The sequence below is a fragment of the Streptomyces sp. NPDC002125 genome (genome assembly GCF_053593715.1).
On the sequence record NZ_JBSFDD010000022.1, the window covers coordinates 1 to 57514 of the forward strand.

A 57514-nucleotide genomic window follows, 5' to 3' on the forward strand; every position below is an offset into this window, starting at 1 on the left:
GGCGGCGGTGACGAAGGCCGGGTTGTTGCCCCGGAAGGTGCCGTTGTGCTCGCCGCCCCGGACCGTGGCACGGTCCGGGGCCCCTCTCTCATGCGTACCTCAGAGCTCGTAGGTGCGGGCCTCCGCGGCCTGTGCGGCCCTGCGGTCCTCCGCTTCCCGGGCGCTCTGTTCGGCCTTGCGGGCCTTCTCGGCCTGCTCGGCCTTCTCCTCCGCCTCCATCTCGGCGAACACGTCGATGGGCGGCGGCGCCTTGGCGAGGAAGACCCAGGTCAGATACACCGCGAGCAGGAACGGCGGGATCTTGAGCGCGACCAGCACCCAGCCGAGCTGGGTGGTGTCGGCCCACCAGTAAAGCGGGAACAGGATCGCGCACTTGGCGAGCAGGATCAGACCCCAGGCGTAGCTGGCCTTGGCGTACGCCTTCTTGCGGCCGGGGTTCCTGGTGCGCCAGGAGAGGTTCTCCTTGAAGACCGGGCCGAGGATCAGGCCGATCAGCGGCACCCCCGCGAGGGTGGTGACGAGATAGGCCAGGGCCAGTCCGAGCGTGTAGAGCATGCCCGGCAGGTAGAAGTCCTTGGCGTTGCCCGTCATCATCGCGAAGACCACACCGAAGCCCACGCCGAAGACACCGCTGAAGGCGTGCTTGACGGTGTCCTTGCGGACCAGCCGTACGGCGACGAGGGCCAGGGAGACCACCAGGGCGGCGATGGCCGAGGCCTTGAGGTCCTTGTTGATCGTGAAGATCGTGACGAAGAGCAGCCCGGGCAGGACTGTCTCCACCATGCCGCGCACGCCACCGAACGCCTCGAAGAGCGCGGCTTCCGTGACCGCCTTCGCGTCGGCGTCCTGCTGGTCGGTGCGGTGGGGCTGGTCCGTGTCGGACGTCGGCTTGTCGAGAGACGTCACCGGCTACTCCTTGCCGAGCGGTCGGAGTTCGTATTTGGGGTTGAACAGCACCCGGCGCCCATGGCTGATGGCGATGCGGCCCGACGCTATGAGCTTGCGGCCCGGCTCGATGCCGACGATGGACCGCCGGCCGAGCCAGACCACGTCGAGCGGCGCGGTGCCGTCGAAGAGCTCCGCCTCGAGGGCGGGCACTCCGGCCCGCGGACGCAGGGTGACGGTCCGCAAGGTACCAGTCACCTTGACGATCTGCCGGTCCGAGCACTCGGAGATGCGCGTGCAGCCCGAAGCGTGCGCGTCCTCCTGCAGCTCCTCGGACTCCAGGTCCTCCTGGGAGCTGGAGAGCCGGTCGAGCATGCGTCGGAAGCGGCCGGACGGCTTCTCCGTCCTGCCGGGCTTCTCGAATCGGGGAACAGCGCTCATACCCGAAGGGTACCGGTCTCCTGTGGTAGCGGCGGGGTCACGGGGGTGTCACTCGAAGGGGTGAAGGCGCTCACTCGGAAACCGCCTGGCCGCGCTCGAAGCGGTACCCCATCCCCGGCTCGGTCACGAAGTGTCTGGGGTGCGAGGGATCCGCCTCGAGCTTCCGGCGCAGCTGGGCCATGTAGACCCGCAGATAATTGGTCTCCGTGCCGTAGGAAGGTCCCCAGACCTCCTGGAGCAGCTGCTTCTGGCTGACGAGCCGGCCCGCGTTGCGGACCAGCACCTCCAGCAGGTGCCACTCGGTGGGTGTCAGGCGTACGTCGCGGCCCTCGCGCTGGACCTTCTTCGCGGCCAGGTCCACGGTGAAGCCCTCGGTCTCGACGATCACCTGGTCGTCGGCGCCGTCGGAGCCGACCGGTTCGGCCCTGCGCACGGCGGCGCGCAGCCGTGCCAGCAGCTCGTCCATGCCGAACGGCTTGGTGACGTAGTCGTCGGCCCCCGCGTCCAGTGCCTCGACCTTCTCGTCGGAGGTGTGCCGGGCGGAGAGCACGAGGATCGGCACCCGGGTCCAGCCGCGCAGTCCTCTGATCACCTCGACGCCGTCCATGTCGGGCAGCCCGAGGTCGAGGACGACCACGTCGGGGTGGCGGGCCGCGGCGAGCTGGAGGGCGGTCGCCCCGTCGGGCGCCGCGTCCACCTCGTACCTGCGTGCCTTGAGGTTGATCACGAGGGCGCGCACGATCTGCGGCTCGTCGTCGACCACGAGCACCCTGGTCATCGCGGACCTGCCTTTCCGGAATACGTGTACGGGGTGGAGGTGCGCCCCTGGGGAGCGCTTCTCGGCGTCATGACGTCACCCGCGACGGGGACAGCGAACCGGCCTGCACCTGCCCCGGAGCCGCGGTGAGCGTGAGGACCATGGTGAGCCCGCCGCCGGGGGTGTCCTCGGCGCCCAGCGTGCCGCCCATGGACTCCACGAAGCCCCGGGCGACGGCGAGCCCCAGACCGACCCCGGCACCGCGCGGAGCGTCACCGTACCGCTGGAAGGGCTCGAATATGCGTTCCTTGGCCTCGTCCGGGACCCCGCGGCCCCGGTCGGCCACCCGCAGCTCCACGCGCGCCCCCAGGGCGCTGGCGGCGACGGTGACGCGTTCCCGGTGCGGGCTGTACTTGACGGCGTTCTCGACGATGTTGGCGACGGCCCGCTCCAGCAGCCCCGGGTCGACGGCGACCATGGGCAGCGTCTCGGGGATGTCCAGGTCGACGCTGCCCTCCGGTACGCCGCCGAGGGCCATCGGGACGACCTCGTCGAGGTCGATCTCGCGGATCAGCGGGGTGACCGTGCCGGTCTGCAGGCGCGACATGTCGAGGAGGTTGCCGACGAGGTGGTCCAGGCGGTCGGCGCCGTCCTCGATGGCCGCGAGGAGCTCCGCCTCGTCGGCGTCGGACCAGCAGACGTCGTCGGAGCGCAGGGAGCTGACGGCGGCCTTGATGGCGGCCAGCGGGGTGCGCAGATCGTGGCTGACGGCGGCGAGCAGCGCGGTCCTGATCCGGTTGCCCTCGGCCAGCCGCCTGGCCGCCTCCGCTTCGCCCACCAGGCGCTGACGGTCGAGCACGACGGCGGCCTGGGCGGCGAAGGCGCCCAGGACGCGGCGGTCCTCGGCGGGCAGCACACGGCCGGAGAGCGCCAGCGCCATGTGGTCGCCGACGGGCATGTCCACGTCCGCGTCGTCGGGGCGGGCCACCGGGGCGGGCCCGACGGACCCGGCGCAGGTCCACGGCTCGACGTCGTTCTTCCGCTCCAGGAGGGCGACGGACTCCATGCCGAAGGTCTCGCGCACCCGGTCCAGCAGGGCGTCCAGGGCCGTCTCGCCCCGCAGGACGCTCCCGGCCAGGGCGGAGAGGATCTCCGACTCGGCGCGCAGCCGGGCCGCCTGGTGGGTGCGTCTGGCCGCCAGGTCGACGACGGAGGCGACCGCCACCGCCACCGCGAAGAAGATCACGATGGCGACGAAGTTCTCCGGGTCCTGCACGGTCAGGGTGTGGGTGGGCGGGGTGAACCAGTAGTTCAGGAGCAGGGAGCCGACGGCGGCGGAGGCGAGGGCCGGGGTCAGCCCGCCGAGCAGCGCGGCGGCAACCGTCAGGAAGAGGAAGAGCAGGACGTCGTTGGCGAGCCCCGGGCCGTCCTCCATGCCCTGGAGGAGGAGCGTGAGGAGGGCGGGTCCCCCGACGCCCGCCACCCAGCCGGACAGGATCCTGGTGCGGCTGAGCCGGGCGCCGCGTGCGATGGGCAGCCCGCGGCCCTTGGCGACCTCTTCGTGCGTGACGATGTGGACGTCCAGGTCGGGACCGGACTCGCGGGCGACGGTGGCGCCCACCCCCGGGCCGTAGATGTACTGCCAGGTCTTGCGGCGGCTGGACCCCAGGACGATCTGGGTGGCGTTGACGCCCCGGGCGAAGGCGAGGAGCGCGGTGGGGATGTCGTCGCCGATGACGTGGTGGAAGGTGCCGCCGAGGTCCTCGACGAGCGTGCGCTGGACGGCGAGCTCCTTGGGCGAAGCGGAGGTCAGCCCGTCGCTGCGGGCGATGTACACCGCGAGGATCTCGCTGCCGGAGCCCTTGGCGGCCATCCGGGAGGCGCGGCGGATCAGGGTGCGGCCCTCGGGGCCGCCGGTGAGGCCGACGACGATGCGCTCACGGGCCTGCCAGGGGGCGCTGATGTCGTGCTCGCCCCGGTACTGCTGGAGGTACTCGTCGACCCGGTCGGCGACCCAGAGGAGGGCCAGCTCGCGCAGGGCGGTGAGGTTGCCGGGGCGGAAGTAGTTGGAGAGGGCCGCGTCGACCTTGTCGGACTGGTAGATGTTGCCGTGGGCCATGCGGCGGCGCAGCGCCTGGGGCGACATGTCGACCAGCTCGATCTGGTCGGCCCGTCGGGCGACCTCGTCGGGAATGGTTTCCTGCTGGCGCACGCCGGTTATGGACTCGACGACGTCGCCGAGGGACTCCAGGTGCTGGATGTTGACGGTGGACACCACGTCGATGCCGGCCTTGAGGAGCTCTTCGACGTCCTGCCAGCGCTTGGCGTTGCGGGAGCCGGGCACATTGGTGTGGGCGAGCTCGTCCACGAGGGCGACGGCGGGCGCCCGCTCCAGCACGGCGTCGACGTCCATCTCCGCGAAGACGGCCGAGCGGTGTTCGATCTCCCGGCGCCGGATCTGCTCCAGGCCGTGGAGCAGCACCTCGGTGCGGGGCCGGTCGTGGTGCTCCACGAAGGCGACGACGCAGTCCGTGCCGCGTTCCACACGCCGATGGGCCTCGGAGAGCATCGCGTACGTCTTGCCGACGCCGGGTGCCGCACCCAGGTAGATCCGAAGCTTGCCGCGCGCCATGGCCCCATTGTCTTCTCTGAAACCGGCTGCCGCCGATACGGGAGCCGGTCTCGAAGCTACCCCGAGAATTTCCGGCATATGGGGTCAGGGCCGGACGCGGGCTCCGTCTTGACAGGATTCTGATGCGGCGGAGGTGTCCCCCGCGCCGTGCGGTCCCGGCGGCGGGTGGCGACGTGCGGTGTCCCCGCGCCCCGCGTTCCCGGCGGGGCGGGCTACGCGTGCTCGACGATGTGCCCGTCGCTGAGCTCCAGGACCCGGTCGGCGAAACCGAGCAGCTGGGGGTCGTGGGTGGCGACGAGGAGGGTGACGCCCTCGCTGCGCACGACGGCCCGCAGGAGCTGCATCACCGCGAGTCCGGTCTCCGCGTCGAGCTGCCCGGTGGGCTCGTCGGCGATCAGGAGCGCGGGCCGGTTGGCGAGCGCGCGGGCGATGGCGACGCGCTGCTGCTGGCCGCCCGAGAGCTCGCCGGGGCGCTGCAGGGCGTGGTCGCCGAGGCCCACCAGCGAGAGCAGCAGCGCCACCCGCTCCTCGCGCTCGCGCGGGTCGGCCTTGAGGAGCCGCATCGGTACGCCGACGTTCTCCGCGGCCGTGAGGATCGGGATCAGGCCGAAGGACTGGAAGATGAAGCCGATGCGGTCCCTGCGCAGCTCCAGCAGCCCGTCCTCGCCGAGCCCGGAGAGGTCGGTGCCGCCGACAGTGATCCGGCCGCCGTCCGGTGTGTCCAGGCCGCCGACGAGGTTGAGCAGCGTCGTCTTGCCGGATCCCGAGCGGCCCTTGAGCGCGACCAGCTCGCCGCGCGGGATCTCGAAGGAGACGCCCCGCAGCGCGTGCACGGCGGCGGCGCCGCTGCCGTACGAGCGGTGCAGGTCCTCGACCCGCACCATGGGGCCGTCGGCCGGGCTCCCGGCCAGGACGGTTCCGCTCCGCGCGCCGGTGCTCCGTGTCATCGTTCCCGCTCTCCCCCGTGCGTACCACTCACTCGGCAGCGGCCAGTATGGGCACGAGGTACCCGGTGAGGCAATGGAAAGGCCGGTGGGCCGCGTCCCTTCCCGGGACGCGGCCCACCGGCCTCGGGCGTTCCGCGGTGCGGTCAGCGCACCTCGGTGATCTCGGGTCCGCGCTGGAGCTGGCCCATGCCGCCGGAGAACTTCGAGCTCTCCTGGTCCTCCTGCTGCACACCCTCCGGCACCATCTGGGCGTCGTTGGGGAGCTTGAGGACGATCGGGTCGCGGGGGGCCATCGGGCCGTCGCCGCGGACGACGACGGTGTCCCGGAAGATCGTCTCCAGCAGCCCCGCGGCCTCCGGCTGCACGGCGCCCTGGCCGGAGATCACTCCGCGCAGGAACCAGCGCGGCCCGTCGACACCGACGAAGCGCACCAGCTGTACGCCGTTCTTCCCGTCCGGGAGCTGTACGGGGACCCGGGCGCGCAGCTCCCAGCCCAGCGGGCCCTCGACCTCGTCGATGATCCCGCCCTGCTGGGTGATGCCGGAGGCGATCTCCTCGCGCACCTCGCCCCAGATGCCCTCCCGCTTGGGAGCGGCGAAGGCCTGCAGCTGGACCGCGCTGTCGCGCAGCACGACGGTGGCCGCGACGATCGCGTCGCCCGCGACCTCCACGCGGAGCTCCATGCCCTCGACCCCGGGGACGAAGATGCCGCCGAGGTCCACCCTGCCCTCGCCGGGCTGGGACACCTCGGAGATGTCCCACGGCCCGTCCGGGCGGGGTGCCGGCGGCAGGTTCGTGCGGCGCGAGCCGTTGCCGGCCGCGGCGTCGTCGAGCTCGTCGGCGACCTGCTCGGCCTCGCGCGCTTCGTCCGCCGTGTCCTCGGCGGAACCACTGTTCTTGCGACGTCCGAACACGTCAACGTCCTTCCCGGTCGGATACGACCGAAGCGTAGCTGTTCCCACCCTGGGTGTTACCGCCCGTGACGCCGTCCACCGCGGCATGACCGCCCGTGGATCCGAAGCCCCCTTCGGCCCGCGCCGAGCCGGGAAGCTCCGTCACCTCGTGGAAGCGCACCTTCTCGACCTGCTGGACGACCAGTTGGGCAATCCGGTCGAACCGTTCGAACCTCACGGTCTCGCGCGGATCGAGATTGACCACGATGACCTTGATCTCCCCACGGTACCCGGCATCAACCGTCCCTGGGGCGTTCACGAGAGCCACTCCGCAGCGGGCTGCGAGGCCCGAGCGGGGGTGCACGAAGGCGGCGTAGCCGTCGGGCAGCGCGATCGACACCCCGGTGGGGAGCACCGCCCGTTCGCCGGGGGCGAGCTCGGCGGCCTCGGTGGTCACCAGATCGGCACCGGCGTCGCCGGGATGCCCGTACGCGGGAATCGGCACGTCGGGGTCGATCCGGCGGATGAGTACGTCGACGGGAGCGCGCATCAGGGGTTCACCTCGAAGGCACGGGCACGCCTGACCTGGTCCGGGTCGGACATGGCCGCCTGGATCTCCTCGGGCCGCCCGTTGTCGATGAAGTGGTCCACCTTGACCTCGATGAAGAGGGCTTCCGCACGGACCGCGACGGGGCCCTCGGGGCCGCCCGTCCGTCCCGTGGCGCGGCAGTAGATCTTCCGGCCGTGGACGGCGGTGACCTCGGCGTCCAGGAAGAGGACGGTGTCCACCGGCACCGGCAGGACGTAGTCGGTCTCCAGCCGTCCGGTCACCGCGATGACCCTCAGCAGCCAGCTCAGGGCGCCGAGCGTCTCGTCCATGGCCGTGGCCAGGACCCCTCCGTGCGCCAGTCCCGGGGCACCCTGGTGGGCGGGCTTCACGGTGAACTCGGCGGTGACGCTCACTCCCTCGCCGGCCTTCGCGCTCAGGTGCAGTCCGTGCGGCTGTCCGTCACCACAGCCGAAACAGTGTTCGTAGTGGGAGCCGAGGATCTCGCCGGGCGCCGGGGCGTCGGGGTGCCGGACGGGCTTCACCGCGTCGGCCGGGGGTGTCAGACGTGCAGATGTTCCACTCACAGCCGCAGACCTTACCCGCGCGGCCGGTCCAGGGGTGCGCCGTGCCAAGCTTGCTGTCATGCAGCCTTCCGCACCTCCCTTCGACGAACGTCTCACCGCGCCTCGCACGTGGTGGCTCATCGGCTTCGGGATCGGCGTCGCGTGCGCGCTGATGCTCCTGCCGCTCGGCGTCCTGCCCATGCTCGGCGGGCTGGTCGCCGGTACGGCCGCGGCATGCGCGGGGGTCAGCTCGTACGGCTCCGCGCGCATCCGGGTCGTGGCGGGCGCCCTCGTCGCGGGCGACGCCCGGATCCCGCTGGAGGCACTCGGCGACGCCGAGGTGCTGGACCGGGAGGAGGCGCGCGCCTGGCGCTCGTACAAGGCCGATCCGCGCGCCCACATGCTGCTGCGCAGCTACATCCCGACCGCGGTGCGGGTGAAGGTCACGGACCCGGCCGACCCGACGCCGTACGTCTACCTGTCGACGAGGCAGCCCGAGGCGCTGGCCGCGGCACTCGCGCCGGTCGCCGCCTGAGGGGTCAGCCGCCCGAGGGGCCTTCCAGGCCCTTGGGCAGCTCCTCGGCGGGCCGCGCCGGCTGTTCCAGCGGGGGGAGCCCGGCGAGGCGGTCCCAGGAGACCTGATCGCGCCGCAGGTCGTTCCTGACCCGGTCCGCGAGCTTCTTGGTGTCGCGGCGGTTCATCATCGCGCCGACGGCGGCACCGATCATGAACGGGATCAGGTTCGGCAGGTCGCGCACGGTGCGCTTCATGATCTGCTGGCGCAGTTCGCGCTTCATCTGCCCGCCGAGGGCCGCGTTCAGTGTGGTGGGGCGGGAGACGTCGATCCCGCGCTCCTCCGTCCAGGACGTCAGATACGCGGTGCCGCGCTGCCCGATGTTGCCCGGGGGGCGTCGGCCGTAGACCTCGTGGAGCTCGGCGACGAGCTTCATCTCGACAGCCGCGACGCCGGTGATCTCCGCTGCCAGCTCCGCGAGCATGGCGGGCGGTACGGGCATCATCGCCGCGGCCCCGATGCCCGCGCCGACGGTCGCGGTGGCCTTGCAGGCACCCGCGACGAGCTTGTCGGCGAGCTCTTCGGGGCCGAGCCCCGGAAACTGCCTGCGCAGGGTGGCGAGGTCCCTCACGGGGACACGGGGAGCCATGTCGATGATCCGGTCGGCCACCATGCCGATCGCGGCCGATGCGCTCTCCCGGCTCCTGATCACGCCCCGTTTCAGTGTGTGCAGGCGGCCGGACCCCTTCGGGGACCCGTCCTGCCCGGGCTCGCGGGGCGTGCCCGCCGCCGCCCGTACTGCTTCGAGCGAGGCCGGAAGGCCCCGCTCGTCGTCAGATGTGCCGGGAGAGGGCGGCAGGGCGGTCGTGCGCTCGGCAGCGGGGCTTTCGCCCTTCGCCGGGCCTGTGCCGCCCTGATGCGCCTCCGACGACTTCGTGCGCCGCAAGCGCCGCTTCCGGAACGGTGTGTCGCCTGCCACGGCCGGCCGGCCTCAGTCGCAGTCGCGGCAGATGGGCTGGCCGTTCTTCTCGCGTGCCAGCTGGCTCCTGTGGTGCACGAGGAAGCAGCTCATGCAGGTGAACTCATCTGCCTGCTTGGGCAGAACCCGCACGGCCAGCTCTTCGTTGGACAGGTCTGCGCCGGGCAGCTCCAGTCCCTCTGCCGCGTCGAACTCGTCCACGTCGACGGCGGATGCCGTCTTGTCGCTCCGACGAGCCTTGAGCTCTTCGAGGCTGTCCTGGTCCACGTCGTCGTCGGTCTTGCGTGGGGTGTCGTAATCCGTTGCCATGTCGCTCTCCCCCTCATGGGTGTCTGCGGTGTCTCAGCGCACGTAACGCGTGAGAGGCCGGACTTGTGCCCGACCTGAGGCGGAGATTTTGCCTCACATCAAGGTCTGTTACTCAATCGACACCCAACCGGATCCCTCGGGAGCGATCAGCTTGGGTGGCGATGGGGACCGTACACGGTCCGATTGCTGCACTTCACGGGCGCCACCCCGTGTACTTCCCGTGGTACCGACCCCCGGAAACCCGGACGATTCCAGGCTTTCAGGCTCAGATGTGATCACGGAGAGTAGAGGGACGAGAAATCGCGCCTGTGATCGATCACACAGGGACAGAATAGGAACAGGGTTCGGAAATTCCGCCGAAAGCGAACAGAGCGATCCAATGCGGCCTCACACCGTGAAGCCTCTCAGACCGGCAGGGTGACGCGCATCACGAGACCGCCGCCCTCGCGGGGCTCCGCGATGATACGGCCTCCGTGCGCCCGCGCGACGGACCGCGCGATCGACAGGCCGAGGCCGACGCCCTTGTCGCTCCCCGTGCGCTCCGTACGCAGCCGTCTGAAGGGCTCGAAGAGGTTGTCGATCTCATAGGCGGGGACCACCGGCCCGGTGTTCGAGACCACCAGGAGCGCCTGTCCGTGCTGGGCCTCGGTGGTGACCTCCACCCAGCCGCCCTCCGCCACGTTGTAGCGAACGGCGTTCTGCACGAGGTTCAGCGCGATGCGCTCCAGGAGGACCCCGTTGCCCTGGACGACCACGGGACGGCGCTCGCCCCGGACCTCCACGCCCTTGTCCGCCGCCTCCGCCCGCGTCTGGTCGATGGCGCGGTCGGCGACCTCGGCCAGGTCGACGGGCTTGCGCTCGACGATCTGGTTGTCGCTGCGGGCGAGCAGCAGCAGCCCTTCCACGAGTTGCTCGCTGCGCTCGTTGGTGGCCAGGAGCGTCTTGCCCAGCTGCTGGAGCTCACCGGGGGCCTCCGGGTCGGAGAGATGCACCTCCAGCAGCGTGCGGTTGATGGCGAGCGGCGTACGCAGTTCGTGCGAGGCGTTCCCCACGAACCGCTGCTGGGCCGTGAAGGCCCGCTCCAGGCGGTCCAGCATCTCGTCGAAGGTGTCGGCGAGCTCCTTGAGCTCGTCGTCGGGGCCGTCCAGCTCGATCCGGCGGGTCAGGTCCGTGCCGGCCACCCTGCGGGCGGTGCGGGTGATCCTGCCCAGCGGGGACAGGACGCGGCCCGCCATCGCGTAGCCGAACGCGAAAGCGATGATGCTGAGGCCCACGAGGGCCAGCAGCGCCCTGTTCAGCAGGCTGTCGAGTGCGTGCTGCCGCTGGGCGGCGGTGCAGTCCTTGATCATCTCGTTGAGCTGGGTGTTGTTCAGCGCCGACGCCAGCTGGGGGCACATGTCGCTGGAGATCTGCACGTTCGTGCCCTTGACCTGGAACTCCAGCCCGCCGGCGTCGTGCAGTGCCTGTGCCGCCAGCATGTAGATGATCGACAGCAGCAGGATGCCCGCGATCAGGAACATGCCGCCGTACAGCAGCGTGAGCCGTATCCGGATGGTCGGACGCAGCCAGGGGTAGGGGGATTCCTGCGCCTTGGGTTCCCAGGTCGGCTTCGGGGGTGCCTTCACGGGCCTCGGGGAGGCTGCCATCACGCCCTCAGATCCGGTAGCCGGAGCCGGGGACGGTGACGATGACGGGGGGCTCGCCGAGCTTGCGGCGCAGGGTCATCACGGTCACCCGTACGACGTTGGTGAACGGGTCGGTGTTCTCGTCCCACGCCTTCTCCAGCAGCTGCTCGGCCGAGACGACCGCGCCCTCGCTGCGCATGAGGACCTCCAGGACCGCGAACTCCTTCGGGGCGAGCTGGATCTCCTGCTCGTCCCGGAAGACCTCGCGGCGGTTGGGGTCCAGCTTGATGCCGGCCCGCTCCAGCACCGGCGGCAGCGCGACGGTGGTGCGGCGCCCCAGGGCGCGCACCCGCGCCGTCAGCTCGCTGAAGGCGAAGGGCTTGGGCAGGTAGTCGTCCGCGCCGAGCTCCAGGCCCTCGACGCGGTCGCTGACGTCACCGGACGCGGTGAGCATGAGCACCCTGGTGGGCATCCCGAGCTCGACGATCTTGCGGCAGACGTCGTCGCCGTGCACCAGCGGGAGGTCCCGGTCCAGCACGACGACGTCGTAGTCGTTGACCCCGACGCGTTCGAGAGCCGCGGCTCCGTCGTAGACGACGTCGACGGCCATGGCCTCCCGGCGCAGTCCGGTGGCCACCGCATCGGCGAGCAGCTGCTCGTCCTCGACGACGAGTACGCGCACGGCGCAGTCCTTCCCTAGATCCAGAAATACGGCGAGCGGCCCTCGTTCCGGCCGCTCGCTGCACGTCAGCGGCACCGACTGTGCGCGTCCATCCTGCCCGTAACGCGCATAAACCGGCGGTAAGACGACGCCGCCGGAGCCGGGGGCCCAGGGAATAGGTCGGATTCCCGGGCCAGTTGAGGTTTCTCGCGGGCGGACCACGGGGAGGACGACTGCACACCCGCGATCACGCCATGCATGTGGCGTACCACAGCCCGTCCTGCTTCCAGAGGGACTGCGTGATCACCCGCACTCCGGTCCCCGCGCCGGAGGACCACCGGGCACACCCCCGTGCCACCGACCCACGATGAGGGGGCGCTTCATGGACGCTTTCACCGCAGGTCTGCTGCAACGAATCAAGACCACCGAGTCCGACCTCACGAGGGCTCGCGAGACGGGCGACGACTTCCTCGCGGATGTCGAGCAGGGAGAGCTTGACGACCTGCACCGCCTCGCCGCCGAGCACGGCGTAGAAATCAGCGCCACAAGCGTCTGAGCCGCCACGAGAAGGCCCCGGGAGGCGTACGCGCCTCTCCGGGGCCTTCTCGTGTCCTGGCGCCCCTCACGGTGCCGTCAGAGGCCGTGAGGGCGCATGCCGGTCGTGCCGGGAGCGTTCGGGGGCGGTGCCTCAGTCGTGCCAGGCGCCCAGCTCGTCGAGGATCGCCTGCAGCGGCTCGAAGACCCCGGGGGTCGCGGCGACGGTCAGATCCCCGTCCGCGGGGAGGCCTGGCCGGCCTCCGGTGAGCGCGCCGGCCTCCCGCGCGATGAGGTCGCCCGCCGCCACGTCCCACGGGTGCAGCCCGCGCTCGTAGTAGCCGTCGAGCCGGCCTGCCGCGACGTCGCAGAGCTCGATGGCGGCGGACCCGCCGCGCCGGATGTCGCGCAGCCGCGGGATCAGTTGGCGGGCCACGGCCGCCTGATGGGTGCGGACCTCGGTGACGTAGTTGAAGCCGGTCGCCACCAGGGCCTGGTCGAGGGGCGCCGTGGGGCGGCAGCGCAGCGCCTCGCCGTTGCCGTAGGCGCCGCGCCCCAGCACCGCGTGGAACGTCTCGCGGCGCATCGGGGCCTCGACCACCCCCACGACTCGCTCGCCGTCGCGCTCGGCGGCGATGGAGACGGACCAGGTGGGCAGCCCGTAGAGGTAGTTCACGGTGCCGTCGAGCGGGTCGATGACCCATCGGATGCCGCTGCTGCCCTCGGCGCTGGCGCCCTCCTCGCCGAGGAAGCCGTCGGCGGGGCGGTGCTCGGAGAGATAGCCGGTGATCAGCTTCTCCGCCCGGATGTCCATCTCGGTGACGACGTCGATGGGGCTGGACTTCGTCGCGGCCACCCCCAGGTCGGCGGGGCGGCCGTCCCGCAGCAGGGCACCGGCCCGGCGGCCGGCTTCCAGGGCGAGGTCGAGCAGTTCGGACAGGAGGGGGTCGGTCACAACGCTCCAGAGGTGGTGTCGCGGGAGCCGGACGGGCTGTCGGCTCCCGCGGGCGGCGAGGGTGCGGGGGCGAGAGGCCCTGGGGCCTCTCGTTTGGATCAGGCCGGGTCAGGGAGCGGGGTCTGGTGCCGTGCATCGCAAGGCGGAGGAGGGAGCCAACGCGGAGCGTTGGCGACTGACGACAACGCCGCGAGGTGCGGCACCAGGGCACGCGACCCGGCCTGATCCAAACGAGAGGCCCTATGCCTGGAAGGGGCTGTCGGCTCCCGCGGCGGCGGGCTTCGGCGCCCGGGCCGGGCAGCAGCCGACCGGACAGAGGTCGTGGGACGGACCGAGCGCGCCCAGGGCGCACGGCGTGACCGGGCGCTCCTGCTCGGCGGCTGCACGCTCCAGGAGGAGCTCGCGCACGGCCGCGGCGAACCGGGGGTCCGCGCCGACCGTCGCCGACCGGCGCACCGGCAGCCCCAGCTCGGCGGCCTTCGCCGTGGCCTCCGTGTCGAGGTCGTACAGCACCTCCATGTGGTCCGAGACGAAGCCGATGGGGGCCATGACGACCGCCGGGACGCCGTCACCGTGGAGCGTCTCCAGGTGGTCGCAGATGTCGGGCTCCAGCCACGGGATGTGCGGGGCGCCGCTGCGCGACTGGTAGACGAGCTGCCACGGGTACGCGACGCCGGTCTCCTCGCGCACGGCCTCGACGATCACCCGGGCCACGTCCAGGTGCTCGGCCACGTACGAGCCGCCGTCACCGTGCGACTCCACCGGTCCCGAGGCGTCGGCGGCCGAGGTCGGGATGGAGTGGGTGGTGAACGCGAGGTGCGCGCCCGCCCTGACGTCCTCGGGGAGATCGGCGAGCGAGGCGAGCACACCGTCGACCATGGGCCGCACGAAGCCGGGGTGGTTGAAGTAGTGCCGCAGTTTGTCCACCCGGGGCACCGGGAGCCCTTCCGCCTCCAGCACGGAGAGTGACTCCGCGAGGTTCTCGCGGTACTGGCGGCAGCCGGAGTACGAGGCGTAGGCGCTGGTGGCGAGCACGGCGATGCGCCGGCGGCCGTCCGCGGCCATCTCGCGGAGGGTGTCGGTGAGGTACGGAGCCCAGTTGCGGTTGCCCCAGTAGACGGGGATCTCCAGGCCGTTCTCCGCGAAGTCCTCGCGCAGCGCGTCGAGCAGCGCCCTGTTCTGCGCGTTGATCGGGCTCACGCCGCCGAAGAGGAAGTAGTGCTTGCCGACCTCTTTGAGCCGTTCCTCGGGGATGCCGCGGCCACGCGTCACGTTCTGCAGGAACGGGACCACGTCGTCGGGACCTTCAGGACCTCCGAAGGAGAGCAGCAGCAGAGCGTCGTAGGGAGCGGGATCACGCACATCGGACATGCACCCGATCCTGCCACCCGCCTCCGACAGTGCGGCAACCGCCGTCGGCGCGTCATGGGCGTGCCGGGGGCGCCCGTAAGCTGTATCAGCCCATCGCACTCCTGACAGGCTTGACCGGAGCACTACCTTGCCCAGCCCCTACCGCGCCATCTTCGCCGCCCCCGGAGCCCGGGAGTTCTCGGCGGCCGGATTCTTCGGCCGGATGCCGCTGTCCATGATGGGGATCGGCGTCGTCACGATGGTCTCCCAGCTCACCGGCCGCTACGGGCTCGCGGGTGCGCTCTCCGCCACGCTCGCCATGGCGGCGGCCGTCATGGGCCCGCAGGTGTCCCGGCTGGTCGACCGGCACGGGCAGCGCCGTGTGCTGCGCCCCGTCACCCTGTTCGCGGCCGCGTCCGTCGCGGGGCTGCTGGTCTGCGCGCAGCAGCGGCTGCCGGACTGGACCCTGTTCGTCTTCGCGGCGGGGGCCGGCTGCGTCCCGAGCGTGGGGTCGATGGTCCGGGCGCGCTGGGCCGAGATCTACCGGGGTTCGGGGCGTCAGCTGCACACCGCGTACTCCTGGGAGTCGATCGTCGACGAGGTGTGCTTCATCTTCGGGCCCATCATCTCGATCGGCCTGTCCACCGCGTGGTTCCCGGAGGCGGGCCCTCTGATCGCCGGGGTGTTCCTGGTGACCGGGGTCTTCTGGCTGACCGCCCAGCGCGCCACCGAGCCGAAGCCGCACCCCAAGGAGCAGCACACGGGCGGTTCGGCACTGCGCTCGGCCGGCCTCCGGGTGCTGGTGGTCACCTTCGTCGCCACCGGGGCGATCTTCGGAGCGGTCGACGTGGTGACGGTGGCCTTCGCCGAGGAGCGCGGCCACAAGGCGGCGGCGAGCCTCGTGCTGGCGGTCTACGCCCTGGGGTCGTGCCTCGCGGGAGCCGTCTTCGGTCTGCTGCACCTGCGGGGGAAGCCGTCCACCCGGTGGCTGGTGGGGGTGTGCGCGATGGCCGTGAGTATGATCCCCCTCCAACTGGCCGGGAGCCTGCCGTTCCTGGCCGTGGCGCTCTTTGTCGCGGGCCTCGCCATCGCACCGACGATGGTCACCACGATGGCCCTCGTCGAACAGCACGTACCGCGCAACCAGCTGACCGAGGGCATGACCTGGACCAGCACCGGACTCGCGGTCGGGGTGGCGCTCGGCTCCTCCGCCGCCGGCTGGGTGGTCGACGCCTCCGGGGCCGAGGCGGGGTACGCGGTGCCCGCCGTGGCGGGAGCGCTCGCGGCCGCGGTGGCGTTCCTGGGGTATCGCCGGCTCGCGGAGCCGGCTCCTAGGGGAGGGCGCGGGGAAGATGACCGACACCTACGCACGGACGGCGAGCACGTGGCGTAACTGGGCGGGCAACGTCACCGCCCGTCCGGCACGCGTGGCGTCCCCCGCGTCCGTCGACGAACTCGCCGAGGTGCTGCGCAGGGCGTCCGAGGACGGCCTCACCGTGAAGCCCGTCGGCACCGGCCACTCGTTCACGGCGACCGCGGCCACCGACGGCGTCCTCGTGCGGCCCGATCTGCTCACCGGCATCCGGGACATCGACCGTGCGGCGATGACCGTCACGGTCGAGGCCGGCACCCCGCTGAAGCGCCTCAACGCCGCGCTCGCCCGGGAGGGGCTCTCCCTCACCAACATGGGCGACATCATGGAGCAGACGGTCGCCGGGGCCACCTCCACGGGCACCCACGGCACGGGCCGGGACTCGGCCTCGATATCCGCGCAGATCCGCGCGCTGGAGCTGGTGACGGCCGACGGCTCGGTGCTGCGCTGCTCGGAGAGCGAGCACCCGGACGTGTTCGCCGCGGCCAGGATCGGACTCGGTGCCCTCGGGGTGGTCACCGCGATCACCTTCGCGGTGGAGCCGGTCTTCCTGCTCACCGCCCGCGAGGAACCGATGACCTTCGACCGGGTCACCTCCGATTTTGATCAGCTCGTCGCCGAGAACGAACACTTCGAGTTCTACTGGTTCCCGCACACCGGCAACTGCAACACCAAGCGCAACAACCGCAGCGCGGGCCCGCCCGCCCCTCCCGGCCGGATCAGCGGCTGGATCGACGACGAGCTGCTCTCCAACGGGATCTTCCAGGTTGCCTGTTCGGTCGGCCGGGCGGTCCCCGGAACCATCCCCTCCATAGCCCGGCTCTCCAGCCGGGCCCTGTCGGCCCGCACGTACACGGACATCCCGTACAAGGTGTTCACCAGCCCCCGGCGGGTGCGCTTCGTCGAGATGGAGTACGCGCTGCCGCGCGAGGCCGCGGTGGAGGCGCTGCGCGAGCTCAAGGCGATGGTCGACCGCTCGCCGCTGCGGATCAGCTTCCCCGTGGAGGTCCGCACGGCCCCGGCGGACGACATCGCGCTCTCCACGGCGTCGGGCCGGGAGAGCGCGTACATCGCGGTCCATCTGTACAAGGGCACGCCCCACCAGGCGTACTTCACGGCCGTCGAGCGGATCATGACGGGGTACGAGGGCCGCCCCCACTGGGGCAAGATCCACACCCGGGAGGCCGGCCATCTCGCGGAGGTCTACCCGCGCTTCGGCGAGTTCACCGCCGTACGCGACCGGCTCGACCCGGACCGGCTGTTCGCCAACGCCTATCTGCGCCGGGTGCTCGGCGACTGACGACGCCGGCCCGAGTGGTCCTGCGAGGGCCGCCGGGGCGGGGTCACCGGTCGGCGTCCGCTCCGGGCGCGCCTTCGTCCTGGGCCGGGGCGTCGGTGGTCGCGGTCGGGTCCGGCGCCTGCGAGGTGGCGCCGTCGCCCGGTGCCGTGGGGCTGGTGGGTTCCGGCGCCGTCGCTCCGCCGGTCGCGGAGGGCGTGGGGGCGGGGCCCGTGGTCGAGCCGTCCCCCTCGGTGGTGCCGGGCTGCGCGCTCTCCGCGTCCCCGGACTCCGTACCGGGCGTGGTCGCGTCGCCGTCGTCCGGCCGGCCGCTGTCGCCGCCGTCCTCCTCCTGGCCGGTGCCGTCCGTGCTGACGGAGGGCTCGGGCGAGGTCGTCCCCGCGCCGCGCTCGCCGCTCACGACGGAGCCGACGGTGGTGCCTCCGTTGCCGGCGAGGTCGTGCCCCGAGACCATCTCGTACACGGTGATGCCCGCCATGGACAGGACGAAGACCCCGGTGGCGGCGAGGGCGGAGCGCTTCCAGCCGCGGACGCGGGTGCCGTGCGTACGCGCGTCGGAGTAGGCGTCGTCCGGCTCCGGGCCGCCGGGACGGGCCTGAGGGATCACGGTCGTACGGTCCGGGTCGCCGGGAGCGGCCTGGGAAAGCATCGCGGTGCGGTCCTCGTCGCCGGACGGGACCTTGCGCAGCATCGTCGTACGGTCCGGATCTCCGGGCCGGGCCTGCGGGAGCATCGCGGTGCGGTCCTCGTCGCCGGACGGGACCTTGCGCAGCATCGTGGTGCGTTCCGGGTCGCCGGACGGGACCTGCCGGAGCACCGTGGTGCGTTCCGCGTCGGGCTCCACCGCCCGCGGCGCGGTCGTCCCGTCGTCCCCGGCCCGGTCCTCCGAGCGGTGCGGCGCGGGAATCGTCTCGCGCGTGCGCACCGTGACCTGACGGCCCGCCGGATGCTTCACCTGGACGGTGACTTCGCGGATCTGCTCCCCCGTACGACGGAAGAAGTGCTGGAAGACCGATCCCCCGCAGGTGGCCACCACGCTCATCACGCCCGCACCGGCGATGGTTCCGTACACACCGAGCTGCGAGGCCATCACCGCCGCCGCGACGGCCGCGACAGCACTGCCGGCAACCTGCGGCAGGCTCAGATCTATGCGCCTTTCCTTGCGTTCCGCATCACTCTGCGGCTTCTGAACCATGATCAGTCCCTGCTCGACAACTACCCCACCTTGCACCAGGAAGGGACATTTGAGCGAATCGGATAGTTCCAATTCTGGAGATTTTGTGAAGCAACACACGCATCGAGGGCATAGGGCGAACTACGGGGTGACCCAACTCCCGTATCCGGCGCAAAGTTCGACGGCGCGCCGTCCACCCCCGTGGCCCGAATGGAGTACTGTGGCGAGCCCTGGGGCCGGACTCCCACACGGGTGTCCGGAACCTACGGGAGGGGGCCGAAGGCGGCACCCGAACCGGCGGCGCCGCGGCATCGCACGGGCGCCTGCTGCATGGAGCGACCACCCGGTCACTCCGCGTCGCAAACAGGTAACCGTGCCATCGTGGCGGTCCAGGGCCAAGGCCCGACACGCCGGGTAACTTGGCAAGGTTGTGGCAGGCTGAACCCGGGCAGGTCACACTCGACTAGCGGAAGCAGCGACGCACGTGACGTCGGCAGGCACCACCCGGGAGGTTCCCATGCCCGAACTGCGTGTCGTGGCCGTCTCAAACGACGGCACACGACTGGTGCTCAAGGCTGCGGACAGCACGGAGTACACGCTTCCGATCGATGAGCGGCTGCGTGCCGCCGTGCGCAATGACCGCGCCCGGCTCGGCCAGATCGAGATCGAGGTGGAGAGCCATCTCCGCCCCCGCGACATCCAGGCGCGGATACGCGCCGGCGCCTCCGCCGAGGAGGTCGCCCAGTTCGCCGGGATTCCGGTGGACCGGGTACGCCGCTTCGAGGGCCCCGTGCTCGCGGAGCGTGCGTTCATGGCCGAGCGGGCCCGGAAGACTCCTGTGCGCCGTCCCGGCGAGAACACCGGACCCCAGCTCGGCGAAGCGGTGCAGGAGCGTCTCCTGCTGCGCGGCGCCGACCGCGAAACCGTCCAGTGGGACTCCTGGCGCCGGGACGACGGCACCTGGGAAGTCCTCCTGGTCTACCGCGTCGCGGGCGAGCCCCACTCCGCGAGCTGGACGTACGACCCTCCGCGCCGGCTGGTCCAGGCCGTCGACGAGGAGGCGCGCTCGCTGATCGGCGAGACGGACGACGTCGCCGCTCCGGAGCCGAGCTTCCCGTTCGTGCCCCGGATCGCGCGCCTGCCGCGCGACCGGCCGCTGGACCGCGCGCTGGACCGCCAGATCGAGCGCCCCGCCCCGGCGGAGCCCGAGGAGCGGATCAGTGGTGTGTCGTCCAACGAGCGCGACTCCCTGACCAGCCTCCTGGAAGCGGTGCCGAGCTTCCGCGGCGACATGGTCGTCCCCGAGCGGCCCTCCCAGCCGGAGCCGCCCGCGCTGGAGCCGGCCTCCCAGCAGGAGCCCGAAGCGGACGAGCCACCGGCCGCGGCGGCCTCCGCCGGAGCCGGTTCGGCATACGCGGATGTGCTGATGCCGCGCGCCGTGGCCGGGCACCGCGACAGGCTGACCGGGACGACGGACCGCCAGGCGGAGGCCGACGGTGTCCGCCCGGGGCGCCGTGCCGCCGTGCCGAGCTGGGACGAGATCGTCTTCGGCACCCGCCGCAAGAAGCAGGACTGAGAAACCGGTTCGGGGACTCCCCGGCCCCGGGGGCGAGGGCCCGTACGCGTACGGCGTACGGGCCCTCGCTCCGTCCCTGTCACCCGGCGCGCGCCCTTCAGCGGGGTTCCGGCCCGGTGGCGACGGGGCGGGACTCGTCCGAAGTCCACTCCGACCAGGATCCGGCGTAGAGGGCGGCCCGCTGTCCGGCGATCTCCAGGGCCAGCACCTCATGGGCGCCCGAGACGCCCGAGCCGCAGTACACCCCGACCTCGGTGCTGCCGTCGGCGCCCAGGGCCGAGAAGCGGGACGCCAGCTCCGCCGCGGGCAGGAAGCGTCCGTCCTCCTCGACGTTCCGGGTGGTCGGGGCGGACACCGCGCCCGGGATGTGGCCGCCCACCCGGTCGATCGGCTCCACATCGCCCCGGTAGCGCTCAGCCGCCCGCGCGTCGAGGAGCAGGCCGGAGCGGGCCAGTGCGGCGGCCCCGTCCGCGTCCAGGAGACCGAGCGCGCCCGGCTCCGGCCGGAAGTCGCCCTCGGCGGGGTGCGGAACCTCGGTGGTGAGCTCACCCGTCCACGCGGCGAGGCCGCCGTCCAGCACGCGGACATCGTCGTGCCCGGTCCAGCGCAGCAGCCACCAGGCGCGGGCGGCGGCCCAGCCCTGGCCTCCGTCGTAGACCACCACCGGGGTCCGGCTTCCGACACCCGCCCGCCGCATGACGGCCCCGAACTCCTCCGGGTCCGGCAGGGGGTGACGGCCGCCGCCGCCCGGCGGGCCGGCGAGCTCCGAGTCGAGGTCGACGAACACGGCGCCCGGGAGGTGCCCCGCCTCGTAGTCGGCGCGGCCGTTCGGACCGCCGAGCTGCCAGCGGACGTCGAGGAGCACCGGCGGGCGCGGCCCCGCCGACTCGCTCATGTATTCGGATGCGGTGATGATGGGCTTCATGTCTGCCATCTTCGCGCAGGGGTCGCGAGGGACAGCGCTCCACCGATAGGGATGTACCCCATCAAATCGGTCCCCGGGGTGCGTGGAAGCCGGAAAACGCGGCGCGGCCGGGGTGCCTCGGGGCCTGAGTGGTGCGAGCATCTGCACGGAGCGTGTGCGCCCGTATCCGTACCCCTGGAGACCGCGCAGGCTTCATCCCCGTGCGGCCACCCCGATGGTGCGAGGAGAGAGAGAAGATGACCGAGGCTGCCACCCGGCGCCCGCCCGGCGCACCGTGCTGGGTGAGTCTGATCGTGCACGGCCTGACCGCCACCCAGGAGTTCTACAGCCGGCTGTTCGGCTGGGAGTTCCTGCCCGGGCCCGAGCAGTTGGGGCCGTACGTCCGGGCCGTGCTGCGCGGCAAGGAGGTCGCGGGCATCGGACAGCTGCCGCCGGACCGGCACCTCCCCATCGCCTGGACGACGTACCTCGCCACGGATGACGCGGGGGCGACGGCGGAGGCGATCCGCTCCTGCGGCGGGACGGTGGCCGTCGGCCCCCTCGACGCCGGTGACGCGGGCCGCCTGGCGATCGCCTCCGACCCGAGCGGGGCGGTCTTCGGTATCTGGCAGGCGGCCGAGCACCTCGGTACGGCGCTCGCGGGCACCCCCGGCACCCCGGTGTGGAACGAGCTGATGACCCGGGAGACCTCGTCGGTCGCGAAGTTCTACCAGTCCGTGTTCGGTTTCGAGACCGAGGCGGTCGTCTCGGCCGACTTCGACTATCAGACGCTGCGCCTGGCGGGCCGCCCGGTCGCCGCCCTGCACGGCGTGGGACACGCGCTGCCACGCGACCGGGGTCCGCACTGGATGACGTACTTCCAGGTCGCCGACACCGACGAGATGGCGGCGCGGGTGGTGGAGCTCGGCGGACATGTGCTGCAGCCGGCGCGCGAGGGGTCGATCGGGAGGATGGCGACGGTCGCGGACCCGGAGGGCGCGGTGTTCACGATCGTCCGGCCCACGAGCGCCTGAGCCCGTCCCACCGGTACGTCGTTGCCGCCCGGGTCCCTGGTGCCGGCTCCACCCGGCAACAGACCGAACCCGCGCGGGGGTTGCGTACCGCCCGGTGGGGCGGAGGGCGTCGGCCGGTCCTCCCCGACGCCCTCCGCCGGGGAGGACCGCTCCGCCGGGGAGGACCGCACCGTCAGGGCGCCGCCCTCACCTGCCGCCCGCGACGTGACGAGGTCGTGTCACCTCGGACGGGCCGGCTGGAGTCCCGCGTACACCCCGCCCGTGACGAGCAGTTCCTCGTGCGTCCCGATCTCGGCGATCCGGCCGCCCTCCATGGCCACGATCCGGTCGGCGCCCTGGATCGTGGAGAGCCGGTGGGCGACGACGAAGACGGTCCTGCCGTGCACGAGCCGGCTCAGGGCCTCCTGCACGAGCGCCTCCGAACGGTTGTCGAGTGCGGAGGTCGCCTCGTCGAGCACCAGCACCCTCGGATCGCGGATCAGGGCCCTGGCGATGGCGAGCCGCTGCTTCTGACCGCCCGACAGCTGCGCGCCGCGCTCCCCGATGACGGTGTCCAGGCCGCGCGGGAGCCCTTCCACGAATTCGAGCGCGTTGGCGTCGCGGAGGGCACGCGTCAGCGTCTCCTCGTCGGTGTCGCCCAGGCCGTACGTGACGTTGTCGCGGATGCTGCCCTCGAAGAGGATCGACTCCTGGGGCACCACCGACAGGAAGCGCCGGTAGGTACGGAGGTCGAGTCCGGCCATGTCGGTCCCGTCGAGCAGGATGCGGCCCGAGGTCGGCCGGATGAAGCCGATGAGCAGGTTGAGCACCGTCGACTTGCCCGCGCCCGAGGCCCCCACGAGCGCGATGGTCTCGCCGGGACGCGCGGAGAGGGTGAAGCCGTCGACGGCGGGCTCCCCGTCCTCGTACCCGAAGCCGACGTCCTCGAAGTCGATCCGGCCGACGACGCTCTCCACCCGCGCCTTGCCCGCGTTGGTCTCCAGGTCGGGCGCCTGGAGCACCTCTCCGGCGGAACGCACCGACTCCAGGCCCTTGGTGAGGATGGGGGCGAGGCCCAGCAGGGTGGTCACCGAGCCCGTGAGCACGGTGAAGAAGGCGCTGAGCATGACCACGTCGCCGGCGGTGATCGGCATCCAGCCGTGGTACGCCACGAGGGCGGACCCCGTGAGGCACAGGACGCCGAGGGTGTTGAGGATGACCCAGGCCAGCGAGCCGAAGCGGCCGTTGATCATGTCCAGGCGCAGACCGGCGGCGAACACCTGGCGCAGCGAGCCGTCGACCCGGCCGAGCGCGGTCCGCTCCAGGCCGTGGGCACGGGTGATGGGGATGAGGGTGGTCATCTCGCCGACCCGGGAGGAGAGTTGCTCGACCTCGCGCCGGAAGGACTCGTTGTGGCTGCGCAGCCGCCCGCGCAGCTTCATGACGAGGAAGCCCGCGGCAGGAACCACCACGAGGAAGACGGGCAGGAATTCGGGCACCCGTACGCCGATGACGACGAGCCCGCCGACCAGGGTGACGACGGCCCCGAGGCCCATGTCCGAGCTCTGCTGCACCATTTGCTCCACGGCCTCGACGTCACGGACGACCTTGGCCTGGAGCACGCTCGAACTGACCCGCGAGTGGTAGCCGATGGAGAGCTGCTGCATCCGCCGGCAGAGCGCCGAGCGCAGGGTGATGCCCATGCGGCGGATGCTGCCGCCGAGGAGGCGGACGTACCACTGGTGGAGCGGGTAGTTGATCACGAGGATGAACAGCAGGACGCCGGTGGACTTCCAGATCCCGGACTCGGGGCCGTGCTGGACGACCACGTCGAGGACGGTGGCGGTGATGAGCGGCAGCAGCCAGATCGGGCTGTGCTTCACGACGAAGATGACGACCGCCATGGCCAGCCGGCCACGGTCGGGCCGGAAGAGATGGCCGAGGGTGCGGACCGGGTTCTCGCCGCGGTAGCGGTGATCGAGGTGGTCGAAGGGTGCCAGGGGTTCGGCGGAGAGCGGAGAAAGCGCTTTCTTCATGGGATCATCCCACCCGCTCCCCTTGCCGCCGACAACCCCCGGTCCACGGGAAGAGACGGGCAGGGACGGAAACCGGCGGACCGGGTCGAACTTCCACGCGTACGACGGCCCGTGCGCCGGCCGGGCCCGCACCGGACACGACACGGCCCGTGCGCCGCCCGCCCCGCACCGGGCACGACACGGCCCGTGCGCACCTGGGGTACGCACGGGCCGTTGCCCTACGGGGCGTCAGACACCGCCTGTTGTCCTGCGGGACGTCCGGCGCCGCCCCGTGAGGCCGGGGTCAGACACCCCGGGGCCCCACCCCGGCCGCCGTGGACTCGGCGAGCTTCTGGAACTCGCCCAGGTCGTAGTTGGCCAGTACGGAATCGAGGTTGGTCAGAGCGCCCAGGTGCTCCACGAATCCGCTGGGGTCGTACTCGATCTGCAGGGCGACCCGGCTGGAGGTGTCGTCGAGCCGGTGGAACGTGACGACACCGGCGTGGTGCACACCCTCGATGGTCTTCCAGGCGATCCGGTCCTGCGGGACGACCTCGGTGAGCTCCGCGACGAAGCCCTTGTCGGCGCCCGGCAGGGACAGCTGCCAGGAGAACCGGCGCTCGTCCATGGGATCGACCCGCCGGACGTGGCTCAGGAACTTCGGCCACTGCGTCACATCGCTCCACAGTGCCCACGTGACGGCCACGGGCGCCTTGATGTCGACGGTCTCGACGAGGGAGGAGGACATGCGAATCATCCTTCTTTTCACTCGGTTGCGGCTTGTGCTGCCGCCTACCCAGCACTCGGCGGGACACGCGTGGCCGCTCTGCCGAAGGCTCCGAAGGGCCTGCGCCGGTGAGGTGCGGTCCGGCCGCGTCAGCCGGACGAGACCGGCAGGACCTCCGGGGACAGCGCGCCCGCGCGAGCGGATGCGGCTGTCATGCGGCGCCTGTGGTGACGGCGGCAGAGGACCTCGTAACCGACCTCGCCCGCCGGACGGTCCACGTCGCCGACCACCACCTGTGCCCCCGCGACGACCATCTCGCCCTCTATCGTCCGGGCGTTGTGCGTGGCACGGGCTCCGCACCAGCACAGGGCCTCGACCTGGAGCTGCTCGATCCGGTCGGCCAGCTCGATCAGCCGCTGGGAACCGGGGAACAGCTTCGTACGGAAGTCCGTCGTGATCCCGAAGGCGAAGACGTCCATGTCGAGGTCGTCCACGACCCGCGCCAGCTGGTCGATCTGCTCGGGGGCGAGGAACTGGGCCTCGTCCACGATCACGTAGTCGACCCTGCCGCCCTGCGACAGCTGCGCGACCAGATACGCGTACAGATCCATCCCCGGGCCCGCCTCGACCGCCTCCGTCACCAGGCCGAGGCGCGACGAGAGCTTCCCCTCCCCCGCGCGGTCGTCCCTGGTGAAGATCACTCCCTGAAGTCCGCGCGCCGACCTGTTGTGGCCGATCTGGAGGGCCAGGGTGCTCTTTCCGCAGTCCATCGTTCCGGAGAAGAACACGAGCTCGGGCATGAGGGGGTGCGGGCCTTTCGGGTGCGGTGCGGGAGGGAGGACGAAACGAGGGCTACGAGCGTACTTCGAGGAGCGGGACGAGCTGTTCCACGGGGGTCAGCGAGCCGTGCATCCCCACCATCAGGGACTCGTGGGGTTCGTTGGCCGAGGCGGTGATCACCACGTCGTCGTGGGCGGCCGCGACCACGTCGCCGATCCTCCCGTACACCCGCTCGTCGATCCGGGGGCCGAACCAGCCCGCCGCGACGGCCTCGTCCCGGCTCGCCACCCAGAACTGCTCGCCGAGCACCTCGCGCCAGACGGTCAGTACGTCCGCCTCGGCCCCGGGGACCGCGTACACATGGCGGGCCCGGCCCTCGCCGCCCAGCAGGGCGACTCCGGCGCCGAGTTCCCAGTCCTCGTCGAAGTCGATCCGGGACTGCTCGTCGAACGGGATGTCGATCATTCCGTGGTCGGCGGTGATGTAGAGCGCGGAGCGCGGCGGGAGCTGCTCGGCGAGGCGCCGGGCGAGCCCGTCCACGTACATCAGCTGGCCGCGCCAGGCGTCGGAGTCGACGCCGTAGCGGTGGCCCTGGCCGTCGACCTCGCTGTAGTACGTGTAGACGAGGGACCTGTCGCCGGCGGCGAGCCGCTGGGCGGCGACGTCCATCCGCTCCTCGCCGGAGAGCCGGCCGAGGAAGGAGCCGCCGCTGAGCGCGACCTTGGTCAGCGGGGTCTGCTCGAAGTCGGGGGCGGAGACCTGGGCGGTGCGTACGCCCGCGGCGTCGGCGAGGGTGAAGACCGTGGGGTGCGGCTGCCAGACCTTGGGCGCGGTCCACGGCTTCCAGCGGAGCTGGTTCATCAGCGCGCCGGTCTCCGGGTTGCGCACGGTGTAGCCGGGAAGGCCGTGCTCGCCGGGGGCCAGGCCCGTGCCGACCGAGGCGAGCGAGGTGGCCGTGGTGGACGGGAAGCCCGAGGTGATCGGCCGGCCCGTCCCCCCGCGGGAGGTGGGGAGCAGGCTGTGCAGGAAGGGCGCCTCGTCCGGGTGGGCCTTGATCTGCTCCCAGCCGAGCCCGTCGATCAGGAAGACGCAGTTGCGGTCGGCGGGGGTGAGCTCCGGGATCGTCGCTTCGAAGCCCGGGACCCCCTGTCCGGCGACGAGCGTCGGCAGGAGGTCGGCGAGCGACCCGGTGCCGTATTCGGGGACGGGCGCGCTCTCGGGAGCGAGCAGGACGGGGTCCTGCCAGGCGGGCTGGACCATCAGCGGGCGGTCGCCGCGGTCGCGGCCGTGGCCTCGGAGAGCGCCTGGGCGAAGGCCAGCGTCTGGCGCACGGTGTCCGGGCCGTCCCCCGCCTCGCTGACCCGCAGGCTCAGGTCGTCGGCGGTGGAGCTGCCGGTGTAGCCGTGGTCGGCCTCGCAGTTGGGGTCGCCGCAGGCGGCGGGCTCCAGGTCGATGCGGGAGACCGCGCCCCAGCCGATGGTCAGGACGACCTCGCGGGGCAGCGTGCCCGGCACGTACTTCTCGGGGTTGGCCACGACCCGGCTGACCACGACGGACGAGATCCGGTCGAGCTTGACCGACTCCGTGGACGTCGTGGCGTACGGCGTCGGGGAGCTGGTGTCGGCGGCCTGCTCGTCGGTGTGGCTGACGATGAAGCGGGTGTCCGTCAGGACGAGGACCGTGACGTGGCGGCGCACCTCGTTGGAGTCGAAGGTGGTCTCCTGGTGCACCAGGTACGACGCGACCGGCTCACCGCCGACAGCGGCCTCCACCGCCTCGGCCACGAGGGCCGGGTAGTAGCCGCTGCGCTCGATCGCCGCGCGCAGCCCCTGGGTCGTCGTACCGGTCTTTGCCATACGGACCATCCTACGGGGGGCCGGTGGCTGCCGGGCACGCCGTGCGCGGGTCCGTGGGCGGTCAGTAGCTGGGAAGCCGGCGGGGGCCGAGGTCGCTGCGGGCGGGCGGCGGGGCGAGCCGGACGCTCGCTCCGAGGACCGTCAGGCCCTGCGTGGCGACGACGACGGGTTCCAGGGTGACCGAGACCACCTCGGGGTGGTCGTCGACCAGCCTGGACACCCGCAGCAGAAGCTCTTCGAGCGCCGGGGTGTCCGCCGGCGCGGAGCCGCGCCAGCCGAACAGCACCGGAGCCGCCCTGATGGAGCGGATCAGCTCGGCGGCGTCGCGGTCGGTGGCGGGGACGAGGCGGTGGGCGGTGTCGCCCAGCAGTTCGGACGGCGCACCGGCCAGCCCGAAGGAGAGGACGGCACCGGCGGCCGCGTCGATCGAGGCCCGTACGACGGTGTCGACGCCCCTGGGTGCCATGGCCTGGACGACGGGGCGGAGTTCCGCGGGCGTGCCGAGCAGTTCGGTGAGCTCGTCGTAGGCCCGGCGCAGGGCGTTCTCGTTGGCGAGGTCGAGCCGGACGCCACCGAGGTCGGCCCGGTGGCGGAGGTGGGGCGCGGTGGTCTTCAGGGCCACCGGATAACCGATCTTCGCGGCCGCGGCCACGGCCGCGTCGGGGTCCGGGGCGGCGAGCGCGGGCCGCACGGTGACGCCGTAGCGGGCGAGCAGTTCCCGTGCCTCGTCGTGGGTCAGCGGGCGGCCCCGCGGGGCCGGGTCGGGACCCAGCAGCGTCTCGATCAGCCCTGCTGTCCCCGCCTCGTCGATGGTGTCGTCCAGGAATTCGGGGACCTTGCCGGGGGTCGCGGCCTGCCGCCGCCACTGTGCGTACCTCACGGCCTCGGCGAGCGCCCTGGCCGCCCGCTCGGCGGCGGGGTAGGCGGGAATCCGCCCGGCGGAGGGCTCGGGGTAGGCGGGCGTGGCCGGCGACGCGGTGGGCGGAGGGGCGGCCTGCTCCGTGGTCTGCGGCGCGGCCGGGGGCGGCGTCGGCAGCGGGGCCGGGGGCGTGGCGGCGGGGCGCGCCGCGGGAGGGGCCGCCGTACTCGTGGCGGCGGCGAGTGCCTGGGCCAGGCCACCCATCTCCACGTGCACCACCGCCACCGGCTTGGCCGGGCCGGTGGCCGCCGCCTCGCGCAGGGCGGTCGCCAGGACCTCTCCGTCGCCGGTCTCGGCCTCGCCGTTCTCCCCCACCCAGGGGATCGCGGTGACGATCACCGCGTCACACGTACGGTCCGCGAGCGCCTCACCCAGTGCGTAACGGAAGTCCTGCGGTCCGGCCGCCGTGGTGAGGTCCCGGGGCGGGCGCGGGCGCAGCCCCTCGGCGAGGCAGGCGTCGTAGGCGAGGAGGCCGAGGGACTCCGAGTTGCCCACGATCGCCACCCGGGGGCCGTCCGGCAGGGGCTGGCCCGCGAGGAGCAGGCCCACGTCGACCAGCTCCGTCACGGTGTCGACGCGGATCACGCCCGCCTGGCGCATCAGTGCCGAGACCGTCGCGTCGGGGATGCGGCTGACCGGTACGGCGTGGCCGGGCGGGGTCGAGCCGCTGTGCCGGGCACCCTTCACCACGACCACCGGCTTCACGGCGGCGGTGCGGCGGGCGAGCCGGGTGAACTTGCGCGGGTTGCCGAGCGACTCCAGGTACAGGAGGGCGACATCGGTGCCCTGGTCCTCGTACCAGTACTGGAGGAAGTCGTTGCCGGAGACGTCGGCCCTGTTGCCCGCGGAGATGAAGGCCGAGAGTCCGGCGCCCCGCCGGTGGAGGCCGGACAGCACGGCGATGCCGATGGCGCCGGACTGGGTGAAGAGCCCGATGCGCCCGGCCTTCGGCGACTCGGGGGCGAGGGAGGCGTTGAGGCGGACCTCGTCCGAGGTGTTGATGATGCCGAAGGCGTTCGGGCCGATGATCCGCATGCCGTACGAGCGTGCCTGCCGGACCAGTTCGCGCTGCTTCTCCCGGCCGTCGGCGCCGCGCTCGGCGTAACCGGCGGACAGGACGACGAGCCCCTGGACGCCGTGTTCGCCGCAGTCGGCGACGGCCTCGGGGACCCGGTCCGCGGGGACGGCGACGACCGCGAGGTCGACCTGTTCGCCGATCTCCCCCACGGAGCGGTACGCGGGCACCCCGTCGACGGTGCGCAGATCGGCGTCGAAGGACGTGTTCACGGCGTACGCGCGCCCGGTGAAGCCCGAGGCGAGGAGGTTGCGCAGCACCGTGCGGCCCACGCCGCCCGGCGCGCGTCCCGCGCCGATGACCGCGACGGAGCCCGGGGTCAGCAGGCGCTGGACGGAGCGCGCTTCGGCCCGCTGCTCACGGGCGCGCTGGACGGCGAGGGACTCCGCGGTGGGTTCGATGTCGAGGGTGAGATGGACGGAGCCGTCCTCGAAGCTGCGCTGCTGGGTGAAGCCGGCGTCCCGGAACACCTTGATCATCTTGTTGTTGGCGGGCAGCACCTCGGCGGCGAAGCGGCGGATGTCACGCTCCCTGGCGACCGCGGCGATGTGTTCGAGGAGCGCCGACGCCACACCGCGGCCCTGATGGGCGTCCTGGACGAGGAAGGCGACCTCGGCCTCGTCGGCCGGGGCGGAGGCGGGCCTGCCCCGGTCGTCGATCCGGTCGTAGCGCACGGTCGCGATGAACTCGCCGCCGATCGTCACCGCCAGTCCCACCCGGTCGACGTAGTCGTGATGGGTGAAGCGGTGCACGTCGCGGGCGGAGAGACGGGGGTACGGCGCGAAGAAGCGGTAGTACTTCGACTCGTCGGACACCTGCTCGTAGAAGCTGACGAGCCGCTCGGCGTCGTCCGTGGTGATGGGCCTGATGCGCGCGGTGCCACCGTCGCGGAGGACGACGTCCGCCTCCCAGTGGTCGGGGTACGCGTGATGCGGACTCTGCTCCGGCGAGGGCTCCATGGGCAAAGCCTACGGCGCGTCGCACCGGTCGCGCCGGGTTCGCGGCGAAGGCACGCTGAGGGGGCCGCCGGGCGTGAGCGGGCCGGCGGTGAGCCCAGGCCCGGCAGCGCGCACCGCATGAGAGACTGGTCTAGACAACCATTGATACGTGAAGGGCAGAACCATGGCTGAGCGCCGCGTCAACGTCGGATGGGCCGAGGGCCTGCACGCCCGCCCCGCTTCCATCTTCGTCCGTGCCGCCACGGCCTCCGGCGTCCCCGTGACGATCGCCAAGGCGGACGGCAACCCCGTGAACGCCGCGTCCATGCTGGCGGTGCTCGGCCTGGGCGCCCAGGGCGGCGAGGAGATCGTGCTCGCGTCCGAGGCCGACAACGCCGAGGTCGCTCTGGACCGTCTGGCGAAGCTGGTCGCCGAGGGGCTCGAGGAGCTCCCGGAGACCGTCTGATTCCGGCCGTTCCGGATCGGAGAATTTTTCACGGAAATGCCGCGGCACCCCCACGGGGGCCGCGGCATTTCTGTTTCCGTGACCGGCTTCACGGAGCACCGGAAAAACTGAATCAGGGCAGCAAAAAGAAAGCCCTGCGCGAATTACCTTCTTTGTATACGGCGCCATTGTTAATGACGGACTCCCGCGATGTTTACGGGGTGTTGCGAAGTCCTCACCCGCATCCCGCCCGCCGCGCTGCCCTGCCGGTCCGTGCGGCGCAGCCGGTGGGCGGCGGCGGCCCGCTCGGCGTGCTGGGCGGCCAGGGACCTGGCCCGTTCCGCGTCGCCGCGCGCCACCGCGTCGACGAGGGCACCGTGCTCGGCCCAGGAGTCCGCGGGGCGGGCCGGCTGCTCGACGGAGTACATCCAGGCGATCTTGTGCCGGAGCTGGGTGAGCAGCGCGATCAGCGCGGGGCTGCCCGAGGCCTGCGCGAGCGTCTCGTGGAACCAGCCGCCCAGCGAGCGCAGATCCTCCCCCTCCCCCCGGCGGACCCGCTCCTGACCCAGTCTGACCAGGCCTCGGAGCACCTTGAGGTGCGCGTCGGTACGGCGCTGCGCGGCCCGTGCGGCCCCGAGGGGTTCCAGGAGCATGCGGATCTCCAGGAGGTCCGCCGCCTCCTGCTCCGTGGGCTCGGCGACGCAGGCGCCGGCGTGCCGGCGGGTGACGACGAATCCCTCGGACTCCAGGGTGCGCAGCGCCTCGCGCACCGGGACGCGTGAGACGCCGTAGCGTCGCGCGAGTACCTCTTCGGTGAGGCGGCCACCGCGTTCGAAGACACCGGAGACGATGTCGTCACGGATCGCCGTGCATACCGAATGCGCGGGAATGCGCATGTCCGAACCTCCGCCTTAATCCCCGCGAAACGCGGCCGACCGACGCCTGTTCTGTGACTCTATTGCAACCGGCGGGAATTTCCGATGGCGGGGTGGAATCCATGGATATCTTTTAGCCAGGGAGCACTTCCACGCGCGCTTGGGCGGGCGCCCCTCCCGGGCACACGGAGAAGGCCCCGGCGGGTGGGCCGGGGCCTTCGTCGTACGCCCGGGAGGGGCGCTGTCACGCTGTGCGGAGTCAGACCTGGACGCCGTGGGAGCGGAGGTAGGCGACGGGGTCCATGTCGGACCCGTACTCGGGGGTGGTCCGGGCCTCGAAGTGCAGGTGCGGTCCCGTGGAGTTGCCGGTGGAGCCGGAAAGGCCTATCTGCTGACCCGAGGTGACGCTCTGGCCGACGGAGACACCGATCGAGGAGAGGTGGCCGTACTGGGTGTAGGTGCCGTCCTTCATCCGGAGCACGATGTTGTTGCCGTACGCGCCGCCCCAGCCCGCCTCGACGACCGTACCGGCGCCGACCGCGACGACGGAGCTGCCGGACGCCGCCTGGAAGTCCACGCCGGAGTGGCTGCCGGAGGACCACAGCGCGCCACCGGACTTGTAGCCGGTGGTCACGTGCGAGCCGGCGACCGGGAGGTGGAAGGCGTTCAGCCGGGCGCGCTCGGCGGCGCGGGCGGCACGGGCCTCGGCCTCGCGGACCTCCTTGGCGCGGGCTTCGGCCTTGCGCTTCGCCTCTGCCTTCGCCTCCGCCTTGGCCTTCGCCTCGGCCGCGGCCTTCGCGGCGAGCTCGGCCTGGTGCTTCTGGGCCTTCGCCTGGGCGTCGATCTGGGCGGCGAGCGTGGCGTCGAGGGCGACGGTCTGGGTCAGACCGGTGCTGCTCGCGGGGGCCTCGGAGTCCGCGGCGAGCGCCGGGGAGGCCGTGGCGCCGATGACGCCGGTGGTGGCCAGGGCCGCGATGCCGGCGACCTGGGCGCTCTTGCGCGTCAGGCGGCTCGGGGCACGGTGCTTCCCGGTGGCACGGATGAACGCCATGGAGGAGCTGGTCCTTTCCTTCCTTCTCGCCTACCGGGTTAGCTGACGGGTTCGGAGCAGGAAGGTCTCCTACGGGCCCCCTGCCTCGCGCGAGGCGCAGGGATCCGATTCACCCCAGGGACTTCATGGGTCCCCGGCTCCCCAGGCTCGCGCCTGACGGGGACTCGGCGATGACTGTCCGGCGCCGCGGTCGCGGCATACGTCTGGCGGACAGCCGGGCTGACGCTAGGTCGGGCCGCTTCGCATCTCCAAACGGAACGGGCCTTTTGTCGGACATCCCACAGGGCATTTCGCACCTATAACGACAAACAGGACATGCGGCGGAACCCCGGCGAGAGTGCCCTCGCCGGGGTCCTTTCCGTACTGCTTCGCCGGTTCACGGAGGCCGTTTCCGCCCGTCCGTACCCGGTGGCCGTCAGCCGGTGACGACCGACACCTCGCCGATGCCCAGCGCCCGGACGGGCTCGGCGATCTTCGAGGCGTCACCGACGAGCACCGTGACCAGCCGGTCGACCGGGAACGCACTGACCACGGCCGCGGTCGCCTCGACGGTGCCCGTCTCGGCCAGGCGCGCGTAGAGCTGGGCCTGGTAGTCGTCCGGCAGGTGCTGCTCCACCTGGTCGGCGAGCGTGGCCGCGACGGACGCCGCGGTCTCGTACTTCAGCGGGGCGACACCCACGAGGTTCTGCACGGCGGTCTCGCGCTCGGCGTCGGTGAGTCCTTCGGCCGCCAGCGTGCGCAGGACCTTCCACAGGTCGTCGAGCGCGGGCCCGGTGGACTCCGTGTCCACGGAGCCGCTGATCGCGAGCATCGCGGCACCGGCCGGCCCGGAGGAGGAGCCGGGAGCCGTCGACCGCAGTACCTGGCCGAAGGCCCGGACGCCGTAGGTGTAGCCCTTCTCCTCGCGCAGCACACGGTCCAGCCTGGAGGTGAGCGTGCCTCCCAGGCAGTAGGTGCCGAGGACCTGGGCGGGCCACACGCTGTCGTGCCGGTCCGCGCCGATACGGCCGATCAGCAGCTGGGTCTGGACGGCTCCGGGCCGGTCCACGACGACCACGCGGCCGGTGTCGTCCGCGGTGATCGGCGGGACCGGGCGGGCCTGGCCCGCGTTGCCCGACCAGTCGCCGACGGTGTCGTCGAGCAGGGCGTCCAGGTCCACGCCGGTGAGGTCGCCGACGACGACCGCGGTCGCGGTGGACGGACGGACATGGGCGTCGTAGAAGGCGCGCACGGCCGCGGCGTCGATCCGTCCCACGGTCTCCTCGGTGCCCAGGCGCGGGCGCGACATGCGTGCCGTGGCGGGGAAGAGCTCCTTGGAGAGCTGCTTGGCGGCCCGCCGGGCCGGGTTGGCCTGCTCATGCGGGATCTCGTCGAGGCGGTTGCGCACGAGGCGCTCGATCTCGTCCTGCGCGAAGGCGGGGGCCCGCAGCGCCTCCGCGACCAGGCCGAGGGCCTTGGCCAGCCGGGAGACGGGGACCTCCAGGGAGACACGGACGCCCGGGTGGTCGGCGTGCGCGTCGAGCGTGGCGCCGCAGCGCTCCAGCTCGGCGGCGAACTCCTCGGCGGAGCGCTTGTCCGTGCCCTCGGACAGGGCGCGCGCCATGATCGTGGCCACACCGTCCAGGCCCTCGGGCTCGGCGTCCAGCGGCGCGTCGAGGAAGATCTCCACGGCGACGACCTGCTGGCCGGGGCGGTGGCAGCGCAGCACGGTCAGGCCGTTGGGCAGGGCGCCGCGCTCGGGCGCGGGGAAGGCCCAGGGCCTGGCCTCGCCGGCGGTCGGCTGCGGGTGGTACTCCATCGCTACTCCAGTCACGGCGGCGTCGGTCACTTGTCCGCCCCCTCGTGCGCGTCGGTGCCCTCGGTGTCGTCGGCCGGTTCGACCGGCTCGTAGACCAGGACCGCCCGGTTGTCGGGGCGCAGGTGCGCCCGGGCCGCCTCCTTGACCTCGTCGGCCGTCACGTCGAGCACCCGGCCCACGGCGGTCAGGGCGAGCTGCGGGTCGCCGAACAGGACGGCGTACCGGCACAGTTCGTCGGCGCGGCCGGCGACCGTGCCGAGCCGGTCGAGCCACTCGCGCTCCAACTGCGCCTGGGCCCGTTCCATTTCCTCCGGGGTGGGGCCGTTCTCCGCGAAGCGGGCCAGCTCCTCGTCGACGGCCGCCTCGATCTGCGGCACCTCGACACCGCCGGACGTCTTGACGTCCAGCCAGCCGAGCGAGGGCGCGCCCGCGAGCCGGAGCAGCCCGAATCCCGCCGCCACCGCCGTACGGTCGCGGCGGACCAGGCGGTTGTGCAGCCGGGAGGACTCGCCTCCGCCGAGCACGGTGAGCGCGAGGTCCGCGGCGTCGCACGCGCGGGTGCCGTCGTGGGGCAGCCGGTAGGCGGCCATCAGCGCACGCGCGGGGACCTCCTCCTGGACCACTTCGCGCAGCTGCTCGCCGATGATGCCGGGCAGCGTGCCGTCGCGCGGGGGCTGCTTGCCGTCGTGGGAGGGGATGGAGCCGAAGTACTTCTCGATCCAGGCGAGCGTCTGCTCCGGGTCGATGTCCCCGACCACGGAGAGCACCGCGTTGTTCGGCGCGTAGTACGTACGGAAGAACGCCTGCGCGTCCTCCAGCGTCGCCGCGTCCAGGTCGGCCATCGAGCCGATCGGGGTGTGGTGGTACGGGTGGCCCTCGGGGTAGGCGAGGGCGGTGAGCTTCTCGAACGCCGTGCCGTACGGGACGTTGTCGTAGCGCTGGCGGCGCTCGTTCTTGACGACGTCGCGCTGGTTCTCCATGGACTCCTCGTCGAGCGCGGCGAGCAGCGAGCCCATCCGGTCGGCCTCGAGCCACAGGGCCAGCTCCAGCTGATGCGTCGGCATCGTCTCGAAGTAGTTGGTGCGCTCGAAGCTGGTGGTGCCGTTGAGGGAGCCGCCCGCCCCCTGCACCAGCTCGAAGTGCCCGTTCCCCTTGACCTGGCCCGAGCCCTGGAACATCAGGTGCTCGAAAAGGTGAGCCAGACCGGTGCGTCCCTTGACCTCGTGGCGGGACCCGACGTCGTACCAGAGGCAGACCGCGGCTACCGGGGTCAGATGGTCCTCGGAGAGCACCACGCGCAGGCCGTTGGCCAGACGGTGCTCGGTCGCCGTCAAGCCGCCGGAACCGGCCTGGGCTGTGGCCGTGTGACCCATGGGCATGTACGTCCCTTCGATCGGTACAGGATTTCCTGCCGGACCTGCCACTCTAAGCAAGCGCACGGGCACCTGGCGAAGTTCCCGTTGGGTGAAAGTTGTCGTAGATGCTGCCGTAAACAGGGGCCCGGCGCAGGCCCTGGAGACCGCTTCGGACGGGTCGAGGTCGGGGTTGTCAGCACGGCGGTCCACAATGGTCGGCGTCAGAACCTGAGGTTGCCCGACAGAATCTGTGAAGGAGTCGCAGCCGCGATGGCCCGCCGCAGCACGAAAACCCCGCCGCCGGACGACTTCGAGGAGAAGATCCTCGACATCGACGTCGTCGACGAAATGCAGGGCTCCTTCCTCGAGTACGCGTACTCGGTGATCTACTCCAGGGCGCTGCCCGATGCCCGCGACGGCATGAAGCCCGTGCACCGCCGCATCGTGTCCCAGATGAACGAGATGGGGCTGCGGCCCGACCGCGGCTATGTGAAGTGCGCCCGTGTCGTGGGCGAGGTGATGGGCAAACTGCACCCGCACGGCGACGCGTCGATCTATGACGCACTGGTGCGCATGGCACAGCCGTTCTCGATGCGTCTGCCCCTCGTCGACGGGCACGGCAACTTCGGCTCGCTCGGCAACGACGACCCGCCGGCCGCCATGCGGTACACCGAGTGCCGGATGGCCGACGCCACGTCCCTGATGACGGAGTCGATCGACGAGGACACGGTCGATTTCCAGTCGAACTACGACGGCCAGGAGCAGGAACCGGTCGTCCTGCCCGCGGCGTACCCGAACCTCCTGGTCAACGGCGCCTCCGGGATCGCGGTCGGCATGGCGACCAACATGCCCCCGCACAACCTCGGCGAGGTCATCGCCGCCGCCCGCCACCTGATCCGTCACCCGGGCGCCGACCTCGAGACGCTGATGCGCTTCGTCCCGGGGCCCGACCTCCCGACGGGCGGCCGGATCGTCGGCCTCGGCGGCATCAAGGACGCGTACGCCGCAGGGCGCGGCACGTTCAAGATTCGTGCCACGGTGGCCATAGAGAACGTCACGGCCCGCCGCAAGGGGCTCGTCGTCACCGAACTTCCCTTCACCGTCGGCCCGGAGAAGGTGATCGCCAAGATCAAGGACCTGGTCGGCTCGAAGAAGCTCCAGGGCATCGCCGACGTCAAGGACCTCACGGACAGGGCGCACGGTCTGCGCCTGGTCATCGAGGTCAAGAACGGCTTCGTCCCCGAGGCCGTGCTCGAACAGCTCTACAAGCTGACGCCGATGGAGGAGTCCTTCGGCATCAACAACGTGGCGCTCGTCGACGGCCAGCCGCTCACCCTGGGACTCAAGGAGCTCCTGGAGGTCTACCTCGACCACCGCTTCGACGTGGTACGGCGGCGCAGCGAGTTCCGCAGGACCAAGCGCCGCAACCGGCTGCACCTGGTCGAGGGTCTCCTCGTCGCCCTGCTCGACATCGACGAGGTCATCCGCCTCATCCGGGACAGCGACAACTCGGCGCAGGCGAAGGAGCGCCTGATGGAGCGCTTCTCACTGAGCGAGATCCAGACCCAGTACATCCTGGACACCCCGTTGCGCAGGCTGACCCGCTTCGACCGTATCGAGCTGGAGAGCGAGCGCGACCAGCTCAACGAGGAGATCGCCCAGCTGACGGCGATCCTGGAGTCGGACGCCGAGCTGCGCAAGCTCGTCTCGTCCGAACTGGCCGCCGTGGCGAAGAAGTTCGGCACCGACCGGCGCACCGTGCTGCTGGAGTCGGCGGGTTCGCAGGTCGCCTCCGTGCCCCTGGAGGTCGCCGACGACCCGTGCCAGGTGCTCCTCTCCTCGACCGGTCTGCTGGCCCGCACGGCCGGTGCCGGGCCGGTCGTCCAGGCCGAGGACGCCAAGCGCACCAAGCACGACGCGATCGTCTCGGCCGTCGCGGCGACGGCCCGCGGGGACGTGGGCGCGGTGACGTCCACGGGCCGGCTGCTGCGTCTCTCGGTGATCGACCTGCCGCAGCTGCCGGACACCCACGCGGCCCCGAATCTGTCCGGCGGTGCGCAGATCTCCGAGTTCCTCACGCTGGAGGCCGGCGAGGAGCTGGTCTGCCTGACCACGCTGGACGAGGAGTCGCCCGGCCTGGCCATCGGCACCCTGCAGGGGGTGGTGAAGCGTGTGGTGCCCGACTACCCGGCCAACAAGGACGAGTTGGAGGTCATCGCGCTGAAGGACGGTGACCGTATCGTCGGCGCCACCCAGCTGCGTACGGGCGAGGAGGACCTGGTCTTCATCACGTCCGACGCGCAGTTGCTGCGCTATCCGGCCGCGTCGGTACGGCCTCAGGGGCGCGCGGCGGGCGGCATGGCGGGCGTCAAGCTCGCGGCGGGCGCGTCCGTGCTCTCGTTCACCGCGGTGGATCCCGCGGCGGACGCCGTGGTCTTCACGGTCGCCGGGTCGCACGGCACGCTGGACGACTCGGAGCGGACCTGGAAGCTCACCCCGTTCGACCAGTACCCGCGCAAGGGCCGGGCCACCGGTGGTGTGCGCTGCCAGCGCTTCCTGAAGGGCGAGGACGTCCTGGTGTTCGCCTGGGCGGGCGGAACCCCGGCCCGCGCCGCGCAGAAGAACGGCTCGCCGGCCGAGCTGCCGGCCCCGGACCCGCGCCGTGACGGCTCGGGCACGCCGCTGACCAGCCAGGTCGCGGTGATCGCCGGACCACTGTAGGACGGCGGCCGGGTGGCGCGGGGCCTCAGGCCTCGTCGTCGTCCGGCTGCCGCACGTACCGCAGGACGCCCCACATGCTGCGCTCCAGCTCGTCGGTGGCGTCCTGCTGTGCGTCCCGGCACTCTTCGAGCTCCTTGAGGAGCGCGTCGGCGTCGATGCCGGAGCCGATCAGCACGAGCTGGGTCAGGCGCTCCTCGCCCCTGGACCAGGGCCGCGGCGCGAACCGCAGGAACCTTCCGACGGCGTGCAGGGCGTAGCGGTTGTCCCGGTCGCCCTCCCCGAAGTCGGCGAACCCCTTGATCCGGTAGAGGCCCGCGGGCCTGGAGTCGAGGAAGTCCATGAAGCGGCGGGGGCTGAGCGGCACGTGGGCGGTGAAGGAGACGCTCTCGTACGCCGTGTGGAGGTGGGCCTCGTGCGTGCGGTCCTCCTCGGGGAGCAGGTCCTCGAAGGAGAGCTGCCGGTCGAGGTCGTCCTCGTCGGGCCGGAGGACGGGGTCGAAGAGCAGCTCCGGGTCGATCCGCCCGTACGCGGCGGTGATGACGGCCGCCCGGCCGTCGGCGCCGGCGACGGCCTCCCGCACGCCCCGCAGGTCCGTCTCCGCCACCCGGTCGGTCTTGTTCAGGACGATCAGGTCGGCGACCGCGAGATGCCGGTCGATCTCGGGGTGGCGCTCCCGGGTGGCCGGGAACTCGGCGGCGTCGACGACCTCGACCAGTCCCCCGTACCTGATGTGCGGATTGTCGCTGGCCAGCAGCATCCGCACGAGCTCCTGCGGCTCGGCGAGCCCGCTCGCCTCGATGACGATCACGTCGAGCCGGGCGGAGGGCCTGGTGAGCGTCTCCAGATAGTCGTCGAGTTCGCTCGCGTCGACGGCGCAGCACAGGCAGCCGTTGCCGAGCGAGACCGTGGAGCCGACCTGGCCCGCGACGGTCATGGCATCGATCTCGATGGAACCGAAGTCGTTGACGATCACGCCGACGCGGTTGCCCGCCCTGTTGCGGAGCAGATGGTTGAGCAGGGTCGTCTTGCCTGATCCGAGGAAGCCCGCCAGGACGACGACCGGGATCTGCGGGGCGTGGGGCGGGGTCAACGGGGCCTTCCTCGGGTCGCTCAGGGGGCGGGCACGGGCTGCGGGGGCGGCGTCCCGACATAGCGGGCCGCCGGGCGGATGATCTTCGAGTCCTCCGCCTGCTCCAGGATATTGGCGCTCCAGCCGACCATCCGCGCGGCGCAGAAGGTGGGGGTGAACATCTCGCGCGGCAGCCCGCAGAGCTCCATGACGACCCCTGCGTAGAACTCCACGTTGGTGTGCAGTTCGCGGCCGGGCTTGAGCTCGGCGAGGATCGCCTCCACCTGCCGTTCCACCTCGACGGCGAAGTCGACGAGGGGGCCACCGAAGCCCTGCGCCACCGAGCGCAGCATGCGTGAGCGCGGGTCCTCGGTGCGGTAGACGGGGTGCCCGAACCCCATGATCCGGTCCCCCGCGAGGACGCGTTCCCGGATCCAGCCGTCGATGCGGTCCGGGGTGCCGATCGCGTCCAGGGTGTCCAGCGCCCGGCTCGGCGCGCCTCCGTGCAGCGGTCCGGAGAGCGCGCCGACGGCTCCGCCGAGGCAGGCGGCGACATCGGCGCCGGTGGAGGCGATCACACGGGCGGTGAACGTGGAGGCGTTGAAGCCGTGGTCGACGGTGGAGATCAGATAGCGCTCGACGGCGGCCGTCCGCTCCGCGTCCGGCACCTCGCCGGTGAGCATGTGGAGGTAGTTCGCGGCGAACGGGAGGTCGTCGCGCGGCTCGACCGGTTCGAGTCCCTGGCCCAGGCGGTACAGGGAGGTCAGGACGGTGGGGACGGCCGCGCACAGGGCGAGTGCGTCCCCGCGCCTGCGATCGGCGCCGATGTCGTACACCGGCCGGAATCCCGCCGAGGCCCCGAGCAGGGAGAGCGCGGTGCGCAGCCCGGCGAGCGGGCCGGAGACCACCCCGGCGCGGGCGATGGCGGGGAGTGCTTCCCGCACCTCGGCGGACAGATGGCGCAGCCCGGCGGTACGGGCGGCGAAGGCGGCGCTCTCCTCCCGGCCGGGGAGCTCGCCGTGGAACATCAGGTACCAGACGTCCTCGAAGCTGCGGCTCTCCGCCAGCTCGATCGCCGAGTACTGCCGGTAGTGGTAGAAGCCCTCACGGCCGCGCACGTCACCGAGGGCGGTGTCCGTGACGATCACGCCGGCGAGTCCCCGGGGGGCGTCGAGCGGGACGGTTTCCGTACGTGAGCCGGCTGTCGTGTGCGCGTCGGCCGGTGTGCGCGAGGCAGGCATGGCGGGTCCCTCTTCCATCATCGAGATGAACATTGATTCAACTGTCCACCATTGATGAAATGCGTGTCAATATTGATTGGATCAATATATTGCGGAAGAGAAGGAGGACTCACATGGACGGAACATGGATACGGTGGGCCCATGACGCATGAGTCGGTGCACACGGCCGGTACGGGAGACGAGCGGGCGCCGGGCGAGGGGCGCCGGCTCTCCACACGGGAGGCGGCCGACCTGCTCGGGGTGAAGCCCGAGACCGTGTACGCGTACGTGAGCAGGGGCCAGCTCACCAGCAGGCGCACCCCGGGCGGGCGCGGCAGCACGTTCGACGCCGCGGAGGTCGAGGGCCTGGCCCGCCGCACCGGACGCAGGGAGCCCCCGCCTGCGGCCACGGGCGGCCTCGTCTTCCGTACGGGACTCACCCTCATCGAGCCGGACCGCTATTACTTCCGGGGCGTCGACGCGACCGAGCTCGCCCGCCGCTACGGCTTCGAGGAGGTCGCCGAGTGGATCTGGACCGGCGAACTCCGGCCGGGCGTCCGCTTCGACGCGGCACCCGAATCCCTGGAGGCGGCACGCAGGACCGCCGCCGCGCTGCCCCGGCACAGCAGTTCGACGGACCGGCTCCGGGCGGCTGTCGCCGCGGCCGCGGTCGCCGATCCGCTGCGGTTCGACCTCTCCGCACAGGGGGTGCTCAACAGCGCGCGCAGCCTGATCCCCACCCTGGTGGGCGCACTTCCGGCGGTCGGCGACACGGACGTGGAGGGCGGCTCGCTCGCAGCCCGGCTGTGGCCGAAGCTGTCCGCACGCCCGGCGGGCCCGGGATCACTCGCCGTGCTGGACACCGCTCTGGCGCTGCTGGCCGATCACGATCTGGCGGCTTCGACCCTGGCCGCACGCGTCGCCGCATCGACCCACGCGCATCCGTACGCGGTGGTCTCGGCGGGGCTCGGCGTGCTGGAGGGGCCGCTGCACGGAGCCGCGAGCGGGCTGGCGCACCGCATGCTGACCGAGGTCGTGGACAGGGGCGGCGCCGCCCCTGTCGTCGCCGACCATCTGCGCGCGGGCCGTCGGGTGCCCGGGCTGGGCCACCGCCTCTACACGGGCGAGGACCCGCGGGCCGGCGTGCTGTTCGCCCTGCTGGAGGAGGTGCCGCGGGCCGCGCCCGCGCTGTCGGCGGCGCGCGACGTCATCGCCACCACCGCCCGCCACACGCCTCTGCACGCCAATGTCGATCTGGCCCTGGCTGTCCTCTCGGTGTCCGAGGGGATGCCGGCGGAGGCGGGCGAGACGATCTTCGCGGTGTCCCGCACCGCGGGCTGGATCGCCCACGCGATGGAGGAGTACGCGGAGCGGCCTCTGCGGATGCGGCCCAGCGGGCAGTACGACGGCCCCCGCCCGCCTCAGCCGCTGCCCGCTCCGGGGGCGGCAACGGCGCGGGAGCCCGACCCTGCAAAATAGCTACAGCCCGAGGAAAATCTGAGGGGCACCCTCACCGGGGAGGCCTGGCGGTCGATCCGCGTACGACCAGTTCGGGTTCGAAGAGGAGTTCGTCGGACGGGACCTTGCGCCCGCCGATCTGCACCGAGAGGAGTTCGACCGCGGCCCTGCCCATGGCCTCGATGGGCTGGCGCACCGTGGTGAGCGGCGGCTCGGTGCAGTTCATGAACGCCGAGTCGTCGTAGCCGACGACGGAGACGTCCCCGGGCACGGAGAGCCCCCGGCGGCGCGCCGCGCGCACCGCGCCCAGGGCCAGCGGGTCACTGGCGCAGATGATGCCGGTGACCCCGTGGTCGAGCAGGCGTGTGGCGGCGGCCTGGCCCCCCTCCAGCGAGAACATCGCCCTCGCCACCCATTCGTCCGGCACACCGGCTCCGGCCTGGGCGGCGAGCGCCCGGGCGGCTGTCAGTTTGCGCTGCGAGGGCACGTGGTCGGCCGGGCCGAGGACGAATCCGATCTTCTCGTGGCCGAGGGAGACAAGATGGCGCCATGCCTGCTCCACGGCCACCGAGTCGTCGCACGAGACGGCGGGGAAGCCGAGGTGGGCGATGGCCGCGTTGATCAGGACGACCGGGATCTTGCGGTCGGCGAGCACCTTGTAATGGTCGTGGGGGGCGTCGGCCTGGGCGTAGAGCCCGCCGGCGAACACGACACCGGAAACCTGCTGCTGGAGGAGGAGCTCGACGTAGTCCGCCTCGGAGACGCCGCCCTTGGTCTGCGTGCAGAGCACCGGGGTCAGTCCCTGCTGAGCGAGCGCGCCGCCGACCACTTCGGCGAAGGCGGGGAAGATCGGGTTCTGCAGCTCGGGCAGGACCATTCCGACCAGCCGGGCCCGCTCTCCGCGCAGCTGCGTCGGGCGCTCGTAGCCCAGCACGTCGAGAGCCGACAGGACGGCTTGCCGTGTGGCGTCGGAGACTCCTGGCTTTCCGTTCAGCACGCGGCTGACCGTGGCCTCGCTGACTCCAACTTTCTGGGCAACCTGAGCAAGTCGTCGCGTCATGAGCGCAAGATTAGCGCAAGAAAAGCAAGAAGATTGCGTGAATGGGGGATACCCATGGAACGCTCACAGACGGAGCGCCGGAAGGCAAGGGCCCAGGGGCACGCGTCCCGCTGTTCCGTTACGGACCGGAGATCAACGGGCCACGTGCCAGGGGCGGAGATTTCGGTACGCACGCGTCGCCCTCTACCTTCGTACGATGAGCGCCCCACCGACCACCCCGCGGAGACCGCGCAGGTTCGGCTGGCCGAAGCGGGTCTTCTCCCAGGTCCTGCTGATGCAGCTGGCCATCGTCACCGGCGTCACGGTGCTCGTCACCGGTCTCTTCCTGGCGCCGCTCAGCGCCCAGCTCGACGACCAGGCGATGCGCCGCGCCCTGGCGATCGCGCAGAGCACGGCGGCGCAGCCGCAGATCGCGGACTCGCTGCTCACCACGGAGCCGCGCCCCGGCGGTGCCGTACAGACCGCGGCGGAGCGGATCAGGCGGTCCACCGGCGCCGAGTACGTCGTGGTCATGGACCGTCGCGGGGTGCGCTGGTCCCACACGGACGCCTCCCGCATCGGCGATGTCGTCTCGACCGACCCCAGCACCGCGCTCGCCGGCAGGTCCGTGATGGAGATCGACAGCGGCACACTCGGACGCTCGGCCCGTGGCAAGGTGCCGCTGCGCGACGGCGAGGACCGGATCGTCGGCGCCGTATCGGTCGGCATCGCGTACGACAGCGTCCGTGCCCGGCTGCTCGCCGCCATCCCGGGGCTGCTGGCCTACGCGGGCGGGGCACTGGCCGTGGGGGCCCTGGCCGCCTATCTGATCTCGCGCCGTCTCCAGCGGCAGACCCATGACCTGGCGTTCTCCGACATCTCGGCGCTGCTGGCCGAACGCGAGGCCATGCTCCACAGCATCCGCGAGGGGGTCGTCGCACTGGACCGCGCGGGTCGCATCAGGCTCCTCAACGACGAGGCCCAGCGGCTGCTCGGCCTCGGTCCCGACGCCGCGGGCAAGCGGCTCGACGAGGCCCTGGGCGAGGGCAGGACCGCCGATGTGCTGGCCGGGCGAGTGGTCGGGGACGACCTGGTGACGGTCCGGGGCAGCCGGGTGCTGCTCGCCAACCGGATGCCGACCGACGACGGCGGTGCCGTGGCCACGCTGCGCGACCGTACGGAGCTCGAACACCTCGGCCGCGAACTCGACTCCACCCGCGGCCTGATCGACGCGCTCCGCGCCCAGGACCACGAGCACGCGAACCGGCTGCACACCCTGCTGGGGCTGCTGGAGCTGGAGATGCACGAGGACGCCGTGGAGTACGTCACGGAGGTCGTGGGTGTCCACAGGGCAACCGCCGAGCAGGTCACCGAGAAGGTCCACGACCCCCTGCTGGCCTCCCTCCTGGTCGGCAAGGCGACCGTGGCCGCGGAGCGGGGGGTCGCGCTGCGCATGGCCCCGGAGACGCTCCTGCCGGACCGGGTGGTGGACCCGCGCGGTCTGGTCACCGTCCTCGGCAATCTGGTCGACAACGCGATGGACGCGGCGGCAGGGCCGGCGGGGGCCAGGATCGAGGTCGAGCTGCGGGCCGAAGGCCGTACCGTGGTGCTCCGGGTCCGTGACACCGGTCCCGGCGTACCGGCCGGCCACCACGAGTCCATCTTCATGGAGGGCTGGTCGACCAAGGATCTCCCGGCCCACGGCAAACGCGGTCTGGGACTGCCCCTGGTGCGGCGGTTCGCGGAGCGGCAGGGCGGCAGCGTGTCGGTGTCGGACACCCCCGAGGGCGGCGCGGTGTTCACCGTCGTCCTTCCTGACGCACTGAGCGAACCGGAGACCGCGGATGTCCCCCAGGCCCCCGGCGGGCCGGAGACACCGGGCGGACCCGGGATGCGAAGCGGATTCGAGACGCCGGGCGGAGCCGGGACGCTGAGCGGACCGGAGGCGCCGGGCGGACCCGGGACGCTGAGCGGATTCGAGACGCCGGGCGGACCGGAGACGCCGTCCGTTCCCGCCCCGGGCGGCCCCCCGGAACCCGTACGGCAGGCGAAGACAGGAGACGCCCAGTGATCGAGGTGCTCGTCGTGGACGACGACGTCAGGGTGGCGCGGATCAACGCGGCCTACACCTCCAAGGTGCCCGGGTTCCGGGTGGCAGCCATGGCCCACTCCGCCTCCGAAGCCCTCGCGAGGATCGGCGAGCTGCCCATCGACCTGATCCTGCTCGATCACTACCTGCCCGACCGGAACGGCCTGGCCGTGGTGCGTGAGCTGCGCGGACTCGGCCACCCCACCGACGTGATCATGGTGACCGCGGCCCGCGACGTCGCGACCGTCCAGGCGGCGATGCGCCACGGCGCCCTCCAGTACCTGGTGAAGCCGTTCGCCTACGCCGGACTCCGCACCAAGCTGGAGGCGTACGCGGCGCTCCGGCATACCTTCGCCGGCGGGGGCGAGGCCGAGCAGACCGAGGTGGACCGGCTGTTCGGTGGTCTGTGGGCCACGGGCGGGTCCGACCTCCCCAAGGGACACTCACCGACGACGGCGGAGCTGGTCCGCCAGGCCCTGCGTGCGGCCGAGGGGCCGCTCTCCGCGCAGGAGGTCGCGGAAAGCGCCGGAATGAGCCGGCAGACGGCGCAGCGCTATCTGAAGCTGCTGGAACGCACGGGCAGGGTGCGGCTCTCCCTCAGATACGGCGAGACGGGCCGGCCGGAGCACCGGTACACCTGGGCCACGGGCGCCTGAGGCCGCCGCTGCCACACCGCGCTCGACCACAAGGCACCCGTCAGCCGTGTGAGCAGCCCTCAGGCCGCCCCCGCTCCGGTGAGGGAGCGGACCTCGGTCTCCGCGTACTTCGCCATGTCCGGCGGCTCCGAGGAGGTGATCGTGCCGATCCATCCGGCGAGGAACCCGGCCGGGATCGAGACCAGCCCCGGATTCTCCAGCGGGAAGAGCGCGAAGTCGACTGCGGGGAAGAGCGAGGCGGGAGCCCCCGACACGACCGGCGAGAGCACGACGAGCAGGACGGCTGGAATCAGTCCGCCGTAGACGGCCCAGACCGCTCCCCGGGTGGTGAAGCCGCGCCAGAAGAGTGAGAAGAGCAGCGCCGGGAGGTTGGCGGAGGCCGCGACCGCGAAGGCCAGCCCCACCAGGAACGCCACGTTCAGATTCTGGGCGAGGAGGCCGAGCGCGATGGCCACCACACCGACAGCCGCCGCGGCCACGCGTGCGACGGCGACCTCACTCCGCTGCTTGGCGCCGGGCCGCCGCAGCGAGGCGTAGAGGTCATGGGCGACGGATGCGGAGGAGGCGAGGGTGATCCCGGCGACGACGGCAAGGATCGTGGCGAAGGCGATGGCGGCCACTACGGCGAACAGCAGTGTGCCGCCCGTGGATCCCTCTCCCCCGCCGAGGACGAGCGCCAGGAGCGGAACGGCCGTGTTCCCCGAGGCGTTGGACGCCCGGACCTCCGCGGAGCCCACGAGCGCGGCCGCACCGAAGCCGAGGACGATCGTCATCAGGTAGAAGCTGCCGATCAGCCCGATGGACCAGACGACGGAGCGGCGGGCCGCGCGGGCGGTGGGCACCGTGTAGAAGCGCGACAGGATGTGCGGCAGCCCCGCCGTGCCGAGGACGAGCGCGAGACCGAGGCTGATGAAGTCGAAGCGCGCGGTCCAGGTCTCGCCGTACCTGAGTCCGGGCGAGAGGAAGTCACGGCCGTGACCGCTGCGTTCGGCGGCGGAGTTGAGCAGGGCGTTGAAGTCGCCGTGGAAGCGTACGAGGACGAGCACGGTGAGCGCGACGGCGCCGGCCATCAGCAGCACGGCCTTGACGATCTGGATCCAGGTCGTGGCCCGCATGCCCCCGAGCGACACGTAGATCACCATGAGTGCTCCGACCCCGACCACGGTCCAGGACCTGGCGGTGTCGCTGGTGCCGCCGAGCAGCAGGGCCACGAGGCTGCCCGCACCCACCATCTGGGCCACCAGATAGAGCACCGAGACCGTGACGGACGACGCCCCCAGTGCCGTTCGCACCGGGCGCTCGGCCATCCGTGCGGCCACCACGTCGGCCAGGGTGAACCGCCCGCAGTTGCGCACGAGTTCGGCAACGAGGAGCAGGACCACGAGCCAGGCCACGAGGAATCCGACCGAGTAGAGCAGGCCGTCGTAGCCGAAGAGGGCGATCAGGCCCGAGATACCCAGGAAGGACGCCGCCGACATGTAGTCACCGGCGATGGCGAATCCATTTTCCATGGGTGAGAACAGCCGCCCGCCCGCGTAGAACTCCTCCGCGGATCCGTGCCGGTTGCGGCTCACCCAGGTGGTGATTCCGAGCGTTACCGCGATGAACGCGCTGAACAGCAGCAGTGCCAGCGTCTGGTGCTCCTCCCTCACCGGCCGATCCCTCTTGTCATCTCCTGGGTCTCCCAGCGCAGTTCCAGTGCCGCCCGATCCCGGTGCAGTCGCGCGTGGCGGACGTACGCCCAGGTGAGCAGGAAGGTGGTGAGGAACTGTCCGAGCCCCGCCACCATGGCCACATTGAGCGCCCCCACGACGGGACGCGCCATCAGGTCGTGTGCCGTGGTGGCCGCGACGACATACGCCAGGTACCAGAGGAGGAAGGCGACGGTCGCCGGGACCACGAACCGCCTGTAACGGCGCCTCACCTCGCGGAACACCGGGCTGCTCTGCACCTCCAGATAGATCTCGGCCGCGCTGTGGCCGGTCTGCGCCCCCTGCCGGGACCGCCCGTCGGCCGCGACGCCTCCCGCACCGTCCGGGTCACCCCACCCGGTGACCGGCGCCTCGTACCACGGGTCGTCGAGCCGCATCCCTGCGGCGTCCGGCCCTGCTTCCTTCTCCACCGACAACTCCCTTGTCCACGAGCCCTTTTCGGCCGCGTAGTCAAGAATGGGCAGATCGGGAAGATCCCGGGCACATCATTCGCCGTGCTTCACCATTTCAGGTGACGGAAGTGCCGGGAGGCTGCGCGAGCCCCCGGCCGTACGCGTAACGCACGGCCCCTGTCCTGTCGCGCGCGCCCGTCTTGGCGAAGAGGTTGTTGATGTGCGTCTTCACCGTGGCCCTGGAGATGTGCAGGGTGCGTGCGATCTCCGCGTTGGACAGTCCCTCCGCGATGAGGACGAGCACCTCAACCTCTCTCGGGGTGAGCCCGTCGGGCAGCTCGGCGGGAACCGGGGCGCCGGTCATGGCGGGCTGCGCCGTGACCCGCTCCAGCAGCCGACGCTGCACCTTCGGCGAGAGCCCCGCCTCCCCGGACATGACGGCCGCGACGGCCTGCGCGATCTCCTCGCCCCTGGCGTCCTTGGTGAGATAGCCCCTCGCGCCCGCCTGCAGGGCGGTGAAGAGCGAATCGTCGTCCGCGAACGTGGTCAGGACCACCACCTGTGTGGCCGGGTACTCCTTGCGGATACGGCGCGTTGCCTCGACCCCGTCGCATCGGGGCATCCGCAGGTCCATCAGCACCACATCGGGCGCCGTCTCGGCAACGAGCGCCACGGCATCGTCCCCGTCCCTGGCCGCTCCCACCACCTCGATACCGGGCAGCAGACCCAGCAGCATCACGATGCCCTCACGCACCACCGCCTGGTCGTCGGCGACCACCACCCGCGCGTTCACGCAGGAACCCGCAGACTCACCACGAACCCCTCCTCCTCCGGCCCCGCGTCCAGCGACCCGCCGAGCAGCTCGGCACGCTCCCGCATCCCCAGAAGACCGTAACCGGAGCCACTGACAGCGAGCTCGCCCCTCGGACGGTGACCACCCGAATCCCGCACCTCCAGAGCCACGGCGTCCGGTTCGTACGCCAGCCGGACGAAAACGGCGGCGCCCGGCGCGTGCTTCCGGGCGTTGGTCAGCGCCTCCTGAGCCACCCTGCGCACCGCCTGTGACGCTTCGGCGCTCAGCGGCCTCGGCTCCCCCGCCACGGACACCTCGGCCGGCTCACCGGCCACCAGCTGCCGCAGGAAGTCCTCCACAGGGGTCAGCTCCCCCCGCAGCGCGGAGAGCGCCTGCCGCGTCTCTGCGAGCCCTTCGCGGGCCATGGAGCGCGCCGCCACCACTCGCTCCAGCACCTGGTCGCGGAAGTCGCCCGCCGGCTCCCGCTCGATCAGCATCCGGGCGGCCTCCAGGTGCACCAGCTGGGCGGAGAGGCTGTGGGCGAGCACATCATGGATCTCGCGGGCGATCCTGGACCGCTCCGCCAGCGCCGCTGTCCCGGCTTCCGCCTCCCTGGCGGCCCGCTCCTGGGCCAGGAGCCGCTGACCGTTCCCCCGGGCCTCGGCATCGAGCCGCAGCACGTACCCGCCGAGACACAAACTCCCGGTGGTGATCGCCGTGGTCATCCAGCCGTCGCCCTTGACGACGGCGTAGGTGATGAGCGCGGCCGCGGTGACCGGAACCGCGGCGGAGAGGGGGAGCCGCTCCAGAGCGATCACTGCGCATCCGCACCACAACGTGACCGCTAGCACGCCGGCACCCGCTTCCCTGGACAGGTACGCGACCGTCATCAGCAGCACCAGCAGTCCCAGGGACGGCCCCAGGAGGTGCTCCCGGGTCGTGCGGAAGAAGGCTCTGACCGCGAATCCGCAGCCCACCGTCACCGCCAGGGCGACACCGACCTGCCAGAGTGCGTACCGGTCGTCCGCGAAGGCGTTCCAGAGGAGGCCGACGAGCACGGCGCTCCACACGAACCGCCCGATCACGGCCCGGGTCCTGCCCTGGGGTGCCCTGGTCAGAGCCTCCCTGGACGGCCAGCTCGTCCACGTACTCCGGTTCACGCGCGGCCCTTCCCCACGGTCCCTGCGGCCGCCCACGGTATGTCGGCCGACGGTGCGTCCGCAGCGACTCCTCGCTCTTCGCGCAGCCCGCGGGCCCGCAGGGCCAGCACACCGCTGCGGGCGAGCAGCATCGCCGCGAGCGACACGAGCAGCGCCGCAGGCCCCTGGTGTATGCCCAGCAGGAGGGCGGCCCCGGCCAGCAGTACCCGCAGGGCCACTCCTCCCGCCCAGATGAAGGCGGTGGCCTCGGTGCCCCGGCTCCAGAAGGACGCGTCGGGCTCCTGCCACAAGCGGGAGGTCCAGCCCCATCCCGCGCCCGTGACCAGTCCTACGACGACGCCGGCCGCGAGCATCAGGGCGGACAGCGCCTCATGGTGCGGATCGAGGGCTCCGTCGTTCCTCAGGGCCACGTACAGCAGGATCGCGGGCAGCAGCCACCAGCGCTTCTGGTCGCCGATCCGCTGGGCCGAGAACTGACGCACGACGACGAGCGCGACAACCGCGACCATCGCCAGAACATTCGCGAGCCCTGACATGACAGCCTCCGATGGGCGTGAGGAATTCGATGTCCTCGACGCTACGGAGGCCGGCTGCCCAGGGGATCGGCTCAGGGGTTGACCGTGGGTGGAGAACGGGCCTCCACCCACGGGTGGAGACCGTCAGACGTCGATACGCGAGCGGTCCAGCGTGGCGGCCGAGCTGGTGATGAACTCCTTGCGGGGGGCGACCTCGTTGCCCATCAGCAGGTCGAAGATCTGCTCGGAGGATTCCAGGTCGCCGATGTTGATGCGCCGCAGGGTGCGGTGGCGCGGGTCCATGGTGGTCTCCGCCAGCTGGTCGGCGTCCATCTCGCCGAGTCCCTTGTAACGCTGGATCGAGTCCTTGAAGCGGACGTTCTTGCGCTGCAGCTCCAGCAGGGTCGACCGGAGCTCGTTGTCCGAGTAGGTGTAGATGTACTTGTCCTGGCCCTTCTTGGGCTGGACGAGCTCGATCCGGTGCAGCGGGGGCACGGCCGCGAAGACCCGCCCCGCCTCGACCATCGGGCGCATGTAGCGCTGGAAGAGCGTCAGCAGCAGGGTACGGATGTGCGAGCCGTCGACATCGGCGTCCGTCATCATGATGACCTTGCCGTAGCGCGCCGCGTCGATGTCGAAGGTGCGCCCGGAGCCCGCTCCTATGACCTGGATGATGGCGCCGCACTCGGCGTTCTTGAGCATGTCCGAGACGGACGACTTCTGGACGTTGAGGATCTTGCCCCGGATGGGCAGCAGCGCCTGGAACTCACTGTTGCGGGCCAGCTTCGCGGTGCCGAGCGCCGAGTCGCCCTCCACGATGAAGAGCTCGCTGCGCTCCACGTCGTCGCTCCGGCAGTCCGCGAGCTTCGCGGGCAGCGAGGAGGACTCGAGAGCCGTCTTGCGGCGCTGCGCGTCCTTGTGCTGGCGGGCCGCGATGCGGGTGCGGGCCGCCGCCACTGCCTTGTCGAGCACCGCCCTGGCCTGGGCCTTCGCGTCACGCTTCGTGGAGGTCAGGAACGCCTTGAGCTCCTTGGCGACCACGTTGGCCACGATCCGGTTGGCCGCCGAGGTGCCGAGCACCTCCTTGGTCTGTCCTTCGAACTGCGGCTCCGCGAGGCGCACGGTGACCACCGCGGTGAGGCCCTCCAGGGCGTCGTCCTTGACGATGTCGTCCTCGGCGACCCGCAGCAGCTTGGCCGAGCGCAGGACCTCGTTCACCGTCCTCGTGAGGGAGCGCTCGAAGCCGGTCACATGGGTGCCGCCCTTGGGTGTGGCGATGATGTTGACGAAGGACTTGACGTTGGTGTCGTAGCCGGTACCCCAGCGCAGGGCGATGTCGACGCCCAGCTCCCGGGTGACCTCGGTCGCGGTCATGTGGCCGCGGTCGTCGAGGACGGGCACGGTCTCCTTGAAGGTTCCCGTCCCGCTCAGCCGCTGGACGTCGCAGACGGCCTTGTCCTGGGCGAGGTACTCGCAGAACTCACTGATCCCGCCGTCGAAGCGGAACGTCTCTTCCGTCTTCCCCTCGCCGTCGACGCCCCGCTCGTCGCGCACGACGATGGTGAGGCCGGGCACCAGGAAGGCGGTCTGGCGCGCCCGCTGGTACAGCGTCTCCAGGCTGAGCTTGGCGTCCTTGAGGAAGATCTGGCGGTCCGCCCAGTACCTCACCCGGGTACCCGTACGCGTCTTCGGCACCCGCTTTCCCTTGCGGAGGCCGTTGGCGGGGTCGAACGGGCTGTCCGGACCCTGTTCGGTGAACATGCCCGGGACACCGCGCCGGAAACTGATGGAGTGGGTCGCGCTGTTGCGGTCGACCTCCACGTCCAGCCTGGCCGAGAGCGCGTTCACGACCGAGGCGCCCACACCGTGGAGGCCGCCCGACGCGGCGTAGGACCCGCCGCCGAACTTCCCGCCGGCGTGCAGCTTGGTCATGACGACCTCGATGCCGGAGAGCCCCGTCTTGGGCTCCACGTCGACCGGGATGCCACGGCCGTTGTCGCGGACCTCGACGGAACTGTCGTCGTGGAGGATGACCTCGATGGTGTCGCAGTAGCCGCCGAGAGCCTCGTCGACCGAGTTGTCGATGATCTCCCAGAGGCAGTGCATCAGGCCGCGGCTGTCCGTGGACCCGATGTACATCCCGGGGCGCTTGCGGACCGCTTCGAGCCCCTCGAGGACGAGAAGGTGCCGCGCGGTGTAGTTGGAGCTGTCCCTGTCTGCGCCGCCTGCTCCGGTCAGCAGCGCAGTGGACGGCACGGAATCGGCGGTCACGCGGTTCGCTCCTCGCTGAATTTCATTTGGGGCCCAGTGGGTGTCGGGCTCGGCCTCGGTAGCCGCTGAGAGCCTACCGAGGCCTGGTAGAGCGGTTGTAACGCCACCCAGGGGGAATCCTCATGCTAGTGCAGCGTCGCATACACGTTCGATCATTCGTTGGAGTGACGTGCACATCACGTTCCCTTCGAGGCATGAACCATTTAGGCTCCGGGCACGTCCTCAAGAACAACCGGCAAGCCAGCCGGCGGACCGGCCCACACAAGCAACGCGAAACCGTAGCGCTACGCAATACGGCACATTCGCCGCCAACCGGCAACAGACAGCCATCCTGAGAAGAAGTTTCGAAGAAATGCCACGAGCGGGAACGTTTTCGGCCTGGTTGGATGTTGACCCTGGTACGACAGCTCGTCGAGCTAGAGAAGAGGCGACGTGACTACTGTTCTGACCCCCGCGAGCCCGCTGACCGCAGCAGACCGCTGTGACCGTTGCGGCGCCCAGGCATATCTGCGCGTCGTCCTCATCAGTGGCGGTGAACTGCTCTTCTGCGCCCACCACGGACGCAAGTTCGAGCCGGAACTCAAGAAGATCGCCGCGGAAATACAGGATGAGACGGATCGGCTCACTGCCGTGCAGGCCAGTGCCGCCGACGAGGAACACTGACACCTCGCATCCACGACGAGCCAAGGGTTCGGTCCCGGACCGGCCGACGGGCGGCCTCCCCCATGGGAAAGCCGCCCGTTCTCATACCCTTGACCCGTCCCGCGCTCAGTTCCGGTCGGCCATCCACCGGATCGCGGCGGACACGCGGGTGTACACCCCGGGGCTGCCCGGGCTCCCGCAGCCGCTGCCCCACGAGACGAGCCCCACGAGGCGCCCACGGGCCACCAGCGGGCCTCCGCTGTCCCCCTGGCACGCATCCCGCCCCCCGGCCGTGTCACCGGCGCAGAGCATCGACGACGCGTCGTACGCGCCCTGTGAGCCGCCGGGGTAGGCCCGCACGCAGTCGCTGTCCGGAAGTACGCGGACATCGGCCGCGCGCAGCCCCGACGCGTAGGCGCCGTACCCCGTCGTGTCTCCCCAGCCGTACACCTTCGCGGCTGTACCCGGCTCGTACGCCGCACTCCCCGCTCCGGCCATCGGAATGGTGCTGTCCGCCGGCAGCGGACCGGTCAGGGTGAGCACGGCGAGGTCGGCGGCGTTGGTATGCGGGTCGTAGCCCGGATTGATCCACACCGAGCGCACCGCGATCTCCTGGCCCCCCGGACCGCTCAGCTCGTCCCGTCCCGCGATGATCCGCAGGTCTCGGACCTCCGAGACACCGCTGCCCAGGACGTCCTCCCTCAGACAGTGCGCCGCCGTCAGCACCTTGGTGGGCGCGATCGCCACTCCCCCGCAGAACTGACCGGCGCGGGTTCCTCCGAACCGGTCACGGCTGGACAGGGCCACGGCCCACGGGCTGTCCGCGACGGACGCGGGCTTCCCGCCGACGATGATGCTGTCCGCCGCGGCAGGGGACGGGGGGCCGATCGGTATCACGGCAGCAGCCGCCGCCAGGGCGAAGGCGGCGGGAAGGGCACGGACGGGAACGCGGGGCATGGAGACTCCTGACGCCGAGGTGAACGATGCCCACTCAGCGTCATCCGCCCCGGTCCGGGCCGCATGCGGACATGGGCCGGGCCCGGAACCTGAACAAGTTCCGGGCCCGGCCCATGTCCGTCCTCGGCCTAGTCGAGGTAGTCGCGCAGCACCTGCGAACGCGACGGGTGGCGCAGCTTCGACATCGTCTTCGACTCGATCTGACGGATGCGCTCACGCGTCACACCGTAGACCTTGCCGATCTCGTCCAGCGTCTTCGGCTGTCCGTCGGTGAGACCAAAGCGCATCGAGACCACGCCCGCCTCACGCTCGGACAGGGTGTCGAGCACGGAGTGCAGCTGCTCCTGGAGCAGCGTGAAGCTCACCGCGTCGGCCGGCACGACGGCCTCGGAGTCCTCGATCAGGTCTCCGAACTCGCTGTCCCCGTCCTCACCCAGCGGGGTGTGGAGGGAGATCGGCTCGCGGCCGTACTTCTGGACCTCGATGACCTTCTCAGGGGTCATGTCGAGCTCCTTGGCCAGCTCCTCCGGGGTGGGCTCACGGCCCAGGTCCTGGAGCATCTGGCGCTGGACGCGCGCGAGCTTGTTGATGACCTCGACCATGTGCACCGGGATACGGATGGTGCGGGCCTGGTCGGCCATCGCGCGGGTGATGGCCTGACGAATCCACCAGGTGGCGTACGTGGAGAACTTGTAGCCCTTGGTGTAGTCGAACTTCTCCACCGCGCGGATCAGACCGAGGTTGCCCTCCTGGATGAGGTCCAGGAAGAGCATGCCGCGGCCGGTGTAGCGCTTGGCGAGCGAGACCACGAGACGGAGGTTGGCCTCCAGCAGGTGGTTCTTGGCCCGGCGGCCGTCCTCGGCGATGATCTCGAGCTCGCGCTTGAGCTTCGGTGCGAGCTTGTCGGCGTTGGCGAGCTTGTCCTCGGCGAAGAGGCCTGCCTCGATGCGCTTGGCGAGCTCGACCTCCTGCTCGGCGTTGAGGAGCGGGACCTTGCCGATCTGCTTGAGGTAGTCCTTGACCGGGTCGGCGGTGGCGCCGGCGACGGCGACCTGCTGCGCAGGCGCGTCGTCCTCGTCGTCGTCGGAGAGGACGAAGCCCTTGTTCTCGCCCTCGCCCTCCTCTTCCTCGCCCTTGCCTGCCTTGACTTCCTCGACAGCCTCGTCACCGTCGAGCAGCTCGTCGTCCTGCTTGCCGGACTTCTTCGCCGTCGTCTTCTTGGCCGCCGTCTTCTTCGCGGCGGTCTTCTTGGCAACCGTCTTCTTGGCTGCTGCCTTCTTCGCAGGAGCGGCGACGGCGGCGTCGTCGGCCACCGCATCCGCACTTGCTGCCGCCGGGGCGGCAGAGGCCGCGACGGTCCGGGTCACGGCCGTCTTGGCCGCGACTGTCTTGGTGGCGGTGCGCTTGACCGGGCTCTTCGCTGCGACGCTCTTGCGGGCGCGCTTAGGCGACTCCGCGGCACTGACCATCAGCGTCACACCCTCTTCCTCGAGGATCTGGTTGAGGCTGCGCAGAACATTCTTCCACTGGGTTGGCGGAATCTGGTCAGCCTCGAAGGCCCGACGCACGTCATCGCCGGCGATCTGCCCATCAGCCTTTCCCCGCTCGATGAGCGCCATCACAGACTCGGACTCGGCGATCTCCGGCGGGAGCGTACGGGATGTGCTGGCCGACACGAACAACCTCTCGGAACGATGGAAACGGCTTCCGGCCCGGCCCTGGAGAGGGCTGGAACCGACGACCGGCGGCTGGGGATGTTGCCGACGGCGCGGGCTTGGCCTCAGAACTGCACAGCGCGCTACATGGCTGCTGTATTCCTTCCGCGACGGTCACCTCTTAGGTCATCGCACTGTTCCGAGGAGTGTTACGCCCAATTCGCGTGGCCCCAGTCACACCTCATTAGCGACAAACCGACCCAGAGGTCATATCTCCGTACAACTATGCCGCCGAACCGGGAGGCCCGGCGGCATACGGTCCGCATACCCCGGTCTGGCGATGCTCAGTGCTCCCGGGGCGCGGGAACCACCCGCTCGCCGTCCAGGTGGCCGAGCAGCAGCTGCCGCATGGCGGCCTCGGCGCCCGCGGCGTCACCCGACGCAAGGGCCTCGACGATCCGCGCATGGTGGCCGAGCGATGCCTCGGCAGGGCGGTCGCAGCCCGTGACGGGACCGCCGGAGACATGGAGGGCCGCGGACACGATCCCGGAGAGGTGTTCGAGCATGCGGTTGCCGGCAGCCTGGATCAGCAGCGAGTGGAACTCGGCGTCGGCCCGGGAGAAGGTGATGGCGTCCCCCTGCCCCATCGCGTGTCCCATGATCTCGATCATGTCGCCGAGGCGCTGCTGAATGTCCTCACGGCCGTGCCCGGCCGCCAGCCGCGCGGCCAGCGGCTCGATGGTCCACCGGAGCTCGTCCAGTTCGCGGCGCTGGTCATCCCGCTGCGGGCCGAAAGCACGCCATTCGATGATGTCGGGGTCCAGCAGATTCCAGTCGCTCACCGGCCGGACCCGGGTGCCCACATTGGGCCGGGCGCTGACCAGGCCCTTGGCCTCGAGAACGCGCAGGGACTCCCTCACAACGGTGCGGGAGACCTCGAATCGCTGGCCGATCTCCTCAGGAACGAGGGGGCGGTCGGCACCGAGGTCACCGGAAACGATCATCTGGCCGAGCTGCTGGACCAGTTGGCCGTGAAGTCCACGGCCGCGACTGGCCGTGCCGCGCCGGCTCGCCCGCCCCAGGTCGGATTCGGCACCGCCCCAGGAGCGAAGCGCGGCGCGCTCGCCGGCAGGCGCCTCCGCGTAGGGGTAACGGTCGAGTTCGCCCGGGCCGGAGTCGGCGGAGCGGGCGGCGGTCATCATGGTGTGCGCAAGGGTACTCACGCAGTCTTTGTCGGCGCGGCTCAGCCACCCCTTGAGGTCTTTGCTGAAAAGCACACGAAAGGGTGATCGGCACCCGCCTCTCAATTGACGCTTTATCGGTAGAAATCGCATGTTTTCAATGGAGTTGCGCACGAGCACCCGCCACCCCTGCGCCTCCCCTTCACCAACGGGCCCTCC

51 protein-coding genes and 1 riboswitch (1 of these 52 cut by a window edge) are annotated in these 57514 nt (G+C 71.3%); of the genes, 12 read left to right on the top strand and 39 right to left on the bottom strand.

What is annotated here, in order from left to right; genetic code table 11:
• Positions 1-99: 99 nt before the first annotated feature.
• The 8 genes from ACWCQM_RS29565 to ACWCQM_RS29600 form a co-directional block, all read right to left on the bottom strand.
• Complete coding sequence (locus ACWCQM_RS29565; RefSeq protein ID WP_450918158.1) at positions 100-906, bottom strand: DUF3159 domain-containing protein; 807 nt, start codon at positions 904-906, stop codon at positions 100-102.
• Between the two features lie 3 nt (positions 907-909).
• Positions 910-1326: an OB-fold nucleic acid binding domain-containing protein gene (locus tag ACWCQM_RS29570; protein ID WP_073748166.1), complete on the bottom strand. Its 417-nt coding sequence runs from the start codon at positions 1324-1326 to the stop codon at positions 910-912.
• Positions 1327-1396: 70 nt separating this feature from the next.
• Positions 1397-2104: a response regulator gene (locus ACWCQM_RS29575; RefSeq protein WP_073748165.1), complete on the bottom strand. Its 708-nt coding sequence runs from the start codon at positions 2102-2104 to the stop codon at positions 1397-1399.
• A gap of 67 nt (positions 2105-2171) precedes the next feature.
• A complete protein-coding gene (locus ACWCQM_RS29580) occupies positions 2172-4715 on the bottom strand; it encodes a DUF4118 domain-containing protein (protein WP_450918159.1) in 2544 nt (847 codons plus the stop codon).
• A gap of 212 nt (positions 4716-4927) precedes the next feature.
• Entirely contained in the window at positions 4928-5662 is a 735-nt protein-coding gene (locus tag ACWCQM_RS29585; protein ID WP_450918160.1) for an ABC transporter ATP-binding protein, read from the bottom strand.
• 143 nt (positions 5663-5805) lie between these two features.
• On the bottom strand, positions 5806-6576 hold the full coding sequence (locus ACWCQM_RS29590; protein WP_450918161.1) for a DUF3710 domain-containing protein: 771 nt from the start codon (positions 6574-6576) through the stop codon (positions 5806-5808).
• Position 6577: 1 nt separating this feature from the next.
• Positions 6578-7105, bottom strand: a complete 528-nt coding sequence (gene dut, locus ACWCQM_RS29595) for a dUTP diphosphatase (protein ID WP_450918162.1) — start codon at positions 7103-7105, stop codon at positions 6578-6580.
• Positions 7105-7689, bottom strand: coding sequence for a PaaI family thioesterase (locus tag ACWCQM_RS29600; RefSeq protein WP_073748160.1), 585 nt, complete (start codon positions 7687-7689; stop codon positions 7105-7107). The genes dut and ACWCQM_RS29600 overlap by 1 nt, the downstream gene beginning before the upstream one ends.
• Positions 7690-7747: 58 nt before the next feature.
• On the opposite strand from ACWCQM_RS29600, the gene ACWCQM_RS29605 reads away from it, so the two are divergent.
• A complete protein-coding gene (locus ACWCQM_RS29605) occupies positions 7748-8203 on the top strand; it encodes a DUF3093 domain-containing protein (protein WP_450918163.1) in 456 nt (151 codons plus the stop codon).
• Between the two features lie 4 nt (positions 8204-8207).
• On the opposite strand, the gene ACWCQM_RS29610 is transcribed toward ACWCQM_RS29605, so the two are convergent.
• The 4 genes from ACWCQM_RS29610 to ACWCQM_RS29625 all read right to left on the bottom strand — a co-directional run bounded on the left by ACWCQM_RS29610 (position 8208) and on the right by ACWCQM_RS29625 (position 11777).
• Positions 8208-9161, bottom strand: a complete 954-nt coding sequence (locus ACWCQM_RS29610; protein ID WP_450918164.1) for a hypothetical protein — start codon at positions 9159-9161, stop codon at positions 8208-8210.
• A gap of 12 nt (positions 9162-9173) precedes the next feature.
• Positions 9174-9470 carry a DUF4193 domain-containing protein gene (locus ACWCQM_RS29615; protein WP_003965732.1) on the bottom strand — a complete coding sequence of 99 codons (297 nt, stop codon included), beginning with the start codon at positions 9468-9470 and terminating at the stop codon, positions 9174-9176.
• 404 nt (positions 9471-9874) lie between these two features.
• Complete coding sequence (locus tag ACWCQM_RS29620; protein WP_450918165.1) at positions 9875-11116, bottom strand: sensor histidine kinase; 1242 nt, start codon at positions 11114-11116, stop codon at positions 9875-9877.
• Positions 11117-11123: 7 nt separating this feature from the next.
• Entirely contained in the window at positions 11124-11777 is a 654-nt protein-coding gene (locus ACWCQM_RS29625) for a response regulator transcription factor (RefSeq protein WP_014153613.1), read from the bottom strand.
• A gap of 361 nt (positions 11778-12138) precedes the next feature.
• Between ACWCQM_RS29625 and ACWCQM_RS29630 the strand changes: the two genes are divergently transcribed.
• Positions 12139-12312, top strand: a complete 174-nt coding sequence (locus ACWCQM_RS29630; RefSeq protein WP_167359495.1) for a hypothetical protein — start codon at positions 12139-12141, stop codon at positions 12310-12312.
• Positions 12313-12444: 132 nt separating this feature from the next.
• Here the strand turns inward: ACWCQM_RS29630 and ACWCQM_RS29635 are convergent, their stop codons facing one another.
• Together ACWCQM_RS29635 and ACWCQM_RS29640 are read right to left on the bottom strand one after the other, a co-directional pair.
• Entirely contained in the window at positions 12445-13245 is an 801-nt protein-coding gene (locus ACWCQM_RS29635; RefSeq protein WP_450918166.1) for an inositol monophosphatase family protein, read from the bottom strand.
• Between the two features lie 240 nt (positions 13246-13485).
• Positions 13486-14616 (bottom strand): ferrochelatase, encoded by a 1131-nt coding sequence (locus ACWCQM_RS29640; protein ID WP_450918167.1) that lies wholly within the window; start codon positions 14614-14616, stop codon positions 13486-13488.
• A gap of 127 nt (positions 14617-14743) precedes the next feature.
• Between ACWCQM_RS29640 and ACWCQM_RS29645 the strand changes: the two genes are divergently transcribed.
• Positions 14744-15988 (top strand): MFS transporter, encoded by a 1245-nt coding sequence (locus ACWCQM_RS29645; protein WP_450918168.1) that lies wholly within the window; start codon positions 14744-14746, stop codon positions 15986-15988.
• The gene (locus ACWCQM_RS29650; protein WP_450918169.1) at positions 15948-17267 is read left to right on the top strand and encodes a D-arabinono-1,4-lactone oxidase; all 1320 of its coding nucleotides are present in this window, start codon (positions 15948-15950) and stop codon (positions 17265-17267) included. Before ACWCQM_RS29645 ends, ACWCQM_RS29650 begins: the two co-directional genes overlap by 41 nt.
• Positions 17268-17310: 43 nt before the next feature.
• Here ACWCQM_RS29650 and ACWCQM_RS29655 read toward each other — a convergent pair whose 3' ends face one another.
• A complete protein-coding gene (locus ACWCQM_RS29655) occupies positions 17311-18459 on the bottom strand; it encodes a hypothetical protein (RefSeq protein WP_450918170.1) in 1149 nt (382 codons plus the stop codon).
• A 496-nt stretch (positions 18460-18955) separates the two neighbouring features.
• On the opposite strand from ACWCQM_RS29655, the gene sepH reads away from it, so the two are divergent.
• Entirely contained in the window at positions 18956-20014 is a 1059-nt protein-coding gene (gene sepH, locus ACWCQM_RS29660) for a septation protein SepH (protein ID WP_450918171.1), read from the top strand.
• Positions 20015-20111: 97 nt separating this feature from the next.
• Here the strand turns inward: sepH and ACWCQM_RS29665 are convergent, their stop codons facing one another.
• Positions 20112-20939 (bottom strand): sulfurtransferase, encoded by an 828-nt coding sequence (locus tag ACWCQM_RS29665; RefSeq protein WP_450918172.1) that lies wholly within the window; start codon positions 20937-20939, stop codon positions 20112-20114.
• 236 nt (positions 20940-21175) lie between these two features.
• Here ACWCQM_RS29665 and ACWCQM_RS29670 point away from each other — a divergent pair, with 236 nt between their 5' ends.
• A complete protein-coding gene (locus ACWCQM_RS29670; protein ID WP_450918173.1) occupies positions 21176-21952 on the top strand; it encodes a VOC family protein in 777 nt (258 codons plus the stop codon).
• A 218-nt stretch (positions 21953-22170) separates the two neighbouring features.
• On the opposite strand, the gene ACWCQM_RS29675 is transcribed toward ACWCQM_RS29670, so the two are convergent.
• The 6 genes from ACWCQM_RS29675 to ACWCQM_RS29700 all read right to left on the bottom strand — a co-directional run bounded on the left by ACWCQM_RS29675 (position 22171) and on the right by ACWCQM_RS29700 (position 30262).
• Positions 22171-23967, bottom strand: a complete 1797-nt coding sequence (locus ACWCQM_RS29675; RefSeq protein WP_450918174.1) for an ABC transporter ATP-binding protein — start codon at positions 23965-23967, stop codon at positions 22171-22173.
• A gap of 283 nt (positions 23968-24250) precedes the next feature.
• The gene (locus ACWCQM_RS29680; RefSeq protein WP_450918175.1) at positions 24251-24694 is read right to left on the bottom strand and encodes an SRPBCC family protein; all 444 of its coding nucleotides are present in this window, start codon (positions 24692-24694) and stop codon (positions 24251-24253) included.
• Positions 24695-24822: 128 nt separating this feature from the next.
• On the bottom strand, positions 24823-25473 hold the full coding sequence (locus ACWCQM_RS29685) for a thymidine kinase (protein WP_450918176.1): 651 nt from the start codon (positions 25471-25473) through the stop codon (positions 24823-24825).
• Between the two features lie 52 nt (positions 25474-25525).
• A complete protein-coding gene (locus tag ACWCQM_RS29690; RefSeq protein ID WP_267080190.1) occupies positions 25526-26713 on the bottom strand; it encodes an alkaline phosphatase family protein in 1188 nt (395 codons plus the stop codon).
• Positions 26713-27309: a DUF5998 family protein gene (locus ACWCQM_RS29695; RefSeq protein WP_073748144.1), complete on the bottom strand. Its 597-nt coding sequence runs from the start codon at positions 27307-27309 to the stop codon at positions 26713-26715. Before ACWCQM_RS29695 ends, ACWCQM_RS29690 begins: the two co-directional genes overlap by 1 nt.
• 61 nt (positions 27310-27370) lie before the next feature.
• On the bottom strand, positions 27371-30262 hold the full coding sequence (locus ACWCQM_RS29700; RefSeq protein WP_450918177.1) for a bifunctional acetate--CoA ligase family protein/GNAT family N-acetyltransferase: 2892 nt from the start codon (positions 30260-30262) through the stop codon (positions 27371-27373).
• 163 nt (positions 30263-30425) lie between these two features.
• Here ACWCQM_RS29700 and ACWCQM_RS29705 point away from each other — a divergent pair, with 163 nt between their 5' ends.
• A complete protein-coding gene (locus ACWCQM_RS29705; RefSeq protein ID WP_014153627.1) occupies positions 30426-30707 on the top strand; it encodes an HPr family phosphocarrier protein in 282 nt (93 codons plus the stop codon).
• Between the two features lie 170 nt (positions 30708-30877).
• Here the strand turns inward: ACWCQM_RS29705 and ACWCQM_RS29710 are convergent, their stop codons facing one another.
• The 4 genes from ACWCQM_RS29710 to ACWCQM_RS29725 form a co-directional block, all read right to left on the bottom strand.
• Complete coding sequence (locus tag ACWCQM_RS29710) at positions 30878-31582, bottom strand: GntR family transcriptional regulator (protein WP_450918178.1); 705 nt, start codon at positions 31580-31582, stop codon at positions 30878-30880.
• Between the two features lie 238 nt (positions 31583-31820).
• Positions 31821-32612, bottom strand: a complete 792-nt coding sequence (locus tag ACWCQM_RS29715; RefSeq protein ID WP_450918179.1) for a M23 family metallopeptidase — start codon at positions 32610-32612, stop codon at positions 31821-31823.
• A 13-nt stretch (positions 32613-32625) separates the two neighbouring features.
• Positions 32626-32792: riboswitch (cyclic di-AMP (ydaO/yuaA leader) on the bottom strand.
• 235 nt (positions 32793-33027) lie between these two features.
• Positions 33028-34410, bottom strand: a complete 1383-nt coding sequence (locus ACWCQM_RS29720) for a M16 family metallopeptidase (RefSeq protein WP_450918248.1) — start codon at positions 34408-34410, stop codon at positions 33028-33030.
• Positions 34411-34436: 26 nt separating this feature from the next.
• Positions 34437-35789 (bottom strand): M16 family metallopeptidase, encoded by a 1353-nt coding sequence (locus ACWCQM_RS29725; RefSeq protein WP_450918180.1) that lies wholly within the window; start codon positions 35787-35789, stop codon positions 34437-34439.
• 246 nt (positions 35790-36035) lie between these two features.
• Here ACWCQM_RS29725 and ACWCQM_RS29730 point away from each other — a divergent pair, with 246 nt between their 5' ends.
• Positions 36036-38486, top strand: coding sequence for a DNA gyrase/topoisomerase IV subunit A (locus ACWCQM_RS29730; RefSeq protein ID WP_450918181.1), 2451 nt, complete (start codon positions 36036-36038; stop codon positions 38484-38486).
• 25 nt (positions 38487-38511) lie between these two features.
• On the opposite strand, the gene ACWCQM_RS29735 is transcribed toward ACWCQM_RS29730, so the two are convergent.
• Positions 38512-39576, bottom strand: a complete 1065-nt coding sequence (locus ACWCQM_RS29735; protein WP_450918182.1) for a CobW family GTP-binding protein — start codon at positions 39574-39576, stop codon at positions 38512-38514.
• 20 nt (positions 39577-39596) lie between these two features.
• Entirely contained in the window at positions 39597-40796 is a 1200-nt protein-coding gene (locus tag ACWCQM_RS29740) for a citrate/2-methylcitrate synthase (RefSeq protein WP_450918183.1), read from the bottom strand.
• Between the two features lie 141 nt (positions 40797-40937).
• On the opposite strand from ACWCQM_RS29740, the gene ACWCQM_RS29745 reads away from it, so the two are divergent.
• Entirely contained in the window at positions 40938-42254 is a 1317-nt protein-coding gene (locus tag ACWCQM_RS29745; protein ID WP_450918184.1) for a citrate/2-methylcitrate synthase, read from the top strand.
• Positions 42255-42285: 31 nt separating this feature from the next.
• On the opposite strand, the gene ACWCQM_RS29750 is transcribed toward ACWCQM_RS29745, so the two are convergent.
• Positions 42286-43293, bottom strand: coding sequence for a LacI family DNA-binding transcriptional regulator (locus tag ACWCQM_RS29750; protein WP_450918185.1), 1008 nt, complete (start codon positions 43291-43293; stop codon positions 42286-42288).
• A gap of 196 nt (positions 43294-43489) precedes the next feature.
• Here ACWCQM_RS29750 and ACWCQM_RS29755 point away from each other — a divergent pair, with 196 nt between their 5' ends.
• Positions 43490-45343 carry an ATP-binding protein gene (locus ACWCQM_RS29755; RefSeq protein ID WP_450918186.1) on the top strand — a complete coding sequence of 618 codons (1854 nt, stop codon included), beginning with the start codon at positions 43490-43492 and terminating at the stop codon, positions 45341-45343.
• A complete protein-coding gene (locus ACWCQM_RS29760) occupies positions 45340-46017 on the top strand; it encodes a DUF7342 family protein (RefSeq protein ID WP_450918187.1) in 678 nt (225 codons plus the stop codon). The genes ACWCQM_RS29755 and ACWCQM_RS29760 overlap by 4 nt, the downstream gene beginning before the upstream one ends.
• A gap of 59 nt (positions 46018-46076) precedes the next feature.
• Here the strand turns inward: ACWCQM_RS29760 and ACWCQM_RS29765 are convergent, their stop codons facing one another.
• From ACWCQM_RS29765 to ACWCQM_RS29790, 6 genes are all read right to left on the bottom strand, one after another.
• Positions 46077-47669 carry a solute symporter family protein gene (locus tag ACWCQM_RS29765; protein ID WP_450918188.1) on the bottom strand — a complete coding sequence of 531 codons (1593 nt, stop codon included), beginning with the start codon at positions 47667-47669 and terminating at the stop codon, positions 46077-46079.
• A complete protein-coding gene (locus ACWCQM_RS29770) occupies positions 47666-48139 on the bottom strand; it encodes a DUF485 domain-containing protein (RefSeq protein WP_450918189.1) in 474 nt (157 codons plus the stop codon). The genes ACWCQM_RS29765 and ACWCQM_RS29770 overlap by 4 nt, the downstream gene beginning before the upstream one ends.
• A gap of 97 nt (positions 48140-48236) precedes the next feature.
• Positions 48237-48914 (bottom strand): response regulator, encoded by a 678-nt coding sequence (locus tag ACWCQM_RS29775; RefSeq protein ID WP_450918190.1) that lies wholly within the window; start codon positions 48912-48914, stop codon positions 48237-48239.
• A complete protein-coding gene (locus ACWCQM_RS29780) occupies positions 48911-50074 on the bottom strand; it encodes a sensor histidine kinase (RefSeq protein ID WP_450918191.1) in 1164 nt (387 codons plus the stop codon). The genes ACWCQM_RS29775 and ACWCQM_RS29780 overlap by 4 nt, the downstream gene beginning before the upstream one ends.
• Positions 50071-50610: a DUF1453 domain-containing protein gene (locus ACWCQM_RS29785; protein WP_450918192.1), complete on the bottom strand. Its 540-nt coding sequence runs from the start codon at positions 50608-50610 to the stop codon at positions 50071-50073. The genes ACWCQM_RS29780 and ACWCQM_RS29785 overlap by 4 nt, the downstream gene beginning before the upstream one ends.
• A 123-nt stretch (positions 50611-50733) precedes the next feature.
• Positions 50734-52860 carry a DNA gyrase/topoisomerase IV subunit B gene (locus ACWCQM_RS29790; RefSeq protein ID WP_073748128.1) on the bottom strand — a complete coding sequence of 709 codons (2127 nt, stop codon included), beginning with the start codon at positions 52858-52860 and terminating at the stop codon, positions 50734-50736.
• Positions 52861-53292: 432 nt separating this feature from the next.
• Here ACWCQM_RS29790 and ACWCQM_RS29795 point away from each other — a divergent pair, with 432 nt between their 5' ends.
• On the top strand, positions 53293-53523 hold the full coding sequence (locus ACWCQM_RS29795; protein WP_073748127.1) for a DUF7455 domain-containing protein: 231 nt from the start codon (positions 53293-53295) through the stop codon (positions 53521-53523).
• A 105-nt stretch (positions 53524-53628) separates the two neighbouring features.
• Here ACWCQM_RS29795 and ACWCQM_RS29800 read toward each other — a convergent pair whose 3' ends face one another.
• The 4 genes from ACWCQM_RS29800 to ACWCQM_RS29815 form a co-directional block, all read right to left on the bottom strand.
• Positions 53629-54459: a S1 family peptidase gene (locus tag ACWCQM_RS29800; protein ID WP_450918193.1), complete on the bottom strand. Its 831-nt coding sequence runs from the start codon at positions 54457-54459 to the stop codon at positions 53629-53631.
• A gap of 128 nt (positions 54460-54587) precedes the next feature.
• On the bottom strand, positions 54588-56135 hold the full coding sequence (locus ACWCQM_RS29805; RefSeq protein ID WP_267080169.1) for an RNA polymerase sigma factor: 1548 nt from the start codon (positions 56133-56135) through the stop codon (positions 54588-54590).
• 323 nt (positions 56136-56458) lie between these two features.
• Positions 56459-57337, bottom strand: coding sequence for a FadR/GntR family transcriptional regulator (locus ACWCQM_RS29810; RefSeq protein WP_267080168.1), 879 nt, complete (start codon positions 57335-57337; stop codon positions 56459-56461).
• Positions 57338-57497: 160 nt separating this feature from the next.
• Positions 57498-57514: the 3' end of an ABC transporter ATP-binding protein gene (locus ACWCQM_RS29815; protein WP_450918194.1), read on the bottom strand. It continues 1744 nt past the right edge of the window; only the last 17 of its 1761 coding nucleotides appear in the window; its start codon lies beyond the right edge, outside the window — the gene reads right to left on this strand; it ends in the stop codon at positions 57498-57500.

Coding starts and splice junctions, on each gene's coding strand:
- ACWCQM_RS29675 (WP_450918174.1), bottom strand. CDS start 23,967: ATGAAGAAAGCGCTTTCTCCGCTCTCCGCCGAACCCCTGGCACCCTTC.
- ACWCQM_RS29730 (WP_450918181.1), top strand. CDS start 36,036: ATGGCCCGCCGCAGCACGAAAACCCCGCCGCCGGACGACTTCGAGGAG.
- ACWCQM_RS29585 (WP_450918160.1), bottom strand. CDS start 5,662: ATGACACGGAGCACCGGCGCGCGGAGCGGAACCGTCCTGGCCGGGAGC.
- ACWCQM_RS29750 (WP_450918185.1), bottom strand. CDS start 43,293: ATGACGCGACGACTTGCTCAGGTTGCCCAGAAAGTTGGAGTCAGCGAG.
- ACWCQM_RS29710 (WP_450918178.1), bottom strand. CDS start 31,582: ATGCGCATTCCCGCGCATTCGGTATGCACGGCGATCCGTGACGACATC.
- ACWCQM_RS29700 (WP_450918177.1), bottom strand. CDS start 30,262: ATGGAGCCCTCGCCGGAGCAGAGTCCGCATCACGCGTACCCCGACCAC.
- ACWCQM_RS29655 (WP_450918170.1), bottom strand. CDS start 18,459: ATGGTTCAGAAGCCGCAGAGTGATGCGGAACGCAAGGAAAGGCGCATA.
- ACWCQM_RS29725 (WP_450918180.1), bottom strand. CDS start 35,789: ATGCCCATGGGTCACACGGCCACAGCCCAGGCCGGTTCCGGCGGCTTG.
- ACWCQM_RS29615 (WP_003965732.1), bottom strand. CDS start 9,470: ATGGCAACGGATTACGACACCCCACGCAAGACCGACGACGACGTGGAC.
- ACWCQM_RS29575 (WP_073748165.1), bottom strand. CDS start 2,104: ATGACCAGGGTGCTCGTGGTCGACGACGAGCCGCAGATCGTGCGCGCC.
- ACWCQM_RS29745 (WP_450918184.1), top strand. CDS start 40,938: ATGACGCATGAGTCGGTGCACACGGCCGGTACGGGAGACGAGCGGGCG.
- ACWCQM_RS29670 (WP_450918173.1), top strand. CDS start 21,176: ATGACCGAGGCTGCCACCCGGCGCCCGCCCGGCGCACCGTGCTGGGTG.
- ACWCQM_RS29715 (WP_450918179.1), bottom strand. CDS start 32,612: ATGGCGTTCATCCGTGCCACCGGGAAGCACCGTGCCCCGAGCCGCCTG.
- ACWCQM_RS29705 (WP_014153627.1), top strand. CDS start 30,426: ATGGCTGAGCGCCGCGTCAACGTCGGATGGGCCGAGGGCCTGCACGCC.
- ACWCQM_RS29580 (WP_450918159.1), bottom strand. CDS start 4,715: ATGGCGCGCGGCAAGCTTCGGATCTACCTGGGTGCGGCACCCGGCGTC.
- ACWCQM_RS29785 (WP_450918192.1), bottom strand. CDS start 50,610: ATGTCAGGGCTCGCGAATGTTCTGGCGATGGTCGCGGTTGTCGCGCTC.
- ACWCQM_RS29640 (WP_450918167.1), bottom strand. CDS start 14,616: ATGTCCGATGTGCGTGATCCCGCTCCCTACGACGCTCTGCTGCTGCTC.
- ACWCQM_RS29680 (WP_450918175.1), bottom strand. CDS start 24,694: ATGTCCTCCTCCCTCGTCGAGACCGTCGACATCAAGGCGCCCGTGGCC.
- ACWCQM_RS29755 (WP_450918186.1), top strand. CDS start 43,490: ATGAGCGCCCCACCGACCACCCCGCGGAGACCGCGCAGGTTCGGCTGG.
- ACWCQM_RS29690 (WP_267080190.1), bottom strand. CDS start 26,713: ATGGTCCAGCCCGCCTGGCAGGACCCCGTCCTGCTCGCTCCCGAGAGC.
- ACWCQM_RS29740 (WP_450918183.1), bottom strand. CDS start 40,796: ATGCCTGCCTCGCGCACACCGGCCGACGCGCACACGACAGCCGGCTCA.
- dut (WP_450918162.1), bottom strand. CDS start 7,105: ATGCGCGCTCCCGTCGACGTACTCATCCGCCGGATCGACCCCGACGTG.
- ACWCQM_RS29665 (WP_450918172.1), bottom strand. CDS start 20,939: ATGAAGCCCATCATCACCGCATCCGAATACATGAGCGAGTCGGCGGGG.
- ACWCQM_RS29570 (WP_073748166.1), bottom strand. CDS start 1,326: ATGAGCGCTGTTCCCCGATTCGAGAAGCCCGGCAGGACGGAGAAGCCG.
- sepH (WP_450918171.1), top strand. CDS start 18,956: ATGCCCGAACTGCGTGTCGTGGCCGTCTCAAACGACGGCACACGACTG.
- ACWCQM_RS29800 (WP_450918193.1), bottom strand. CDS start 54,459: ATGCCCCGCGTTCCCGTCCGTGCCCTTCCCGCCGCCTTCGCCCTGGCG.
- ACWCQM_RS29695 (WP_073748144.1), bottom strand. CDS start 27,309: ATGGCAAAGACCGGTACGACGACCCAGGGGCTGCGCGCGGCGATCGAG.
- ACWCQM_RS29620 (WP_450918165.1), bottom strand. CDS start 11,116: ATGGCAGCCTCCCCGAGGCCCGTGAAGGCACCCCCGAAGCCGACCTGG.
- ACWCQM_RS29685 (WP_450918176.1), bottom strand. CDS start 25,473: ATGCCCGAGCTCGTGTTCTTCTCCGGAACGATGGACTGCGGAAAGAGC.
- ACWCQM_RS29650 (WP_450918169.1), top strand. CDS start 15,948: ATGACCGACACCTACGCACGGACGGCGAGCACGTGGCGTAACTGGGCG.
- ACWCQM_RS29720 (WP_450918248.1), bottom strand. CDS start 34,410: ATGGAGTACCACCCGCAGCCGACCGCCGGCGAGGCCAGGCCCTGGGCC.
- ACWCQM_RS29605 (WP_450918163.1), top strand. CDS start 7,748: ATGCAGCCTTCCGCACCTCCCTTCGACGAACGTCTCACCGCGCCTCGC.
- ACWCQM_RS29630 (WP_167359495.1), top strand. CDS start 12,139: ATGGACGCTTTCACCGCAGGTCTGCTGCAACGAATCAAGACCACCGAG.